The following is a 57,153-nucleotide window of genomic DNA, read 5'->3' as shown; positions in this document are numbered from 1 at the left end:
GGCCGGCCCGCTGGCCGAGCTGGCGGCGATCGGCGCCGAACTCGAGCGCTTCGAGGTGTTCCAGCGCCCGCTGCAGGTCGAGATCCCCTACCACAGCCGGGCCATGGAGGCGATCCGCGCGCCGCTGCTGGCGGCCCTGGCCCACCTGCGGCCGCAGCCGCCGCGCCTGCCCTGGTACTCGACGGTGCACGGCGCGCTGCAGCAGCAGCCCTGCGACGCCGCCTACTGGTGGAGCAACGTGCGCCAGCCGGTGCGCTTCCAGGCCGCCGTCGAGAGCGCGCTGGCCGACGGCCACCGCGGCTTCCTCGAGCTCGGCCCGCACCCGGTGCTGCTGACCTCGCTGCGCGAGCTGCTGCTGCGCCGCGACGACTGCTGGGCGGCGGCCACGCTGCAGCGCCAGCAGGGCGAGGCCGAGCGCATGCTGGCCGCCGCCGCCGCGCTGCACGTGCGCGGCTACGCGCTGGACTGGGCGGCGCTGGCGCCGCCCGGCGCGCCGGCCAAGCTGCCGGCCTACCCCTGGCAGCGCAAGGCTTACTGGAAGGAGAGCCGCCGCTCGCGCGAGGACAAGCGCGGCCGGCCGGGCGCCAGCTGGCTGTGGCAACGCCTGGCGACGCCGCTGCCGGCCTGGCAGGTCGAGCTCAACACCAATTTCTTCCCCTGGCTGCGCCAGCACAGCGTGGCCGGCCGCATGGTGCTGCCGGGCGCCGCCTACGTGGCGGCGGCGCTGGCGCTGCAACGCGAGGTCTACGGCGAGGCCGGCTGCGCCATCGAGGCGCTGGCCTTGCGCGCCATGCTGGTGATCGAGCCGGGCCGGCCGCGCAGCCTAGTCTCGGCGCTCGACGGCGAGGGCGGCTTCCGCATCTACAGCCACGCCGGCGAGGACGACGACGGCGCCTGGAGCCTGCACGCCGAGGGCCGCTTCCGGCCGGGCGCGGCGGCGCCGGCGCAACGGGTCGAGCTCGACGCGCTGCGCCGCCGCTGCCCGCGCCAGCTCGCCGTGGCCGACTACTACCAGGGCCTGGCCGCGCTGGGCCTGGAGTACGGGCCGGCGTTCCGCCGCATCACCGCGCTGCAGGTCGGCGCCGGCGAGGTGCTGCTCGAGCTGGACGGCGACGCCGCCGGCGACGCCGCCGACCCGCTGCCGCCGCCCCTGCTCGACGCCCTGTTCCAGGGCCTGTTCGCCGCCTTGGCCCTGGACAGCGGCCGGCCGGCGGCGATGGTGCCGGTGGCCATCGCCAGCCTGCGCCTGCAGGCGCCGCTGCCGGCGCGCCTGCTGGCCCACCTGGTGCTGCGCCGCCACGACGCCGAGCAGGCCGAGGCCGACCTGTTCCTGCTCGACCCGCAGGGCGGCGTGCTGGCCAGCGTCAGCGGCGCGCGCTGCCGCGCGCTGGCCCGGCCGCGCCAGCAACCGCGGCCGGAATGGCTGCACCAGCTGGCCTGGCGCGCCAGCGCCGGCACGGCGCCGCTGGCGCCGGCGCCGGGGCCGGCCTGGCTGCTGCTGGGCGGCGCCGCGCCGGCCGAGGCGCTGGCCGAGCGCCTGCGCCGACGCGGCCAGGCGCACCTGCGCCTGGCGCTGCCGCCGGCCGGCGCCGAGGCCGACCTGGCGCCGCTGCGCCAGCAGCTGCGCCAAGCCTGCCAGGGGCTGGCCCGCATGGCGCCGCTGGGCGGCGCGCGCCTGCTGGTGTTCCTCGACGAGGCGGCCGATCCGGCCGACAGCTACGCCACGGCGCTGCGCCACAGCCTGCTGCTGCTGGCGCTGGCCCAGGCGCTGGCGCTGGAGCTGGCCGACGGCGCCGCGCCGCCGGTGCTGTGTCTGCTCACCCGCATGGGCCAGACCGTGGCCGGCGCCGCCTGCGCCAATCCGGGCGGCGCCGCCGCCTGGGGCCTGCTGCGCGTGCTGGCCGGCGAGATGCCCGCCGTGGTCTGCCGCGCGGTCGACCTGGGCGGCGACCAACCCGCCGTCGAGGCCGCCTACCTGGAGCAGCTGTTCGCCGGCGACGGCGGCGGCGACGAGCTGGCGCTGCGCGACGGCCGGGGCTACCAGCTGGCCCTGCTCAACGGCGCCGCCGCGCCGGCCGCCGCGCCGCCGCTGCGCGAGTTCCCGCGCCACGCCGCGCTGCGCCTGGACGGCGCCAGCGCCGGCGGCGAGCAGGCGTACTGGCGCGAGGTGGCCGAACCGCTGGCCGGCGCCGGCCAAGTGCTGGTGCAGGTCGACTCCTGGCTGCTGGCGCCGGGCCCGGCGGCGGCCGACGGCGCCGTCGGCGGCGTCGAATGGCGCGGCCGCAGCGGCCCGCCGGGCGCCGAACGGCAGGTCTGGGGCCTGAGCCCGGCGGCCGGCGCGCTGGCCGTGGCCACCCGCCTGGCGCTCGCCGCCGACGCGGTGTGGCCGCTGCCGCCGGGCGCCTTCCCCGGCGCCGCGCTGCCGCTGCTGCAGGCCTGGCACGGCCTGGCCGTGCTGGGCCGGCTGCAAGCCGGCGACAGCGTGCTGCTGCACGACGCCGGCGGCGCCAACGCCGCGCCGTGGGCCGCAGTGGCGCGCCGGCTCGGCGCCAGGCTGCTGCTCGGCCTGCCCGCCGGCGCGGCGGCCGCCGGCGCGGCGGCCGACGAGCGGCTCGACGAGCGGCTCGACATCTCGCGCGCCGACTACGCCGAACAACTGCGCCGGCGCTGCCCCGCCGGCCCCGACCTGGTGCTGCTGCTGGGCGACGCCGCGCCGCCACCGGCCGCCGCGCTGGCCGCCGGCTGCCGCCTGCTGCCGCTCGACACGGCGCTGCCGGCCACGCTGGCCGGCGCCCTGCTGGCGGCCGGGGTGCAGCTGCTGCCCTGGCGGCCCGCCGCCGCGCCCGGCGCCGAGGCGCGCGCCTGGCTGGAACGGCAACTGGCCGACGGCTGGCGCGCCGAGCCGGCGCCGCCCGCCGCCGCCGACAACGCCGACATCAACGACGGCGACGCCCCGGCGGCGCACGGCGCCGCGCTGGCCGCCGCGCTGGCGCTGGCGCGCGGCGGCGCCACCAGCCGCCTCGACCTGGCGGCCACGCCGTCGATCCGCGCCCTGCCGGCCGAGCGCAGCTACTACGGCCTGCGCCGCCATGGCAGCTACCTGATCACCGGCGGCGCCTCCGGCTTCGGCCTGGCGCTGGCCGAATGGCTGGCCGGCCAGGGCGTCGCCCACCTGGTGCTGGCGAGCCGGCGCGGCCGCGTCGAGGCGGCCGACCAGGCCCGCCTCGAGCGCCTGCGCGGCGCCTGCCGCGTAAGCCTGGCCGCCGTCGACGTCACCGCGCCGGACGCCGTCGCCCGGCTGGTGGCGGACCTGGAGCGCGACGGGCCGCCGCTGCGCGGCGTGTTCCACTGCGCCATGGTGCTGGCCGACGGCTGGCTGACCGACCTCGACGCGGCGGCCGTGCGGCGCGTGCTGCAGCCCAAGGTGCAGGGCGCGCTGCACCTGCACCAGGCCACGCTTGCGATGGAGCTCGACTGTTTCGTGCTGTTCTCCTCGGTCTCGGCGCTGGTCGGCAACCCCGGCCAGGCGGCCTACGCCGCCGCCAACGCCTGCCTCGACGCCGTCGCCCACTGGCGCCACGGCCTCGGCCTGCCCGCCCTCAGCGTCAACTGGGGGGTGATCGGCGACGTCGGCGTGGCCGCGCGCGACGCCGCCCTGCTCGAGCAGCTGCGCCTGTCGGGCATGGCCGGCCTGGACTCGGCCGACGCGCTGGCCGCGCTGGGCGCGCTGCTGCTCGACGGCAGCACCCAGGCCGGCGTGTTCGACATGGACTGGGCGCGCTGGCGCCGCGCCGCGCCGTCCTGGCCGGCGCGCCTGCACGGGCTGGCGCCGGCCGAACTGGCCGACGGCGGGCCGCGCCAGCGCCTGCAGCTGGCCCTGGCCGGCCTGGCGCCGGAAGCGCAGTGCGCGCTGCTCGGCGCGCAGCTGCGGCGCCAGTTGGCGCGCATCCTCGGCCAGCAGGAGGAGCAGCTGTCGCTGCACCAGCAGATCGGCCGCCTCGGCCTGGACTCGCTGTCGACGCTGGAATGGGTCTTGCTGGTCAACCAGGAATGGGGCCTGAACGTCTCGGCGGTCGAGCTGCTCAACGCCGCCAGCCTGGCCGCGCTGGCGGCCAGCCTGCTGCCGCGGGTGGCGCCGTGAGCGCGGCGGTGCTGGTGCTGTCGGCCGGCCAGCTGCGCGCCGGCGGCGCCGCGCTGGCGGCGATGACCTTCCCGCACTACCGCCCGCTGCTGGCCGACGCCGACGCGGCCGACCTGCTGGCGCTGGCGGTGCTGCACGACGGCCTGCCCTGCGCCCTGCTGCTGGCGCGGCGCGGCGAGGCTTCGCTGCTGTCGCTGTTCGTCGCCGCCGGCCAGCGCCGCCAGGGACTTGCGCGGCGCCTGCTGGCGGCGCTCGAACAGCAACTGGTGCGCGGCGGCGGCCAGGCCGTCGCCACGGCGTGGATGGACAACATGCCGGCCGCCGCCGCCTTCGCCGCCCTGCTGCGCGACGCCGCCTGGGCCGAACCGCAACCGCGCATGGTGCTCTACCGCGCCGACCTGGCGCGGCTGGCGCGGGCCGACTGGCTGCTCGGCCTGGCCGAGCCGCCGGCCGGCCACGCCATCGTGCCCTGGTCCGGGCTCGACGCCGGCCAGCTGGCCACGCTGCGCCAGGCGGTGCGCTTCGAGGCCTGGGTGCCGCCCGACCTGGTGCCGTTCGACTTCGCCGGCGCCGGCCTGGACGGCGCCGCCGCCGAACCCCGGCTGGCCCTGGCCTACACCGTCTGGGGCGAGGTGGTCGGCTGGAACCTGGCCCACCGGCTCGACGCCGACACCGTGCGCGCCAGCTGCACCTTCGTGCGGCCCGAGCTCCAGCAGCAGTTGCTGATGCTGTCGCTGTGGCGCGCCGCCTTCGGCGCCGCCGCCGCCGCCGGCTACCGCACGGTGTCCTGGGCGGTGGCGCGGCAGCGCCCGGCCATGCTGGCGTTCAACGACAGGTTCATGGCGCCCTACCTGGCACAGCGCAGCGAAAGCTGGGCCTGTGGCAAGCGGCTGGCCCCACCCGACCAAGGAATTTGATGCAACTCGACCATCCCACGCTGCGCGGCAGCACGATCCGCCTGGAACCGCTGGCGCAGCACCACGCCGCCGACCTGGCGCTGGCCTGCGCCGACTCGGCCGACGGCAGCCGCAGCATCTGGCGCTACCTGCTCGACGCCCGCATCTACCGCGCCAGCGGCATGGACGGCCTGGTGCGCAGCCTGCTCGAGCGGCGCGGCGCCGGCAGCGACCTGCCGTTCGCCATCGTCGAACTGGACTCCGGCCGCGCCGTCGGCACCACCCGCTTCATGGAGATCGAACTCGACAACCGGGTGGTCGAGATCGGCACCTGGATCGGCCTGGCCCACCAGGGCGGCGGCATCAACCTGGAGAGCAAGTATCTGATGCTTCAGCACGCCTTCGAGCGGCTCGGCGTGGCCCGCGTGCAGTTCAAGATCGACCACCGCAACCTCGCCTCCATCGCCGCCGTCGAGCGCCTGCACGCGCAGCGCGAGGGGGTTCTGCGCAACCACATCGTGCTGGCCGACGGCACGGCCCGCTCGTCGGTCTACTACAGCATGCTCGACAGCGAGTGGCCGGCGCTCGAGATTCATCTGCGCACGCTGCTGGCGCGCGGCCGGCGCGCCGCCGGGGCCGCCGCCGGGGCGCCCTGCGAACATGGCTGAGGCCGCATCCGCGCCGGCCACGCTGCGCCGCCGCCTGCTGGCGCTGGCCGCCGGCCTGGCCCTGTTCAGCGTCGGCATGAGCGTGCTGCTGGTCGCGTTCAAGCTGGACAACACCCTGCGCGAGCTGCGCCACGGCCGCTTCAGCCTGGTCGCGGGCGACGTCGCCCGCGTCGTCGAACACAGCCTCTCGCTCGGCATGGACCTGGCCGACCTGGGCGCGCTCGACGCCCTGCTGCAACGGCGCGGCCGCGCCGACGGCGCGATCCTGTCGATCGACGTCGCCGACGCCGCCGGGCGCGTGCTCTACAGCAGCGCCGCCGAGCGCCGGGCGCGGGCCATGCCGGCCGCCTGGCGCGCGGCGCTGCGGCGGCCGCCAAGCGGCGCCGGAACGGCGGCCGCCGCGGCCGGCTGGCGCTGGCGCGGCGACGACGACGACGAAGCGGTCGCCGGCGCGTTCGTCGACAACAGTTTCGCCGTGCCGCAGGGCTACGTGGCGGTGCGCTACGTCAGCGGCCGGGAAGGCCAGGCGCGGCGCCACTTGGCGGTGGCGCTGTGGCCGGCCGCGCTGGCCGTGCTCGGCGCCGCCGCCGCCGCGCTGTGCCTGCTCGCCACCTGGCTGGCGCGGCGCTTCGAACGCGAGCTGGCGCGCGCCGTCGCCGGCGTCGACGGCAAGCTGCCCGCCGCCGCCGGCGGCGACGGCTGGGCCGCCCTGGTCGGCCCGGCGCTGCGCCAGCTCGACGGCGCCGAGGCCGCGCTGGCCGCCTGGCGCGCCGGCGCGCCAACGGCGCCGCCGGCCGGCGCGCCGGCACCGATGTACGACGACGCCGAGGCGCTGCCCGGGCGCCGCCTAGGCCGGCTGGGCATGGCCGCCATGCTGCTCATCGCCGCCGCCGCGATGGCGGCGCTGTGCGGCTACGCGCTGCTGCGGGCCGAAGGCGCGCTGCTCGACGAGGCGGCGGGCAAGGCCGAAGCGGTCGCCCTGTCGCTGGCCGGCACCTTCGAACGCGCCGCACTGCTCGGCATTCCGCTCGAACGGATCACCGGCGTGGCCGCCGCGCTCGACGAGGTGCGCGCCCGCAACGGCGAACTGGCCGGCCTCGCCGTGCTGGCCGGCGGCGCCACGCTGTACCGCAGCGGCGACGCCGGCGCGGCGCGGCCGGAGCTGTCGCGCACCGTGCCGCTGGCCAGCGCCGGCGGCGGCGCCGACGCCCGCTTGCAGGTGGCGCTCGACCCCGGCGTCGTCGAGCAGCTGTTCGCCGAACTGGCCCTCGACTTCGCGGTGATCCTGCTGGTGGCGCTGTTCCTGATGCTGGAACTGGCCGACGCGCTGACCGGCGCCCTGCTGCTCAGGCCGCTGCGCACCCTGTGCCGCGACGCCCGCGCGCTCGGCGCCGGCCGCCTGGGTGTCGCCGTCGCCGCCGACCACCCCGGCGCCATGGGCGCGTTGGCGCTGGCGCTGCAGCGGCGCCAGGCGCGCGTGCTGGCCGACTACCGCGCCTGCCGGCGCCGCCTGGCCGACCAGCTGGCGGCCCGCCACGGCGCCGACGCCGACGCGCCGGCGCGCGCCGCCCTCGCCGCGCTGCGCCGGCTGCGCGACCGCTACGGCCTGGTCCACGGCGCGCCGCGCGCCTTGCCGCCCGAGCGCGCCGGCGCGCTCGGCAGCATGCGCGCGCCCTTCTTCCTGCTGCTGCTGGCCGAGGACCTGTCGCGCGGCTTCCTACCCATCTACGCCGGACAAATGGCCACCGGCGCGCTGGCCATCCCGCCCGGCGCGGTGGTCGGCCTGCCGATCTTCCTGTTCATGTTCATCGTCGCGGTGTCGCAGCCGGGCCTGGGCGCCTGGAGCGAGCGGCGCGGCCGCCGTGCCGCCTTCCTGCTCGCCGCCGCGCTCGCCGTGGCCGCCCACCTGCTCTCGGCCCAGGCCGCCAGCCTGGCCGGCCTGCTGGCCTGGCGCGCCGCCGCCGGCCTGGCCTGGGCCGGCGCCTTCGTCGCCGCGCAGGGCATGGTGCTGGCCTACACCGACCAGTCCTCGCGCGCCAAGGGCCTGGCCGGCTTCGTCGCCGTGGTGCTGGTGTCGCTGGCCTGCGGACCGGCGCTCGGCGGCCTGCTGGCCGACGCGCTCGGCTACCGCGCCACCTTCCTGCTGGCCGCCCTGCTGGCCGCCGCCGCGCTGCTGCTGGCCTGGCGCACCCTGCCGCGCGCCGCGCCGGCGCCGCCGCCGGGCGCCGCCACGGCGCGCCCGGCCGGCGTCGGCGCGCTGCCGCTGCACCCGCTGCGGAACTGGCGCTTCCTCGGCCTGCTGTTGCTGGCGGCGGTGCCGGCCAAGCTGATCCTGGTGGCGTTCTGCTACTACCTGATGCCGCTGTACCTGGCCGCCGCCGGCTATTCGGCGGCGATGGCGGGACGGGTCATCATGGTCTACTCGGTGGTCATGGTGCTGCTGCTGCCGCTCGGCGCCGACGCCTTCGAGCGGCTGCGGCGGCGCCGCCGCATCACCCCGCACGCCTGGTTCGTCGGCGCCGGCGTGGCCTGCTCCGGCCTGGCCGGCGGTGCCATGCTGCTGCCCAGCGAGATCATGGCCGCCACCGTGCTGGCCGGCGTGCTGGGCGCGGCGCAGGCGCTCAGCATCTCGGCCCAGGCGGCCATGGTGCCGCAGCTGGCCCGCCGCGAGATCGCCCGCCACGGCGAGGCGGTGGTGTACGGCTACTACCGGCTGGTCGAACGCATCGGCAGCGCGCTCGGACCGCTCGTCGCCGGCGCCATGCTGCAACTGCTCGGCTTTCGGCTGTCCTTCCTCGCGCTGGGCGGCGTGGTGTTCGCCTGCGGCCTGCTGTTCGCGCTGCTGTTCGCCCGCCCCAGCCAATTGACTGCGGCGCCGGCGGTGGCGGTGGCGCCGTGAGCGGCGCCACCGCGCGGGCCGCACGGCGCCGCTTCCTGCTCGCCGCCGCGCTGGGCGCGCCGGCCCTGCTCGGCGCCGCCGGCGCGGCGGCGGCGCCGAAACGGCGCATCCACATGGTCACCTGGCGCGGCGCCAGCGAGGTCGAGCGGGGCTTCGTCGACTATTGGAAGCGGCAGCCGGAACAGGTCGAATTCGTCTGGCAGGACGCGGCCCAGAGCCACGCCCGGCTGGCCGCCATCGGTGACGATATCGTGCGCGGCCAGCCCGACCTGGTGTTCAGCTGGGGCACCCCGGCCACGCTGGGCCTGGCCGGACCGGCCGACCGGCCGCACCCGGTGATCGGCCGCCGCATCCCGCTGGTGTTCGCCCCCTCGGCCGACCCGCTGGCCGCCAACATCGTCGCCGCGCTGCGCGGCCACGGCCGCAACATCTCGGGCGTCTGCCACGTCGCGCCGCTGGCCACGCAGATCGAGGTGATGCGCGCCTACCGGGCCATCGGCGGCGTCGGCATCCTGTACAACCGGCTGGAGGCGAACTCGGTGGCGAACCTCGCCGCCTGGCGGCGCGCCGGCAGCCAGGGCGGCTTCAAGGTGCTCGCCAGCAGCTTCCCGCTGGACCGGCGCGGCGCCGCCGCGCCCCTGGCGCCGCAGGAGCTCGGCGCCGTCCTCGACGGCATGCGCGAGGGCGGCGCCAACTGGCTCTACCTGGGACCGGACACGCACCTGTTCACCCAGCTCGACGCCGTCGCCGAGGCGGCGCGGCAGCGCGCGCTGCCCACCTTCGCCGCCGTCGAATCGCTGCTGGGCGGCGGCGCGCCGGTGCTGCTGGGCCTGGTCTCGAAGTTCTACCAGGTCGGCCAGTTCGCCGCCCACAAGGCGCAGCGCATGCTGCGCGGCGAACAGGAGGTGCCGATCGACACGCTGCAACGCTTTTCACTCATTGTCAATCTGGCGGTGGCCGAGGCGATCGACGCCTATCCGCCGATGGGGCTGATCGATTACGCCGAGTTCCGCCGCTGAGCCCTGCCGAGCCGGCCGACGGATCAAGCCGCCGGCGCCGACTCCAGCATCTGCACGAAGGCCAGCGAGGCCTTGCTCTTGTAGCGCGAGCCCGGTGATCGCCGCCGACGGCGAGGACGTCGCCGCCGCCATCGGCTTCACCGCCGTGCTCGGCATGGTGGTCGTGCTGGTCCTGCCCCTGCTGGTGCCGGCGCTGTCGTTCTCGCCAACCCAGTACGGCGTGTTCGCCAGCCCCACCGTGTACGCCGTGCCGCAGGTGCTGGCGGCGACCGGTTCGGTGTCGCTGTTGAGCGTGCACATCGGCACGCTGGTCAAGCTGGTGCGCGTGCTGTTGCCGGGGCCGGTGGTGCTGTTGCTGTCGCTGCTGGCGCTGGCGGCGATCAGCCTGGCGGCGATCCAGCTGCTCGGCATCGCCTGAGTTGGCGCAGACAATGTTAAACTGCGCCCCTTACACCGAATTGATGAAGCCATGACGAACAAAAAACAGCCTCCTGCCAAACGCACAGTCGAGGCCACAGCCCCTGTCGGTCGCCCGGAAAACCCCTTCCTGAGCACCGAGTTCTTCCAGCGCATGCGCGACTACACGGAGCGCGACGCCGCCTTCTCGAAGGAGTTGAAGGCGATCGGCGAGCGCGGCGCGAGCAAACTGAGCGGCGATGCGCGCACCGCGCCCTCGCTGGCCATCCTGCGCGGCGTGGTCAAGAAGGGCCTGACGCTGGAGCAAATGTTCGAGCGCATCGTGCAGGGCGTCGAGTCCGGCCTGTGGGAACCTTGGCTGGCGCCGTACGGCATCGAACTACGCGGCGTCAACTACACCAAGGGCGAGCCGCGCAACGCCCGCCTGGCGCTGGACATGAGCCTGGCCTGCAAGGCCAACTCGCCCTTCGCCAACGCCGGCGTGCCGAACTGGCGCAGCATCGTGGTGGAGGACTGCTTGCAGGTGCAGATCGACAAGCCAACCGAGAAGTCGGGCGCCAAGGTCTACGCCATCTTCACGCTGGACGCCGCCAAGTAAACCGTTTCGACGGCGGATCGCGGCCGTTGCGCCGCGCCGCCCGTCCCATCGCCTCCGCCCCCCGGATCGCGCGAATCAATCGCCCTCGGCATATTCAATTCAATATTAATAGTTACGGCCGGCCGCTTATCGAAAATACAATCGATTTGCTAGCCACCTGCTGTGTCAAGTTATTATTTAAATATCATAACTCGACGTTGGAATCGTCCCACACCCGCCTTGTTCCCGTTCAATTTCTGCAATACTAAAACACCGGTGTCGAATCTCGCCTGCTCACCGGGAATTTCTACTTCAGCATTCTCCAACCATCCGTCTTTACTATTAAAAAGGATGCCGTATGCCTGTCGATAAAGGAACCCAGCCAGCGAATAGTTCTCAGGAAACATATGACGTGATCGTCATCGGCGGTGGCCCGATGGGACTCGCCACCGCCTACTACAACAGCAAACGCGCCGCCAAGACGCTGGTGCTGGAACAATTCACCTACTTCAACCAGCAGGGCAGCTCGGCCGGCATGTCGCGCCAGTTCCGCATCCCCTACCCCGACGAATACATGGTGAAGATGGCCGAGGACGCGCTGCCCTACTGGGCCGAGCTGCAGAGCCACACCGAGGAGCAACTGCTGACCACCGTCGGCACGCTGTGGTTCGGCGATCCGGCGGTGCAATCGACCGAGGGCAATATCGCCGCCGCCGAGTTGGCCATGCAGGCGCTGGACGTGCCCTACACCTCGCTGACGGTGGCGCAAATCGAAGAGCAATACCATTTTAAGGACTTGCCGGAGAACTATCGCGGCCTGTTCCAGGCCGACGGCGCCAGCATCGACCTGCACGCCACCCAGCGCACCTTGTACGACTGCAACCTGGCCAGCCCCCACGTGACGATGCTCGACCAGTCGCCGGTGATCGGCATCGAACAGTCCGATCAACTGTTCATGATCACCACCCCGGGCGGCACCTTTGTCGGCAAGAAGCTGGTGATCGTGCCGGGGCCGTACATCAACGACGTCATCAACCTGCTCAAATTCAGGATCGACGCGACCTACTGGAACATGGCCTCGACCTATTTCAAGAAGAGCGATCCGAGCATTCAGTACCCGACCTGGTTTGTTTTCCAGGAACCGGCCGGCGACAGCGGCAACCAGTTCTACGGCTTTCCCGAAGTGGACTGGGACCACCCCGGCTACATCCGCGTCGCGCCGGACTTCGTGATGACGCCGCTGGCCGACCCGAACCAGGCCAGCTTCATCCCCAATCCCCAGGAGATCGCCTACACGGTCGAGTGGGTGCAGCAGCACATGAGCGGCCTCGACCCCACGCCACACTACAAGTCGACCTGCCTGGTGGCGCTGAGCAATATCCCGGCCAAGGAAATGTTGATCGATTTCGCACCGATCTATGTGCCGAACCACAAGAGCATCGCGATGTACGCGACCGGCTGGGCGGCCAAGTTCGTCCCCCTGCTGGGCCAAATCCTGTCGGAAATGGCGCTCGACGGCAAAAGCAGCTACGACATCTCCCACTTCCAGACCGGCCACCGTTACTTCAAGGCCATGTAAACCACTTCGAACAACGACAAGGAGACTATGATGGTTGATAAAAATACAGCACTGAACACCGGCATGCAGGACGGCTTGAAGTTGGAGGTGGCCATCGTCGGCGCCGGCATTTCCGGCATCTACTCGGCGTACCGCCTAACCACGGCGGGCGCCAACAGCGGCGCCCAGGTGCAGGTGTTCGACATGAACACGCGCATCGCCGGCCGGCTCGAATCGGTGCGCCTGCCCGGCTTGCCGACGGTGCAGGGCGAACTGGGCGGCATGCGCTACCTGACCTCGCAAAAGATCGTCACCACGCTGATCGAGGAGGTGTTCGCCGATCAAATGGAGGCCGTCGATTTCCCGATGGGCGACCCGGCGACATTGTTCATGTATTTACGCAAGGATCGCTGCAAACAGAACGCCTGGACCGCCGCGCAGGCGAATGGCGATAAACTACTCACCCGCTACTATTTAAATGACGACGACATCGGCTTCAGCGCCGACCAGTTATTCAGCAAGGTGATTTACGATGTGCTGGTCGCCGACCCGTGGTTCATGGAGAATTTCGGCGAGTATGTGCAAAAGATCGACGAATATAACTATTCCGTTCGATTGACTCTGGAACAGTGGGACCAGGTCAAGCCGTATCTGACTTACCAGTTTGAAGGTTCGCCATACGATAAACGCTTGGTCAACGACATCGGCTTTTGGAATTTGCTCAAGGACCAGGTATCGCAGGAAGGCTATACCTTCCTGTCGACCGGCGGCGGCTATTATTCCAACACCATCAACTGGAACGCGGCCGAAGCGTTTCCCTATATGATGGGCGACTTCTCGGCCAGCGCGATCTACAAGACCATCGCCTCCGGTTTCGACAGCACCGTGTATGCGATGGCGAATGAGTACATGGCCTACGAAGGCGCCTGCATCTGGACGGAAAACAAGCTGCTGACCTTCAACAAGGAGCACGCGGAATCGGCCACCCACCGTTACGAGCTGGTGTTCCTCAACCTACGTTCGAACCAGCAATGGAAGGTGTACGCCAACAGCCTGGTGCTGGCAATGCCGAGGCGCTCGCTGGAACTGCTGGACCAAGACAATTTCTTCTTCAACATCAACGAAAACACCACGTTGAACAACAACATCCGCTCGGTCATCATGGAGCCGGCGTACAAGATCCTGATGGGATTCGACACGCCGTGGTGGAACGAACTGGGCATCACGGCCGGCCACTCGATCACCGACCTGCCGATGCGCCAGTGCTACTATTTCGGCACCGGCCAATTCAGCGACCATTCGATGCTGCTCGGCAGCTATGGCGACATGGAAACCGAATCATTCTGGAAGGCGCTGTCCGACGACCCGGTCAAGTTCCGCGTGCGCAAAACGCGGCTGGCCTCGCTGCAGGAAGTCGAGGCCCTCAACGATGTCCAGGCCAGCGACATGATGGTCAAGGAGGTGGTCGACGAGCTGCGCGAACTGCACGGTGTCGGCGTGCCCTTGCCCTATGTCACCTGGTTCAAGGACTGGGGCGACGACCCGTTCGGCGCAGGCTACCACGCCTGGAAGGCCGGCTACAAGGTGCAGAACGTCATGCCCTACATGCGCAAGCCGGACCAGGCCGAGAACATCCACATCTGCGGCGAAGCCTATTCCGACCAACAGGGCTGGGTCGAGGGCGCCTTCTGCGAAGCGGAAAAGATGCTGGAATCCTACTTCGGGCTGACACGGCCTAGCTGGCTGCCGGCCAGCTACTACCTGGGCTGGTAAGTCGGCGGGACTGCGGGCGGGCCGGTGGCAGCCGGTCGCCCGCAGCGTAGAGCGCCAGTTCGACATCGCACAAGCATAGTGGAGGTTTGCCCGCACGAGCATTTCCAGTTGAGGTACGCTGCCAGCATTGCCAACGTGTAGACAATCTGACCAAGTGTTCACGCCCTCCTCGCTCAGATGGTTTCTGCTCAAGCCGCCAGCAAGTGCTTTTCCTCCACGCCCCAAGCGACGTTCACCGGCACATGGTGTATTATTTGTGCATGCTTTTGCGCTCTTTTTCTGGTCATCGCGATGACCGAGCGGGGCCAAAACCCCGCCTGGAAACCGCCATTGCCTTTGCAAATATTCGCGCTTATTCTGGTAATTTCGGCCATAGTACTTGGGTATAACGCACAGTCCGTGCCCGCACAGCCATCTGCGGAGCAACGACTGCCGCGTCTGGAGAAATGAAATGAACCGTAATGACGACAGATCCGTCGACATCGTGGTCGAGCACAGCAGGCAAGCCCGGGTTATTGACAAAAAGGATATTGAAGCGCTGGAGGCAAAACTCAGGGCGGCTCATCCCGTCAGCATCTCAAGCGATGAAGCTCAGCTGCTGCAGTCCATACTGCACGAGTATGCTCAAAGGACGTCGAGCACGCCGTCACCGCAGAAGTTACAACCGAGCCGGCTCACCAATTTTGCTACGGTGGTTACGGCAGGCGTCTCGACCGGCTTGCTCTGCATGCTGCTATTCCCCACTCAGCCAATTGTGCCGATAGTCGTCGCCATCGTCGCGACCATTGCCGCAAAAATCGCGCTGCCGTGGATGAATAGCCTCTGACGGCTACACCGGCTGATACTACATCGCGGCAAACGCCGCCTCGATGTCGGCGATCAGGTCGGCCACATCCTCCAGGCCGACGTTGAAGCGCACCAAGATTCCCTCCTCCCGCCAGCCCTTGCGCATCTGCGCGATGCGGTAGGGCATGACCAGGCTGTTGGCGCCGCCCCAGCTGTAGCCGAGCTTGAACAGCTTCAAGGAATCGACGAAGCGGTCGGTCTGCTCCTCCGTGTAGCGGGCGTCGAACAGCACCGAGAACAGGCCGCCGGCGCCGCTGAAGTCGCGCCGCCAAACGGCGTGGCCGGGACAATCCTCGAAGGCCGGGTGCAGCACCTTGGCGATCTCCGGCCGCGCCTTGAGCCAGGCCGCCAGTTGCCGCGCCGCCTTGTCGTGGGCGTCGAAGCGCAGCTTCATGGTCGGCAGGCTGCGCAGCACCAGGTAGGCGTCGTCGGCGCCGACGCCCATGCCCAGGCGCATGTGCGCCAGGCTCAGCCGTTCATGCAGCGCGCGGTCGCGCGTGATCAGCGCGCCCATCAGCACGTCCGAGCCGCCCGACTGGTACTTGGTCAGCGCCTGCATGATGATGTCCACGCCCAGCTCGAAGCCGCGCAGCGCCAGCCCGGCCGACCAGGTGTTGTCGAGCGCGACGAGGACGCCGCGCGCGTGCGCCGCCGCGCAGATGGCCGGCAAGTCGGGCACCTCCATCGACACCGAGCCGGGCGCCTCGGTCCAGATCAGTTTGGTATTCGGTTGGATCAGCGCGGCGATGCCGGCGCCGACCAGCGGATCGTAGTAGCGCGCGGTGACGCCGAAGTCCTGCGACAACCACTTGCCCAGCTCGCGGTTGGGGTTGTAGACGTTGTCGGGCAGCAGCACGTCGTCGCCCGTCTTGAGCAGCGCGAAGTCGACCATGGCGATGGCGGCCAGGCCGCTGGGCGCCAGCAGGCAGTGCTTGCCGTCCTCGATCTCGGCCAGCCGCGCCTCCAGCGTGAAGGTGGTCGGCGTGCCGTGCAGGCCGTAGGTATAGGCGTTCTTCTCCTTCCAGTCGCCCGAGCGCATGGCCGCGACGTTCTTGAACAGCACCGTGGAGGCGTGGTGGATCGCGCTGGGGAAGGCGGCGAAGCCCTCCGGCGCCTTGTAGTCGGTGTGGATCAGTGCGGTCTGGGCGGATTTTTTGCGAGTCATGGTGTCGGCGGGCGGATATGTGGTTGCGGGGGCTGCGGCAAGAGTCAGCGGCGCCAATCCAGGGTCAGACCCTAGGGTCTGACCCTCGGTCTGACCCTAGGTCTGACCGCGGCTCTTTGCCGCGGGGTTTTGCCGGCGCACTGGCGTCTTGTGTACCAAAAAAAAGGGCGGACCGTCGCCGGTCCGCCCTCATTATATGTCGATCCGCGCGGCGGACCGGCGGCTTACGCCACCTGGGCCCACAGGTCGTGGGCGTCGGCGGCGGTGATGGTGACGTCGACGAACTGGCCGACGCTGAGCTTCTTGCCCGGCATCAGCGAGCCCTTGATGTGCACCACGCCGTCGATTTCCGGCGCGTCGGCGCTGGAGCGGCCGACGGCGCCACGGGTGGTCACCTCGTCGATCAACACGCGCACGGTCTTGCCGACCTTGGCTTGCAGGCGCTGCTTGGAGATCTCCTCCTGCAGCAGCATGACGCGGCCGCGACGCTCTTCACGCAGTTCCTCGGGCACCGGATTGTCCAGCGCGTTGGCGGTGGCGCCCTCGACCGGCGAGTAGGCGAAGCAACCCAGGCGGTCGATCTGCGCCTCCTTGAGGAAGTCCAGCAGGTATTCGAACTCGGCCTCGGTCTCGCCGGGGAAGCCGGCGATGAAGGTCGAGCGGATGGTCAGGTCCGGGTTCATGGCGCGCCAGGCTTGGATGCGGTCGAGGTTCTTCTCGCCGCTGGCCGGACGCTTCATGCGCTTGAGCACCTCGGGGTGGGCGTGCTGCATCGGAATGTCCAGGTAGGGCAGGATGTGGCCGCCGCTCATCATCGGGATCACTTGGTCGACGTGCGGGTATGGATAGACGTAGTGCAGGCGGACCCAGGCGCCGTAGGTCTTGGCCAGCTCGCCCAGCGCTTCGGTCAACTGGGTCATGTGGGTCTTGACCGGGCGGCCGTTCCAGAAGCCGGAGCGGAACTTGACGTCGACGCCGTAGGCCGAGGTGTCCTGCGAGATCACCAGCAGTTCCTTGACGCCGGCCTTGAACAGGTTCTCGGCCTCCATCATCAGCTCGGCGATCGGGCGCGACACCAGGTCGCCGCGCATCGACGGGATGATGCAGAAGCTGCAGCGGTGGTTGCAACCCTCGGAGATCTTCAGGTAGGCGTAGTGCTTCGGCGTCAGCTTGACGCCCTGCGGCGGCAGCAGGTCGAGGAAGGGGGCGTGCGGCTTGGGCAGGTACAGGTGGACCGAGTCCATCACCTCGCCGAGCGCGTGCGGGCCGGTCACGGCCAGCACCTTCGGGTGCACCTTCATGATGATGTCGTCGCCGGCGGCGTCTTTTTTCGCGCCCAGGCAGCCGGTGACGATGACCTTGCCGTTCTCGGCCAGCGCCTCGCCGATGGCGTCGAGCGATTCCTGCACGGCGGCGTCGATGAAGCCGCAGGTGTTGACGATGACCAGGTCGGCGCCGTCGTAGGACTTGGCCGTCTCATAGCCTTCGGCGCGCAGCTGGGTCAGGATTTGTTCGGAGTCGACCAGCGCCTTCGGGCAGCCGAGCGAGACGAAGCCGACTTTCGGCGCGGAACCGGTGAAGGTGGTGCTGCCGGCTGGCGACGGGGCTGGCGCGGCGGCGGGAATGCGGGAGATCTCGGACATAGTGGGTGCGGGGAAAGAAGATTCAGGCGAATCTGCCATTATAGCGCATGGCGCAATGGGGCAGGATTTCCGTGGGGAATTGAGCGCGGGCGGCAACAAGGCCGCCGGCGGCGCCGAAAACACAGCGGCGGCGCGCGGGAACCAGCCCGGGCGCCGCCGCTGCGGTGACGGAAACAGGATCAGGTCTTGTCGGTCGGAACCGGCGGCACGAAGGGGAAGGTGCCGAAGATGTTCTTGCTCTGGCTTTGCATCTGTTCCTGCATCTGCACGAACAGGCTCTTGCTCTGGTCGATGTAGTTGTTCATCATGCCCTGCATCATCGGGCCCTGCACGTTCATGAACTGGGTCCACATTTCCGGGCTGAAGGGCTTGCCTTCGAAGGTGCCGGCCGCGCCGCCGCCGCCGGTGAACTTGCGCTGGATGTCGGTGAAGGCCTGCACGTTCTTCTCCAGGTAGGAGCCCATCATGCCCTGCATGGCGTGGCCGTAGTAGCGGATGATCTGCGCCAGCACGACGCTGGAGAACATCGGCGCGCCGTTGGCCTCCTCCTCCAAGATGATCTGCAACAGGATGCTGCGCGTTAAATCCTCGTTCGACTTGGCGTCGACGACGGTGAACTCTTCGTTGTCGAGCACCAACTGCTTCACGTCCGTCAGCGTGATGTAGGAACTGGTCTGGGTATCGTACAGACGGCGGTTGGGGTATTTCTTAATCAGGCGGTCAGCATTTTTTTTCGCACTACTCATCACAAGTCCACTTATTGCGCCGCAGCGCGTACTCTAACAATTCGAAAAAAAAGCGAACTTCGGTCCGCTTTCCCACAAGCCTACTTCACCTATTATAGAGTGGAAAAAGCAGCATTTGCACATCCACTTATAACTTTTAGGTTTTTATTGCAACGCAACCAAATTTACAACATAACAAGTATGTGACGGCGACGTGACAGACCCTGGACGCAAAAACGGGGCCACAACGTGGCCCCGTGCGGTGTTGCCGCAGTTAATCTGCTCTTACTTTGACGTAACGTCCTGGCGCCGCCTCGATGGTCGGATGGCTGGCGCTGCCCAGACTGCTGCGGGCCTTCACCGACTTGCCGCCGTGCTCGGCGAGGAACTGCGACCACTGCGGCCACCAGCTGCCGGCGTGCTCGGTGGCGCCGGCCATCCAGCTGTCGGCGTCGGGCAGCGCGGCGGCGGCGGCGGCGGCGGCGGCCTTGGCCGCCTTCGACGTTTTACCCTTGGCCGCCGGCTTGGCCGCTGCGGCGGCGTCGTTGGTCCAATAGCTGCGCTTGTTCTTGACCGGCGAATTGATCACCCCGGCGATGTGGCCGGAGGCGCCCAGCACGAAACGGTTCAGCTCCGGCTGGTCCTGGTTGAGGATGGCCAGCGAGCCGTAGGCCGACGGCCACGGCACAATATGGTCCTCGCGCGAACCGTAGACGAAGGTCGGCGTGCGGATCGCGCCCAGGTCGAGCGGCGTGCCGGCCACCGTCAGCTTGCCCGGCACCTTCAGGCTGTTCTCCAGATAGGTGTGGCGCAGATACCAGCAGAACATCGGGCCGGGCAGATTGGTGCTGTCCGAATTCCAGTACAGCAGGTCGAACGGCGGCGGCTCGTTACCCTTCAGGTAGTTCGACTGCACGTAGTTCCACACCAGGTCGTTCGGCCGCAGGCTGGAAAAAGTGCTGGCCAAGTCGCGGCCCGGCATCAGGCCGCCGTCGCGCAAGGTCTTTTCGCGCAACGCCACCTGGGTCTCGTCGACGAAAACGTCGAGCACGCCGGTGTCACTGAAGTCGAGGAAGGTGGTCAGCAAGGTCAGGCTGGAGGCCGGATGCTCGCCGCGCGCGGCCAGCACGGCCAGCGCGGTCGAGATGATGGTGCCGCCGACGCAGAAGCCGAGCATGTTGAGCTGCTCCTGGCCGGAAATCTCCTGCGCCACGCGGATCGCCTGGATGGCGCCCTGCTCCACGTACTGGTCCCAGGTGGTGCCGGCCAGCGACTTGTCCGGATTGCTCCAGGACACCAGGAACACCGTGTTGCCCTGGTCGACGGCGTACTTGACCAGCGAGTTTTCCGGCTGCAAATCCAGGATGTAGAATTTGTTGATGCACGGCGGCACCATCAGCAGCGGCCGCTGGTGCACGTTCGGCGTGCTCGGGCTGTATTGGATCAGCTGGAACAGCGGATGCTCGAACACCACCTGGCCGGGCGTGGTGGCGAGGTTGCGGCCGACCTCGAAGGCGGTCTCGTCGGACAGCGAGATGTGGCCCTTGTTGATGTCGGCCAGCATGTTGGCCAGGCCACGGGTCAGGCTCTCGCCCTTGGTCTCGATGAGCTTTTGCTGGGCTTCCGGATTGGTGGCGAGGAAGTTGGCCGGCGACATGGCGTCGACGATTTGCTGGACGGCAAAGCGGATCTTTTGCTTTTGATGGGGCGTCGACTCGACCGAGTCGGCCATGGCGGTGAGAAACTTGGCGTTGAGCAGGTATGATGCCGCATTGAACGACGACAAGAGGTTGCCCTGCCAGGCGGCCGAGCTGAAACGACGGTCGCCGATGGCCGGCGGTTTGCCGGCCAGGAAATCCTGCCACAGGGTGCCGACATCGGCCATGTAGCGGTTCTTCAGCTCCTCGACGACTTCCGGCTGGATGGCGGCGCCGACGTCTTTCAGGACGGCGGCAACCGGATGGCTGTCGGCCTCCGGCACCATTTTTAACCAGGATTGCCACTGGCTGGGGTCGCTGATCTGCGACATCCATGCGTTGGCAATGACTTGAGGATCTGGCACATTCATGTTTGATTCCCTAAAAATAGTTGTATATCTTTACTTCACCAAGGCTGCTGTATGCTGATTGTCGCTATTGCATGGATCTACGTCGTCGGCTTGATCGCCGTGACGCAAGCCAGCGTTTCCGCTGGGATTTTCACCTTCCTACTGTACTGCGTGCTACCGCTGGGCTTCGGCTACTACGTGGCCGGCAGCCGCAAGCGCAAGGCCAAGCGCGATGCCGCCTGGCAGGCCGCCCACCAGGCCCGACTGGCGGCGCAACAGGCCGCAGCGGCAAGCGCCCCGGCCGCCGCCCCGCCAGAAGACTAAGCGAGACGGCGCACACGTCACTTGATCCAGATCAAACTCGCCTGCCGTCCGGTGACACCGTCGCGCCGATAGGAGTAGAAATTGGCGACGTCGGAGACGGTGCACAGCTCGCCCCCGGCGATGCGCGACACGCCGTCGGCCTCAAGCATACAACGGGCCAGCGCATAAATGTCGGCAAGATATTTTCCGGGGTGGCCGGGCAGCGGCGTGAAGGCCGCCGTCAGGCGCGCCGCGTCGGCCGCGCTGCCCTGCTCCAGGAAGGTTTGTTTGACCTCGGCGCCGACCTCGAAGCGGGCCGGACCGATGGCCGGCCCCAGCCAGGCGAGGATCTCGCCGGCGCCGGCCGCGCGCATGCCGGCCACGGTGCGCGCCAGCACGCCGTTGGCCAGGCCGCGCCAACCGGCGTGCGCCGCCGCCACCACCTTGCCGGCGCGGTCGCAAAACAGCACGGGAAGACAATCGGCCGTCATGATGACGCAGACGCTGCCGGGCGCGTGCGCCAGACTGGCGTCCGCCTCCGGCGCGGCCAGCGCGGGGTCCGTCGGCAGCAAGGCGACCTGCCCTTCCGCCCACGGCGGGGCGAAATTGGCGTGCGCCTCCACCGTGGCGGCGCCCGGCACCGCCGGCGCCGAGGCGAGCAGCGGGTCGGCCTGCGGTACGCCGCCCTCCGCAGCTGCTGCGGCGGCGGCGGCGGCGAAACCGGCATGCGCCGTCACGTCGAACACGGTGGTGCCGTGCACCTGGGTCAGCCAGGCCGGCTCGGCCGGCAAGGCGGCGCGCAGCAAGCCACGGTTGAAGGCGACGCAGCCCGGCTGGTCGCCGACGTGGACGCCCAGGTTGAAGCCGCCGCCGCCAAAGCCGTCGTCGTACGGCGCCACGCTGACACCACCGCGCCGGGTGGTGAACAGCGCGCCCACATTGGCCGGCAACTCCGGCCAATCGGGCGACAACCAGGACGAGGACGAGGACGAGGACGAGGAAGGCGGGGCGGCTGGCACGTTCAACCCCGTCAAACCATCTCCGGCTCTTCGATGCCGGCCTGGGCGATCAGCGCGGCGAAGTCGTCGGCCAGCGGCACCAGCCACTCGCACTGCTCGCCGGTGGCCGGGTGGACCAGGCCGAGGCGGCGCGCCTGCAGCGCCTGGCGCGGGAAGACGTTGGCCAGATGCTGCTTGCCATACATCACGTCGCCGACCAGCGAGAAGCCGATCGACATCATGTGGACGCGGATCTGGTGGGTGCGACCCGTTTCCAGGCGGCACTGGACCAGGCTGACCGGACGACGGTCGAGATCGCCCGAGGCCAGCAACTCGTAGTGGGTGATCGCCGGCTTGGCCGAGAAGTTGGTCGAGACGGCCATCTTGATGCGGTCCTTCGGATGGCGGCCCATCGAGGCGTCGATGGTGCCGCTCTGGCGCGGCGTGCCCCAGACCAGCGCGAAGTACTCGCGCTTGACGGTGCGGGCGGCCAGCTGGCGCACCAGGTCGGTCTGGGCCGGCAGGTTCTTGCCGACCACCATCAGGCCGCTGGTGTCCTTGTCGAGGCGGTGGACAATGCCGGCGCGCGGCACACCGCTCAGCTGCGGGCAGTGGTGCAGCAGGCCGTTGAGCAGCGTGCCGGACCAGTTGCCGGCGCCCGGGTGGACCACCAGGCCGGCCGGCTTGTTGATGACGATCAGGTGTTCGTCCTCGTAGACGATGTTCAATTCCATCGCTTCGGGCTTAAAAGCCTCGTCTTCCGGCGCCGGTTGGGGCAGAATGACGATCTTCTCGTCGCCGTAGACGGTGTCCTTGTTACTGCGGGCAACTTTGCCGTCGACCGTGACGAAGCCGTCGTCGATCCACATTTGCAGGCGGCCACGGGAGAATTGCGGCACCAGCTTGGAAATCACCTTGTCGAGGCGCTGACCACAGGCATCCGGCGTCAGTTCGAGTTCGATAGGCGCCAGGCCGTCGTCGTCGCCATCGGCTAGAATCTCCGCGTCGAACTCGGCGTCGAGTTCATGATCGGAGGAAGAATCAGCCAAATTCGGCTTTGGAGTTAATATCACAGCATTCCCATCGGCTATAATCAGCCTATTGTAAAAACTTGGTTAAAACACCTTCTTGCAAAACAACATGCAAAAAAAATTATCGTTAGTTGCAGCAACCGTCGTCCTGCTTGGTTTGTCAGCTTGCAGCTTATTGCCAGAAAAAGTCGATGAGACTAAAGGCTGGAGCGCTACGAAATTATACTCGGAGGCGACCGATGAATTGGAGGGCGGCCACTACGAACGCGCAATTCAGTTGTTCGAGAAGCTAGAATCGAGCTATCCTTTCGGCACCTACGCCCAGCAGGCGCAGATGGAGATCGCCTACGCCTACTACAAGGCACAGGACCAGGCCCAGGCGCTGGCCGCCGTCGAGCGCTTCATCAAGCTGCACCCGAATCACGCCAACGTGGATTATATGTACTATCTGCGCGGTCTGATCAACTTTAACGACCAGATCGGCTTCCTCAACTTCATCTACGAGCAAGATCCGACCGAACGCGACCCGAAAGCCACGCGCGAGGCCTTCAGCGCCTTCAAACAGCTGGTCGACAAATTCCCGAACAGCAAGTATACCCCGGACTCGATCGATCGCATGAAGTATCTGATCAACGCGATGGCGTCGTACGAGGTGCACGTGGCGCGCTACTACTACCGCCGGGGCGCCTACCTGGCCTCGGTCAACCGCGCGATGGGCGCCGTCAACGACTACCGCGACTCGCCGGCGATCGAGGAAGCGCTGTTCATCATGATCCGTGGCTACGACAAGCTGGGCATGAGCGAGCTGCGCGACGACACGATGCGCGTGTTCAAGCAGAACTATCCGAAGAGCGCCTTCCTCGACGAGGGTGTCAAGGCGGAACGCCACTGGTGGAAGCTGTGGAACTAGGCTTGCTGCCGAGCTGAGCTAAAAACCGGGGCCCGCCCCGGTTTTTTGTTGGCGTGGCGCCGTGCCGGCAGGCCCGCGCGGAGCCCGCCACAGCGCGCATACTGCGACGGAGGCAAGCCACCGGCGCGGCCCCAGGGTCAGACCCTAGGGTCTGACCCTCAAGGTGGCCGGCTGGCCGCTACTCGGCGACGCGGCGGCGGAACATCCAGCTGTTGGCGCTCGACTCGGCCGGCACGTAGGCGTAGCCGTCGACGTCGAAGTCCTTCAGGCGTTGCGGGTCGCGCACATTGTTGACGGCGGCGTAGCGCGCCAGCAGGCCACGGGCCCGCTTGGCGTAGAAGGAAATGATTTTATACTTGCCGCCCTTCCACTCCTGGAACACCGGGGTGATGACGGGCACGGCCAGCTTGGCCGGCCGGACGGACTTGAAGTATTCCTCCGACGCCAGGTTGACCAGCACCTTGGCGCCCTGCGCCTCGGCGTTGCGGTTGAGCGCCTGGGTGATGGTGTCGCCCCAGAAGGAATACAAGTCCTTGCCGCGCGGCGTGTCGAGCCGGGTGCCCATTTCCAGCCGGTGCGGCTGGATCAGGTCGAGCGGACGCAGCATGCCGTACAGCCCGGACAGGATGCGGATGTGCGACTGGGCGTAGTCGAGCTGGCCCGGCGTCAGGCTGCGCGCCGCCAGGCCGGTGTAGACGTCGCCGTTGAAGGCCATGACGGCCTGGCGGCCGTCGGTCTGTTCCGGCGTCCAGGAAGCGTAGCGGGCCACGTTCAGGCTGGCCAGTTTGTCCGACAAGTCCATCAGGCTGGCCACGTCGGCCGGCGAGAAACGGCGCAGGCGCTCGATCAGCTGGGCCGATTGGCCGAGAAAGTCCGGCGTGGTGGCAATGGTCGTGGTGGGGGGCGTCTCCAAATCGAGACTTTTTGCGGGCGAAAGCACAATCAGCATAAGATTCCAAATCAACACATCTACAGAATTGCCGACATGATACCTGTTCCACCGAAACGCATCATCCTAGACACCAATGTTTGCCTCGACCTGTTCGTGTTCCACGATCCGCGCTGGGCCGGCCTGCTGGCCGCCATCGAGTCCGGCGCGGTCGAGGCGATCACCCGCGAGGATTGCCGCGCCGAATACCTGGTGGTGTTGCACTACCAGCATTTGCCGCTCGACGAGGCCAGCCGCCCGCTCGCCGCCGCCCGCTTCGACGCGCTGATCAAGGTGGTGGCGCCGCCGGTGTCGGGCGTGCGCCTGCCGGTCTGCACCGACCGCGACGACCAGAAGTTCCTCGAACTGGCGCGCGACGCCCAAGCCGACGTGCTGATCACCAAGGACAAGGCGCTGCTCAAGCTGGCGCGCCGGCTGGGCAAGGCCGGCATGTTCCGCGTCATCGTGCCGGAGGCGTGGACGCTGGACCAGCCGGCGGCCTGAGGCGGCGCGCCAGCCGAACCCCATCAGCCAAGGGGTCTGACCCCGTACGGGGTCAGACCCCGATCGTGGCGGCTCGGGGTACGGGGTAACCATCTGGGGCTGCGGGTCCAGCACTATCCCAAGGCTGCGGCATTCGGCCGCGGCCGCGCCCGGCGCGCGGCCGATAGAAAGGCGCTCCGGGCAACACCAAACGGGGCCGGCTGCGCTAGAATAAGAGGACCAATCAACTTGCCAGCCGCCATGAATAGTCGTCTTTCCGCCGCGCCCTTCCCCACCCCGCAGCTGCCCAGCCGCCTGCCGGCCGTGGGCACCACCGTGTTCAGCCGCATGTCGCAGCTGGCCGCCGAGTTCGGCGCGGTCAACCTGGGCCAGGGCTTTCCCGACTTCGCCTGCCAGCCGGCGCTGATCGACATGGTCGGCGAGGCCATGCGCGCCGGCTTCAACCAGTATCCGATGATGACCGGCGCGCCGCCGCTGCGCGCCGCCATCGTGCAGAAGATCGCCGCCCTCTACGGCCACGAGTACGACGCCGGCAGCGAGATCACCGTCACCGCCGGCGCCACCGAGGCGCTGACCACGGCCATCCTGTGCTGCGTCCATCCAGGCGACGAGGTGGTCGTCATCGAGCCGGCCTACGACTCCTACCTGCCGGCCATCGCGCTGGCCGGCGGTGTGCCGGTGCTGGTGCAGATGGAACTGGGCGAACGCGGCTACAGCGTGCCGTGGCACAAGGTGGCGGCCGCCGTCGGCGCGCGCACCCGGCTGATCATCATCAACAGCCCGCACAACCCGACCGGCAGCGTGCTGCGCGGCACCGACCTGGCTGCGCTGGCCGACATCGTGCGCGGCAGCGAGGTGCTGATCCTGTCCGACGAGGTGTACGAGCACATGGTCTACGACGGCGCGCGCCACGAGTCGGTGTGCCGCCTGCCGGAACTGGCGGCGCGCAGCTTCGTCGTCTCCAGCTTCGGCAAGACCTACCATGTGACCGGCTGGAAGGTCGGCTACGTGGCGGCGCCGGCCGCGCTCAGCGCCGAGTTCCGCAAGGTACACCAATACAATGTTTTCTCGGTCAACACGCCGATGCAGCACGGCTTCGCCAGCTACATGGCCGACCCGGCGCCGTATTTGGACTTGCCCGCCTTCTACCAGCGCAAGCGCGACCTGTTCCGCGCCGGCCTGCAAGGCAGCCGCTTCGAGCTGCTGCCGGCCGACGGCACCTATTTCCAGTGCGTCCGCTACGCCGCCATCTCCGACCTGCCGGAGGCGCAGTTCGCCGAGTGGCTGACCAGCGAGGTCAAGGTGGCGGCGATCCCGGTGTCGGCCTTCTATCAACAGGGCAAGGAGTCGGGCATCGTGCGCTTCTGCTTTGCCAAACAGGACGAGACACTCGCCTTGGCCTTGCAGCGGCTGGCCGGCGTGTAAGCGACACATACCAGCCCCGCCGGCGACGATCGGCGGGGCATAGCAAGACGGGAACGATCATGGCGCAACGGCGTATCAATTTGAAGGATCTGGTGCTGGGCAAGTCTTCGCGCTGGAAACTGTTCGCGCCGGCCCAGGCCGGCGACGCGGCGGCCGGGGGGGGCGCGGCGACGGCGCCGCCCGTCGGCGCGGCGCTGGAGGCGCCCTTGGCGGCGCCGCAGCCGGCCGAGGCGGAGCCGCCGACCTCGGTGCTGCACCAGCTGAACCTGTCGAACCGGCGCCTTGAGCGGCTGCTGCACGAGCTGCGCAACGAGCACAACGCCGAGGCCGAGCTGCGCGCCATCGCGCGCGAGGTGATCCTGGCGGTCGAGCTCAACCCCGACATCGCGCTGGCCTGCATCTTCCTCAACCAGATCGCCGGCAGCTATGCGGTGCGCCACTGCATCGAGACGGCGGTGGTGGCGGTGGTCATCGCGCGCGCCATGCAGAAGGCGCCGAAGGACACGCTGACCGTGACGGCGGCGGCGCTGACGATGAACGTCGGCATGCTGCGCCACCACGAGAACTTCCAGAACAAGCACACCCCGCTCAACCGCGAGGAGATGGCGATCATCCACCGCCACCCGGAGGACAGCGCCAACCTGCTCAAGTGCGCCGGCGTCGAGGACGAGGAATGGCTCTCCTGCGTGCTGCTGCACCACGAGAACGACGACGGCAGCGGCTATCCGGCCGGCGTCGCCAGTCCGCAGGTGACGCAGAACGCCAAGCTGATCAGTCTGGCCGACCGCTATTGCGCCCAGGTCTCGGCGCGCAACTACCGCCGCTCGGTGCTGCCCGACCAGGCCATGCGCAACCTGCTCGAAGACCATGAGCTGCCGCTCGACCCGGTGCTGGCCGAGCACTTCGCCCACCAGCTGGGCAACTATCCGCCCGGCTGCCTGGTGCGGCTGCAAAACGGCGAGGTCGGCGTGGTCACGCAACGCCTGTCCGACGACGGCCTGCTGGGCGTGCGCTGCCTACGCGGCACGGCCGGCGCGGCGCTGGCCGACGGCCCGCTGCGCAGCACCGGCGACAGCGACTGCTCCATCGCCGAGGTGCTCAGCGAGGACCAGGCCGGCGTGCGTTTCAGCATGAAGCAGATCTGGGGCGCGCAGGCCAGCCTGTAGCCGCCGGCGCCATGCCGCCTCGTTGCCGGCCGGCGCCGAGCCGGCGACGCGGCCGGTGCGCGCTGCAAGCGCTACTATCGAGACAATCGACGCCTCAGCGCGCCAACTGCTCCAGCTTGCGCTCGACGAAGGCTTGCAGCTCCGCCGTCAGGCTGCCCGCCGCCTTGGCGCGGCCGTAGGCCTCGCGCGCCTCGGGCAGGCGCTTGTCGGCCTGCAGGGCGATGCCCAAGCCCATCCACCAGACGGCGTTTTGCGGCGCCAGGCGCAAGGCGGCCTGGTAATGTTCGGCCGCCTCGGCGTTGCGCTGGCCGCGTTGCAGCAGGCCGGCCAGCATGGCGTGGTAGTCGGCGTTGTTGGCGGCGTAAGGCATGGTGCGCAACAGTGTCTCGACGGCGGGACCGCCGCCTTCCACTTGCAGACGGGCCAACAGCATCGCCAACGCCGGCTGGCGCGGGTCGGCCGCCAGCGCGGCGCGCAGTTGCTGCGTCGCCTCGGCCGTGCGGCCGTTTTCCAGCAGCAGGCTGACCAGGGTCTGGCGCGCCGCCTCGTGCTGCGGGTCCAGCTGCAACGCTCGCTCCAAGCCGGCCAGCGCCTCGCTGACGCGGCCTTCCTGCAACCCGCCGAGAGCGCGACGGTAGGCGCTCTCGGCGCGCACCGCCGGGCTCAGCTCGTTTTCCATGCGCTCGACGGCACGCGGCGAGGCAAACAGCTTTTTCTCCGCCCGCGCTGCGCGCTCGGCAACACGGTCGGCGGCCGGCGCCGAACGCGCCACCACAGCCGCGCGGTTCACCGACGAACGCTCTGCCACCGGCGCGGGATTCGGCAATGCCACCTGCCCCGCCGGGGCGGATGAGCCCGCCACGCCGCTGGTTTCGGGGCCGGCCGGCGCGCCCAATGTGGCAGTGGCGGCGCCTGGCATCGCCGCCGGCGCTGCGGCCGGGGCGACGGTTGCCGCCACCGGGGCAGCGCGGGCGCCCGGTGTCACCAGCACAATCGGCGGCGCCACGGCGGCCGGCGGCCGATGCGCCACATAATAGCGCCAACCCAGCCAGCCGCCGGCGGCCAACGCCAGCAGCGCGGCGGCGCCGGCGCCCAGCAGCACGGCGCGCTTGCCGTCGCGCGCCGGCGCCAGCACCGTCTTGATCTCCTGGCGGTCGGCCTGGGCGCCCGGCCCGCCGCGCGCGTCCAGGTCCTGCAGCATTTTATTGATCAAGCTCATTTGCTCAGCGTCCAGGTGAGTCCGCAGGCGGCGGCCAGCAGGGTCAGGCCGGCGCCGGCCAGCCAGGGCCAGCGCCAGCCGGCGCGCTTGCCGCTCTGCGTGTCGCCGGCGGCCAGCTTGACGTGGCGCCGGCTGACCTGCTGGCGGCCCTCGCCGTAGCACAACATCAGCGCCTTGTTGGCGATGATGTTGACCAGGCGCGGAATGCCGCCGCTGGCTGCGTACAGCTTGCCGATAGCGCCCCGGCTGAACAGGCGGGCGCCGCCGTAGCCGGCGACGCGCAGGCGGTGTGCCAAATAGTATTCCATGTCGTCGCGCGTGAGCGGTCCCAGGTGGTAGTGGAAGGTGATGCGTTGCGCCAACTGGCGGATCGAGTCCAGCTCCAGGTGGCGGTTCAGCTCGGGTTGGCCGAACAACACGATCTGCAACAGCTTGCGCTTCTCCGTCTCCAGATTGGTCAACAGGCGCAGCGCCTCCAGGCTTTCCAGCGGAATCGCCTGCGCCTCGTCCAGGCACAGCAGCACCTGCTTGCCCTGCCCGGCCAGCTCCATCAGCCGGTAGGTGATCGACTTGAGCAACTGGTGCTGGTCGACGTCGCGCGCCAGTGTCACTTCCAGCTCGTCGGCCAGGGCCAGCATCAAGGTGCGCGGCTCCAGGTACGGGTTGGGGATGTAGGCGGTGACGAAGTTCTCGCCCAGGGTGGCGATGAACTTGCGGCACAGCAGCGTCTTGCCGGTGCCGACCTCGCCGGTGATCTTGATGAAGCCCTCGCCGTTGCGCGCCGCCACCAGCAAGGTGTTGAGCGCCTCCTGCGAGCGCGCGTTGCTGAAGAAAAAGCTGGTGTCGGGCGTCAGGCTGAACGGCACCTCGCGCAGGCCGAAATGTTGCTGGTACATGGTTAGCGGCGCTCCATCGGACGGCGCGGATCGAGTTCCTTGACGCGGCGGCCGGCCTCGAGCAGGTCCTCGTTCCAGCTAGCGCCGCTCTCGACGATGGTCGGCTTGATCAACACCACCAGCTCGCGCTTCTGCATCACGTCCTTGGTGTTGCGGAACAGCGCGCCGAGCAGCGGCACGTCGCCGGCGCCGGGCACCTGCGAGCGGTCGGTGGTGGTGGCCTGGCGCATCAGGCCGCCGATGGCGACCACCTGGCCGTCCTGGCCGCGCACCATGCTGTCCATTTCCGAGGTCGACGAGGCCGCCAGCGGCAGCGTCAGGCTGCCGGCCACGCCCAGATTGACGCCCTTGCTGACGGTCGACACCTGGCTCACCGAGGGGTGCACGTGCAGCGTGATGTTGCCGCGCGCGTCGATCTGCGGCGTCACGTCGAGCACCACGCCGGAGAAGAACGGTTGCAAGGTCACGCTGGGCGAGGTGACCGGGGCGCTGCCGGCGCTGGTGGTGGTGGTGGTGCTGACGCCGGTGACGTAGAACTCGTCTGTGCCGATCTTCAACACGGCCTTCTGGTTGTTCAAGGTGGCGATGCGCGGGCTCGACAGCACGTGCACCGTGCCCTGCGATTCGAGGAAGGAGATCAGCGCGGCGAAATTGCTGGTCTGGAAGGCCAGGCCGAACAGCGAGCCGACGGCGTCGCCGGCCGCGCCCAGCGAATAGCCGCTGCTGGCGGTAATGCCGACGCCGCCGGCGCTGGCGATGACGCTCGGCGCGGTGGCGCCGCCGCCACCCTGGGGCAGCGGGTTCAGCGCGGTGCCGGGCGCCAGGAAGCCGGTGGAGAACTTGTTGTTGCCGTGGCCGTCGCGGAAGCGGCCGAAGGCGGACCAGTTGATGCCGCTCTGGAAGCCGCTGTTGAGCTCGACCTCGAGGATCTTCGCCTCCAGGATCACCTGGCGCTCGACCGACAGCTGGGTGGCGCGCAGGTACTGCTCGACGTTGCGCAGCTCCTCGGGCATGGCGCGGATCAGCACCACGCCGGACTGCGGGCTGATGACCACGCTGCGGCCGTCCTTGCCGGTTTCGATGATGGCCTCCAGCGCCATCTTCAGTTCGGCCCAGAAGTCGCTATTGGTCTGGGTCGAGACGTTGCTGCTGTCGCGTTGCGAGTTGCGGCTGTTGGCGTCGGTCGGGTTGTTGCCGGAATTGTCGTTGTTGTTGTTCGGCGTGCTGTTGTTGCCGCCGCTGTTGCTGGTGTTGCTGTTGCTGCTGGTGCCGGCGCTGGCCACCGAGGTCGAGTTGACGCGCAGGCTGGAGCTGCCGCGCCGCACCGAGGTCAGGTAGTTGACCTGAAACATGCGCGTCTGCATGGTCAACGGGCGGATGTAGATGCGGCTGCCCTCGACCTTGTAGTCGTAGCCGTACAGCTCGCGCACGGCGTCGAGCGCCTCGAACAGGGTGACGTCCTTCAGGTTGGCGCTGATGCTGCCGACCACCTCTGGATGGATCAGCATGTTGTAGCGCGTGCCGGCGACGATGGAGTGGTAGAACTGCTGCGCCGCCACGTTGTTGAAGTTGACGTTGAAGCGCTCCTCCAGCACGGCGCGCGCCTTGGGCAGTTGCTCGGCCAGCTTGGCCACCGGCGGCAGCAGCGCGCTGGCCACGGCCTCGCTCTGCGTGGTCGCGGCCGGCTTGGCGGCCGCCGCCGCCAGCTCCTCGTTGATCTTGTCGTAGGTGTCGCGCCGATGCGGCGCCTGGCAGGCGCTCAGGCCCAACAGTACCGCCACGACCAGGAGTAGTTTTTGCATAGTGCGTCTCTTCATCAATACCAACATCAACGGGCCGTCGCCGGCCGCGTGTCCGCCTGTTCGGCGGGCAATAGGGTGAGTACCTCGACCTTGGCGCCGCGCCGCAGCACGACGCTGTTCTTGCCGACCTTGCTCAACACGGCGCCGTGGAACTTGTCGCCACGGCGCAGGGTCTGGCCGTCGATCACGGCGACCTCGCGGCCACGGCTGCCGGTCAGCACCGATTGTAGCTGCGGCCGGCCGCCGTTGGCCGGCGGCGCGGGGACGGCGGCGGCGGCGCCGACGCCCAGTGCGCGCACCGCCTCGGGTGGCGGCCGGGTCGGGTCGGCCAGGCCCTGCGCGGCGGCCGGCACGCATGCCGCCGCCAAGGCCAAGGCCGTGGCCAAGGCCGTGGCCAAGGCCGTGGTCAAGGCCAAGGCCGTGGCCTTGGCCAAACCCAGCGCCAGCGCCAGCCGGGGCGCCGGGCCCAGTGCCGGCACGGGCGGCCGGCGGCGTGGGGAGGCGTGGCGGGCGGCGGTCATATCGCGATCCATTTCTTGTCCAGGCTGAGCGTGTACAGCGTGAGGGTCAGGCGGGCGTTCGGGTAGTCGCCGGCGTCCAGCTTGGCCTTGCCCCAGAACAGCTGGCTCGGCAAGGCTTCCAGCGCGGCCATGTAGTTGACCATGTCGACGTAGCCGCCCTGCAGCACCACCTCGACGCCGTGGCGGTACAACAACTCCGGCGGTTTGGTCGGCGCGGCAGGCTTGGCAACGGTGCCGGCCACGGTGGCAGCCACAGCGGCCGGCTGGGCGGCGGCGGGCGCGGGCGGCGCCGCCGGCGTGATGGCGTCGAAGCCGGCGCTGACTTCGCTGATACCGCTGACCGGCAGCGTGCTCAGCGACAGCAACTGCAACTTTCCGTTGCCGCGCAGCAGATGTTCAAGCAGCGGCGCGATCCGCTCCGGCGCGACCAAGCCCTTTTGCAGCGCGCGCAAGGCGGCGCTGGCCTTGTCGCTCTCCTGGCCGGCTTGTTTCAGCTGGGCGCGCAGGGCCTCGTCGGGGTCGACGCCGAAGGCCGTCACCTTGCCGGTGATTTCCATATCGATGCCGGCGACCTGGTTTTGCTGCTGCTTGATCTGCGCCAGCAGCGCATTCTGCCGCGCCAACAAGGGATCGAGCAGCATCATGTAGACCAGGAAGACGATGGCAGCGGCGCTGCCGGCGAACACCATGGCGCGTTCGCGCAGGCTCATCGCGTCGAGCCGGGTGGTGAGTTTGAGCCATTGCTGTTTCATTTGGCGGCCTCCGGCATGCTCGATTGCAGACTGAACTCGACGAAGGGCGCCAGCTTGGCCGTGGCGGCCGGCGGCGCCGGCGCGGCGTCAGCCGGGGCCGGGGCGGCAACGCCGGCCAGCTTGGCCAGCGGCGCCGATATCGGCATCGCTGCCGGCGCCGCTACCGGTGCCGGCGCGGCCGGCTCGAGCATGGCGCGTTCGATGCGCAGGCTGGCGAAGGTCTTGCCGCGCATGATTTTTTCAGCGTTCAGGCGGGCGATGTAGTTGGGGATCAAGGTCGGCTGCATCGCCCTGCCCTGCACGCCGATGTCGTGGCCGGCGCCGACGATGGACACGCCGGTCAGCCACAGCCCGCCGACGTTCTGCCGCGCCAGGGCGCGGAAATACTCGGCGTAGCCGTCGGTGTTGCCGAGCCGGCCGTTGTGCAGCACGGCTTCGGCGTCGCGCAGCGACTTGAGCAGCAGCTCGGCGTTGGCCAGCTGTCCGGCCAGCGCCGGGTTGGCCAGGCGCGGTTGGAACTGCGCCGTCACCTTGGCCAGGCGCGCCTCGCGCTGTTCCAGCAACAGCTTGCCGGCGGCGGCGCGCTGCTCCAGCTCGCCGACGCGGGCGCGCGCGTAGCCGCCCAGCGCCAGCGCGCCGAGCAGGATCACCAGCAGCGCCTGCAACATCGGCACTGCGCCGAAGACCCGCTTCTTCTTCAGGAAAATCGGATTGAACAGGTTGATCTGCTGGCTCACAGGCTGCTCTCCTCGTAGCGCAGGGCGGCGCCCAGCGTGAGGAAGTAGCGGCGCTGCTGCTCCACCTCGGCCAGCTCGGGCGTGTTGGCCAGGTCGAAGACGTCGCTCAGCTCCATCGCCTCGACCGGCAGGTACAGATTGCTGGCCAGGTATTCGTGCAGGCCGGGCGCGCCGCTCGGCGCCAGCAGCAGCTTGGAGACGCTGATGAAATGGAACTGCCGGTCGAAGTGGTCCATCGAGCGCTGCAGCTCCAGCGCGATCTTCTCAAAACAGACCTGCTGCTTGTCGGAGTCCGGTTCGAGCAGCTGGGCCAGCGTGACGTCGATGTGGCGCGCCAGGTAGAGCTCGGCGTTGTAGGTGACGGTGAGCAGGCCGCCGTCGGCGCCGAAGGACAGCATGGCCAGGCCGCGCCCCTGCGGTTCGAGCAGGGCCGAGATGTTGCGCTGGGCCAGCTCGGGGATGTCGATCACGCGCAGGCGGAACTTGGCCGCGCCGAACAGCTCCTGGCGCGCCTTGACCACGCTGTTGCGCGCGGCGACGACGAACATGGTGTTGGCGCGCTGCACCGCGCTCTTGTCGACCGGGATCTCCAGCACGTCGATGGCGGCGTCGTCGACATGGAAATCGAGCATGTCCTTGAGGCGCCAGCGCACCGCCGTCTTGAGCTCCTCGCGCGGCACGTTGGGCGCCTCGACCGCCAGCAGCTGGTATTCGCCGCCGTTCAGCAGCGTGCCGCAGCGGAAGCTGCCGGCGCGCAGTTCGCGCGCCAGCTTGTCGAGCGCCTCGGGCGAGTCGCTGGGCTGGAGCGGATAGAACTGCGCCAGCTCGACCACCGGCTTGGCCTCGCTGACCCGGCGCACAGCGCCGACGCAAATGCCGTCGGCGAGCAGATTGATCGTCAGCCAGCCTTCTTTTTTCTTAGATTTTGAGAAGAAACCCATGCCTGCAATCTATGTGGTCAACACGACGTGGGGAAAACACGCTAGTTGTTTGATTATATTCAAGATGCCTACGCCTTTTGCTGCAATATTGCATTTCGCGTGCAAAAACGCACAGTTTCCCGATGTCAAAGCTCAGCCTCCAGCCGGCGCTGCACATAGTCGGCGCCCGGCGCCGGATTCGGGCACACGCTGCCGGCCGCCGCCGGCGCGCAGGCGGTCGACTGGATCTGCAAGCGCTGGCCGACGCCCGTCGGCGCGGTGCAGCTTACTGTGACGCTGAAGGCCGACAAGGTGTTCAACCTCGGCATATCAAAACTGTAGATTCCCGGGCAGGCCAGCGCGATGGGTGGCGTGGCGCTGGCGCCCTGCAGACGGACCCACAAAGCCCACTCGAGGCCGGCGCGCGCCGCCTGGTAGGCGCGCGCGCCCTGCTCGTCGAGCGCGGCGCTGCTCTGCTGCGTGGTGGTCAGCGACACCATGGCCACGGCCAAGCCGGCCAGCGCCACCAGCAGGAATATCGCCGTCACCATGCCAACGCCGGCGGCGCGGCGCAGCGCGCGTACACGCATGAAAGCTGGCAAACTCGTAGGGGATCTCGTCGGCCGGTTCATGGTGTGTTATCGACGTGAATTTGATGGGCCAGCGTGATCGCCTCATCGCTGTTGGGGCGGCCCAGCACGATGGTCAGGCCGATCAGGGCAGTGTGCACGTTCGGCTGCACGCGATACTCGAAGGTGCAGCCGAGCACATTCCTGGCCAGCACGGCCGACTGGCCGGCGCCGGCCACCGGAATCACCGCTTGGAAACCGTAGTTCCAGTAGCGCGTCAGCGTTCTGGCCACGGGATCGCAGACGAACATGACTGGCGGCCGCACCACTTGGAAACGCTGGCTCGGCGATTGGTTGGCCAACGTGAGATTGTTTTGCACTAGTGTGAGCGTGTTGCCTGCCACGCTCTCGACGCGGACGCGGTTGCCACCGACGTAGGCGTCGGCGCCGGCGAAGTCGGTGCCGAAATTCGACACCACGATGTCGTCGTTTGGCGCGATGGCGGTAACGCCAACGGGCATGCTGCCGTCCACGGTGAAGTCGACTGCGCCACCCACGAAGTCGAGCACCGGCCCGCCGGCGCCGTCCTCGGCGGACAGGTAGCGCCCGCCGATCTTGGTGGGGATGAATTCGATCATGCTGACGCCGCCCGGCAGCCCCGTGCGCACGCTGTTGGGCAAGGCGCCGCGCAGCTCGCGCGCCATGCGGCGCAAGGCCAGGTCGGCCTGGTCGCCCAGCTCGGCGCGGCCGGATGCGTCCAGATAATTCTGCACCGGCTGGCGGATGAACAGCACCAGGATGCCGGCCAGCACGCCGGTGATGACCATGACCATGATCGCCTCCACCAGCGTGAAGCCGCGCTGGTGCCCAGTCGGCGCGTACGAGTACGTTTGCGCGGGCGGCTTCATGGATAGGAGGTCGGCGCGTAACGGGTGCGGTAGCCGTCCAGCCGCACATTGTCGTTGGCGCCACCGTAGTTGACGTTGACGGTGATGCGAACCACGTTCAGTCCGGCCGCCGGAGCGGTTGACCTGACCGGCAGGGCCGCCGGCCCCAGCGCCTGCTCGGTCCCCGCGCCAATCACATTCATCGTCACGCTAGCGGTAAAGCCGGCGACGTTGCCCTGGAACTGAGTGCCGCCGGCATCGACCAGCATGCCGCCGACGGTGAACGGGGTCGCCGCGACGCCTGCGGCGGCCACATAGTCGCTGACGTTGTCGAAGGGGCGGCCAACGTTGTTAACTTCGATGTCGAAGCCCTCGGGCGACGTGGCGCATCCAGCCGTGCTGGTCGCCGTCGCCGCGTTGGCGTCGGTCGGATCGCAATAGGTGAAACGGGCCAACTCGATTTCCTCCAACAAGGCTTCCGCCAGCAGCAGCGCTTGTTTGCGCCGCACCGGGTCGGCGCTGGCCTTGGTCGATAGATTGAACACCTGCATGATGCCGGCGGCGGCGATGCCCATGACCACGATGAATATGATCAGCTCGATGATGCTGAGCCCCCGTTGCCTGCCTGGCGACCTAAAAGACATTGCCGGTTTCCGGTTGCACGACGATGACAACATTACTGGCGGCGCTGGTGATGGTGATGTTCAAGGGCTGCAAGGCGGCCTGCCCCGCCGCCACGCCGAAGGTCGACGGCGCGCCGGCCGGATTGTTGGCGGCGATTTTGGCGGCGTCAGCCCTGGCGTAGGGCCGGCCCAACGCGTCGAAATAGAAATAGCCGTTCGTCCCCACCTCGTTGGCGCTGTTGCCGGCGATCAGGGTGCCGGCCGGCGGCGCCTCGCACATCCAGGTGGCGACATAATCACCGTTGATCCGGCACTGCGCGCGGCTGCTGGTGCTGCCGCTGTTGCTGCCGGCCGGCGTGGCTACCGCGTTGGCCAACGTGCACACCGGCGCCGAGCACAGCGCGAAGCGGTTGCCGTCGGCGATCACATAGATCGGCCGGTTTTGCGCCACCGCCACTTTCTGGCCGTAGCGGATGATGGCGCGGACCTGGTCGGCATACTCCCTGGCCTCGAAGACGCTATTGTCAAAATAGCGCCCCACGGCAGCGGCACCGAGGATGCCGGTGATCACCAGAACCACCACCAACTCGATCATCGTGAAACCGCCACCTCGCCCGGGCCGTCGGCGGGAAACAGGCAGCCGGCAGGCCGAGGGAACGGATCGGATCGACATGGTGGCCAAGCAGCTCGGCGCCGGACTGGCCTGCTGCGGCCAGGCTAGTTGCTTACTGACAGCCGGCCGCAGTCCCGGTCACCACAACGGTGGGCGGGGTATTGGCGGCTGCGGTCTGGGTGTAGATCAAGTTGCATGTCAGACCGCGAGGGCTGCCAGCAACGCCGGTGGGAATGACCAGCACGCCGTTGACTGGAATCTCCGGTGTATTCGCGGTTGCCGGAACCGCAGCGGCACCGCCGACGGTGATCGTGTAGTCGTTGTTGGTGGCACCGTTGTTGCCGATACCTGCGCCCGCGAGGAAACCGACCGTTGCGGTCGGATAACCCAGGGCAACGGGAATAATCGCGCCCTCATTGGTGAAGCTAGGGGCGGCAGGATCGGCCAAGCTCTGGCCATGAACCATCGCGATGGTCGACTGCATAGCCCCGCGCGCCGCGTTCAAGGCGGCCAAGCGGGCGTCGCCCGACAGGCCGGCGAACCGTGGCAGTGCCGTGGCCGCCAAAATGCCCAGAATCACGATCACGACAATCAATTCGATCAAGGTAAAACCCGCTTGGGCGGAACTGCGAATTGCGGTAAATGCTGGCTTTTTCATCAAATTCTCCAAATCGTCGCGAGGACTGAGGCGTATGAGCCGACGATAACATGCGGTGAAATGCGACCTCAACCGTTCAATTGTTCCAGAGTCGCACCGGGTATTTCCGGGGCACTCGACGGCTTGGCGGGGGATGTGGGCAAGCGCGATAATTTTACCTTGAACTGCAACAGTTTCAGTGAAGAATCTCCGAAAATCCCCTTCTCATTTAACAAATAAACCAAAATTTTCTTGTCCCTATCAAAATACCAGTTACCCGGCGCCAATTCCCGCACATCGGGCGAATAAAATTCGCCCAGGTAGTTCTTCGGTTTGCGCTCCAGCAGTTCCAGCGGGTTTTGCTCGGCCAATTGCGCCAGGTTCAGCGCGTGCCCTGGCAAGCGCGCCTGCGCCAGCCTGGCCTGTAGGGCACTGCGCATGCCGGACACGGTGTATTGCAGGGCCACGCGCTCGGCCTCGCCCTGGTAGCCGGACAGCCGGCTCAGCAGCATGCCGATCAGGATCGCGGCCACCGTTGCCGCGACGGCGAACTCCATCAGGCTGGCGCCGCCCTGCCGTCGCTGTTGTCGTAGAGCGACATTAGTTGCATTAAATGTAAAGTTGCTCATTTGGGGTGAAGAGCCGCCTTGCCCAGGTCCCAGATCGGCAAAAAGATGCCCAGCGCCAGCACCAGCACCATGGCGCCGAGGAAGACGATCAAAATCGGCTCGATCTGCGCCGACAGCGTCTTGAGCTCGTAGTCGACCTCGCGTTCGTACATCTGGGCGATCTCGTCCATCAGTTCGTCGAGCGAGCCGCTCTCCTCGCCGACGGCGATCATCTGCAACACCACCGGGGTGAACACGCCGGCCGCCGCCGCCGTGCGCAAGATGCTCTCGCCGCGCTCGACGCCGTCGCGCATCTGCTCGACGCGCGCCGTCAAATAGGCGTTGTCGACCGTCTGCGACACCACCGTCAGCGCCTGCACGATGGGCACGCCGCTGCGGCTGGACAAGGCGAAGCTGCGGGCGAAGCGCGCCATTGTGCCCTTCAGGATGATCTTGCCGGCCACCGGGACGTGCAGCTTCCACTTGTCCCAGCGGTAGCGGCCGGCGGTGGTGGCCAGCCAGGCGCGCGTGCCGAACACGCCGGCCAGCAGCGCCACCAACAAAGCCGGCCAGTAGCGCACGGTGAAGGCCGAGGTGCCGATCAGGATGCGCGTCATCAGCGGCAGCTCGGCGTGGAAGCCTTCGAACACCTTGACGAAGGACGGGATGACGAACATGTTGACGACCACCATCGCCGCCACCATGGCGAAGATGACGAAGCTGGGGTAACGGGTCGCCGTCTTGACGCGCTCGCGCATGTCGCGGTCGAACTCGAGGTGGTCGAACAGGCGCAGGAAGACCTCCTCGAGCCGGCCGGTCATCTCGCCGACCCGCACCATCGACAGGTAGAACTGGCTGAACACCTCGGGATGGCGGCGCATCGCCGCCGACAACTCGCGGCCCGAGTCGAGCGACTCGCGCAGGTCCTTGATGACGCGGCCGAAGGCCTTGCTGACGGCCGACTCCTGCAGCCCGGCCAGGCCGCGCATGATCGGCACGCCGGACTTGAGCAGGGTGTAGAGCTGGCGGCTGAACAGTTGCACGTCCATCGAGCTGACCTTCTTCTCGCCCAGCCGGCGCCACCAGGGGTCGTCGCCGCTGGCGCTGACCACCTTGCTGGTGACGCTGATGTCGATCGGCGTCACGCCGGTGTTGAACAGCTGCTCGGCGACGGCGCCGCTGTCGGCACCCTCCAGCACGCCCTGCATCAGCTCGCCGCGCGCGTTGCGGCCCTTGTAGGCGAAAAATGGCACGTCAATCCTCGAACTGGTTGCTGATGCGCATGGCCTCGGCCACCGTGGTGCGGCCCTCGACCACCAGCTGGACGGCGTGGCGGCGCAGCGTGTTGCCGGCCATCTGGGCCGCCGCCTTGAGGAAGTGCGCCGGGTCGGGGTGGTTGGCGGCGTCGACCACGGCGCTGCTCATCTCCAGCAGCTCGTAGACGCCGGTGCGGCCGCGGTAGCCCATGCCGTTGCAGTGCGAGCAACCCTTGCCGTGGAAGTAGTGGCCGGCCTCGGCCTTGTCGGCCAGCTCGGCGCGCAGCCACTCGACCTCGGTCGGCGTCGGCTGGTAGGGCATCGAGCAACTCTCGCAGATCACCCGCACCAGGCGCTGCGCCAGCACCGCCTGCAGCGAACTGCCCACCATGTAGCGCGGCACGCCCATGTCCATCAGCCGCAGCGGCGTGCTCTGGGCGTCGTTGGTGTGCAGCGTCGACAGCACCAAGTGGCCGGTCATGGCGGCGCGCAGGCCGATCTGGGCGGTCTCCTGGTCGCGCATCTCGCCGACCAGCACGATGTCCGGGTCCTGCCGCAGGGCCGAGCGCAGCACGCGGGCGAAGCTCAGCTCGATCTTGTCGTTGACCTGCACCTGGTTGATGCCGGCCAGGCGGTACTCGACCGGGTCCTCCACCGTGATCAGTTTCTTCTCCACCGAGTTCAGCTCGGCCAGCGCGCAGTACAGCGTGGTGGTCTTGCCGCTGCCGGTCGGCCCGGTGACCAGCACCAGGCCGTTGGGGCGCTGCACGATGGCGCGGAAGCGCTCGACCATGGCGCGCGGCATGCCGATGGCGTCGAGGCGCAGCGCGGTGCCGCCCTGGTTGAGCAGACGCATCACCACCGACTCGCCATACTGGGTCGGCATGGTCGAGATGCGCACGTCGATGCGCTGGTTCTTCACCCGCACGGCAAAGCGGCCGTCCTGCGGCAGGCGCTTCTCCGAGATGTCGAGGTCGGACATCAACTTGAGGCGCAGCGCCAGCGCCGGCGCGATCTTGATGTCGGTCTCGGTCTGTAGGTGCAGCACGCCGTCGATGCGGAAGCGGATCTGCAGGCGGCCCTCCTGCGGCTCGATGTGGATGTCCGAGGCGCGCACCTGGGTGGCGTCGTCGAACACCGACTGCAGCAGCTTGACGATGGGGGCCTCCTCCAACCCCGGGTTGACGGCCAGCGCGCCGAAGTCGACCGAGACGTCGCCGATGTCCTGCTCGAGCTCGCGCGCCAGGTCGGTGATGTCCTCGGTGCGCCGGTAGATGCGGTCGATGGCGGCCAGCACCTCGGTCTCGTTGACCACCGCCAGCTCGATGGCCTGCTTGAGGATGCGGGCGATCTCGTCGTAGGCGAACAGGTCGGTCGGGTCGGACATGCCGACCAGCAGGCGGCCGTGGCGGTCCTCCAGCACCAGCGCGCGGAAGCGCCGCGCCTGCGTCTCGGGCAGCAGGCGGACGATCTCGGCGTTGATGTTGTAGAACTTCAGGTTCAGGTAGGGGATGTCGAGCTGGCGCGCCAGGGCGCCGGAGATCTGGTCCTCGCTGACGTAGCCGTTCTCGATGAAGACGCGGCCCAGCTTGCGCCCGCTGCGCTTCTGCTCGGCCAGCGCCAGCCCCAATTGCTCCTCCGACAGCAGCTTCTGCTGCACCAGGATCTCCCCCAGTCGGACTTTTTCCGGCCTTGCCATACCCGCTCCGTTCGCATTGAATAGCCGTCCGCGCGCCGCGCCGCCTGTCTGCGGCCCGGCCCGCTGGCTCGAATGCGGCCATGCTAAGCCAGAACAGCGTGCTTGTCGACAAGCGGCGGCCGGTATTTCGCATTCCGCGCGCGATTGCGTCGCGTGCCCTCTTTTCACTCTGGAATTTGATCTGTTTCCCTAGGCAAACGCCCCGATATTGCGCTACAGTATGGGTCGCCCTCCACTTGACCGCTCCATGACCGTTCCCGCCTTGCGCTTCCAGCACATAGTCAAACGTTATGCCGATCACGGCGTGCTCGACGGTGTCGACCTGGAGGTCATGCCGGGCGAGTTCTTCGGCCTGGTCGGCGTCAACGGCGCCGGCAAGACCAGCCTGCTCAAATGCCTGTTCGACTTTTGCCCGCTCGACGGCGGCGACATCGCCATCTTCGGCCAGCCGCACCGGCTGGCGGCGGCCCGCGCGCCGCTGAGCTTTTTGCCGGAGCGCTTCACACCGCCCTACTACCTGAGCGGCGCCGACTTCCTGCGCTACGTGCTGACCCTGCAACAGATAGACTACGACGCCGAGGCGGTGGTGCGCGTGCTGCGCGCGCTCGACCTGGCGCCGGCCGCCCTGACGCGCACCGTGCGCGGCTACTCGAAGGGCATGACGCAAAAGCTCGGCCTGGCCGCCTGCCTGCTGGCGCGCAAGCCGATGCTGGTGCTCGACGAGCCGATGAGCGGGCTCGACCCGAAGGCCCGCGCCCTGCTCAAGGAGGAACTGGCGCGCTGGCGCGCCGCAGGCCACGGCCTGTTCTTCACCTCGCACGCGCTGGCCGACGTCGACGAGATCTGCGACCGCATGGCCATCCTGCACGACGGCCGCATCGCCTTCGCCGGCACGCCGGCGCAGTGCCGCGAGCAGTACGGCGCGGCCAGCCTGGAGCAGGCCTTCATGCGCTGCATCGCCTAGGCCCGGCCGCCATGTACCAAGCCCACTTCGGCCTGACGCAGTCGCCGTTCGGCATCACGCCGAACCCCAGCTTCTTCTATTCCGGCAACACGCGCGGCGAGATCCTGCAGGCCCTGCTGTACGTGGTCGGCCACGGCGAGGGCATCACCAAGGTCACCGGCGAGGTCGGCAGCGGCAAGACCATGCTGTGCCGCATGCTCGAAAGCCAGTTGCCGCCGCACATAGAGGTGATCTACCTGGTCAACCCCAGCCTGTCGCCGCTGGAGGCGCTGTTCGCCATCGCCAGCGAGCTCGGCCTCAAGCCGGACGGCAAGCGCGGCGACGAGGTGCTGCGCGAGCTGCACGCCGACCTGATCGCCAAGCACGGCGCCGGCCGCCAGGTGGTGCTGCTGGTCGAGGAGGCGCAGGCCATGCCGCTAGCCACGCTCGAAGAGATCCGCCTGCTGACCAACCTGGAGACGGCCCACCACAAGCTGCTGCAGATCGTGCTGTTCGGCCAGCCCGAGCTCGACGCCAGCCTGAACCTGCCGCACATGCGCCAGTTGAAGGAGCGCATCACCCACAGCTTCGAGGTGCCGGCCATGGCACCCGAGCTGGTGGCCGACTTCCTCGACTTCCGCCTGCGCGCCGCCGGCTACCAGGGCGGGCCGGCGTTCAGCCCGGCGGCGGCGCGGCTGATCGCGCGCGCCTCGCAGGGCATCGTGCGGCGCATCAACATCCTGGCCGACAAGGCGCTGCTGGCCGCCTTCGCCGACGACAGCGCCACCGTCGAGGCGGCGCACGCCAAGAAAGCGATACAGGAAAGCAGGTTCGTCGTTAAAAACAGTATCGCGTCGCCGCTGACCTTGGCCCTGTCGCTGACCATCGTGCTGCTGTTGTGCGCCATCGCCTGGCTGGCGCTGCGTCCGCCCGCGCCGCCGCAGCGGTGGACGGGCACCCCGTCCACCTCCCCCGCCGGCGCTGCGCCCGGCGCCCCGGAGCATGCCCCGGCCGCCGTGCCGGCGGCGCCGGCCGAGCTGCTGCGGCAAACGCTGCGCGACAGCCAAACCTGGCTACGCGGCGAGCCGGCCGAACGACTCAGCCTGCAGATCGACAGCATCCCGCTGAGCGAGCGCGCCCATCTGGAGCGCTTCCTGCTGCAAATGCGCGAAGCCATCGGCCTGACCCAGATCCACGCCTATCCGCGCCGCGTCGACGGCGTGTTGCACATCGCCATGGCCTACGGCAGCTATCCAAGCCGGACCCAGGCCGAGGCGGTGCAAACGCTGCTGGCCGAGCGCTGGGCCTACCGGCCGCACATCCTGGCCATCGGCGCCATCCGCGCCGACGTGGCGGCGGTGTGTGGCGCAGCGGGCGAGAAAGGACCGTCGAGGACGCTTATTTGCCCATTTGAAACCCAAACAATTGCTGTAGCATCCAAATTGTAAGATCATGACGCTAGCGATTCCAGTAACACAACACCTTGCACACCCCCGGGGGCGGAAACACCAATGAACAAACTCGCGACTCCCTGGCTCCCCGTGGCCTGCTGCGCGCTGCTGACGGCCTGTGCCGCACCGCCGATGGCCAGCTCGCCCGCCCATATCAACGAGGCGCCGCGCCCGGCCGGCTCGATCCCCGACACGGTGCAGCGCAGCAGCGCCCTGCCGGCGCCCAAGGCGGCGGCCAAGGTGGAGACCTACAGCGTCACCGTGCACAAGGTGCCGGTGCAGTCGCTGCTGTTCGCGCTGGCGCGCGACGCCGGCCTGAACGTCGACATCCACCCCGGCATCGAGGGCAGTGTGACCCTCAACGCGCTCGACCAGACCATGCCCCAGCTGCTCAAACGCATCGCGCAGCAGGTCGACATGCGCTACGAGATCGACGGCAACAACCTGCTGGTGCTGCCCGACGCCCCCGTCTGGCGCAACTACAAGGTCGACTACGTCAACATCGCGCGCAGCACCAGCAGCAGCGTCAACATCGCCACGCAGATCTCGACCACCGGCGGCGGCTCAAACAACAGCTCGACCGGCAGCAGCAACAGCCCCAGCGGCGGCAACAGCGGCAACACCGGCTCGGGCAACAACAACTCGACGACCTCGGTCAACAACCGCTCGGACAACAATTTCTGGTACACGCTGGAGAAGAACATCCGCGACATGCTGCGCCCGACCAACCTGAACGACAACCAAGTCGATCCGCTGGCGCAGTTCCGCGAGCAGCCGGCCACGCCGGCGCAGCCGGGCCAAGCACCGGGCCAGCAGCCGGGCCAGCAACAGTCGCAGGGACAGCAGCCGGGCCAGCAGCAGTTCCCGGGCCAGCAGCCGGGCGGCTACAACCAGTACCCGCAGCCGCAGGCGCAGGGCCAGTACGAGCCGAACCAGCAGAACCAGGCCTACCCGCAGAACCTGCAAGGCCAGCTGGGCCAGCAGGGCAAACAGGCAGTCAAGCCGGCCAACTCGGTGGTGGTCAACATCGAGGGCGGCCTGATCGCCGTGCGCGCCACCGGCCGCCAGCACGAGAAGATCCAGGAGTTCCTCGACATCGTGCTGGGCGCCGCCAAGCGCCAGGTGCTGATCGAGGCGACCATCATCGAGGTGCGCCTGGGCGACCAATACCAGCAGGGCATCAACTGGCAACGCTTGGGCAACGGCGGCCTGGGCAACGGCGGCCTGACGATGACCCAGCGCCAGGTCGGCAGCAACGCCCTGCCGTCCGGCGTGCAGCCCGATACCTCGCCCGGCCTGTTCGTGCTCAACTACGCCAACCCGACCTCGCGCCTGGGCAACATCGCCGCGACCATCCAGCTGCTCGAATCGTTCGGCAAGGTGAAAGTGCTGTCGAGCCCGAAGATCAGCGTGCTGAACAACCAGACCGCGCTGCTCAAGGTGGTCGACAACAACATCTTCTTCACCATCAAGGTGACGCCGGCGGTGCGTTCGAGCGACGGCAACACCATCACCACGCCGGCCACCTACGAGTCGCGGCTGGAGACGGTGCCGGTCGGCTTCGTCATGAGCGTGACGCCGCAGATCGCCGAGAACGACGAGGTGACCCTCAACGTGCGCCCCACCATCACCCGCATCGTCGGCTATGTGCAGGACCCCAACCCGGCGCTGGCCGACGCCAAGGTGGTCAGCAAGGTGCCGGTGATCCAGGCGCGCGAACTCGAATCGATCATGAAGGTGGCCAGCGGCCAGGTGGCGGTGATGGGCGGCCTGATGCAGGACTCGCTCGACAACAGCAAGGACGGCGTGCCCGGCCTGAGCGGGCTGCCGGTGGTCGGCAACCTGTTCGCCTACCGCAACGAGAACAACACCAAGACCGAGCTGGTGATCTTCATGCGCCCGGTGGTGGTCAAGGACGCCAGCCTGAACGGCGACTACAAGGACTTCCGCTACCTGCTGCCGGACCAGAAGCCGCTCAACAGCCAGCCCTACGGCGAGGCCCAGCCGGCCGCCGCCCCGGCCCCGGCACCACTACCGCCGGCCGGAGGGGACGGACAATGAGCCTATTGATGCAGGCGCTCAAAAAGGCCGAGCGCGCCAAACAGAACAGCATCCAGGAAAGCGAACTGGACAAGCCATCCGAGGCCTTCGACGAGGTGCTCTCGCTGGAACCGCTGGCCGCCGCGCCGGCACGCCCGCCGGCGCCGAGCGCCGCCCCGGCGGCGGACCCGACGGCCGGCCTGAGCCTGGCGCCGCTGGCCGAGGCCGGCCCCGCCGCCGCGCCGGCGGCGGCCCGCGCCGAGGCCGGCACGCCGGCCAGCGCGCTGGCGTTCGCCACCGACGGCCTGCCGCCGATTCCCGTGCTCAACGTCGCCGCCGAGGCGATCCACAACCCGGTGCCGCCCCAGGCCAGGCACCAGGGCGGCGCCGACGCCGCCCGCGAAGCGGCCGCGCCGTCCCCGACGGGCGCGGCCGCCGCCGCCACGGCCGGCGAAGCGCCGCGCCAAGGCGGCGCCAAGCCGCCGCCGCGCGGCGCGGCGCGCGCCCGGGCCGCCGCCACAGTGGCGGCGGCGGCGCCGATCGGCATCGACCCGGCGCGGCTGCGCGTGATGGTGCTCGGCGCCATCGCCGTGCTGATCGCGCTGGTGTTCGCCTATATGTACTGGCAGGCGGTGTACGCGCCCGGCGCCGGCAGCAAGCTGCCGATGGTGCCGATGCCGCCGTTCAACGCCACCGGCGCCACCGGCGGCACCATCGTGGTGGCGCAGCCGGGCGGTTTGGCCGAGGCGCAGGTCTTGGCCGACAGCGCGCCCGCCGAGCCGGCGCCGGCGGCGGCCGAGGCGCAGCGGCGCGAGGAGCAGATGGCCCAGCAGCTGGCCGAGCTGCAGGCGCGCATGCAACAGATGGCGCAGAGCCAGGCGCAGCAGCCCGGCCCGGAAACGCTGGCGCCGCTGGCGGCGGCCGACAGCGGCGAGATCCGCGTGGTGCGCAACAACGTCGCGCCGCAGCTCAATCCGGCCCTGCAGGGCGGCTACCAGGCCTACAACGGCGGCGACCTGCGCGGCGCCCGCGCCCAGTACGAGCAGGTGCTGCAGCAGGACCCGAACAACCGCGACGCCCTGCTCGGCCTGGCCGCGCTGGCGCTGCGCCAGCAGCAGGACCCGCAGGCCGCCGCCGGCTACGCCCGCCTGCTCGAGCTCGACCCCAACGACGCCGACGCCATGGCCGGCCTGATCGGCATGAGCCAGGGCGATCCGGCGCAAAGCGAGCTGCGCCTGAAAAAGCTGCTGCAGGGCGCGCCCGAGTCCGGCCCGGCGCTGTTCGCGCTGGGCAACCTGTACGCCCGCCAGGGCCGCTGGCCGGAGGCGCAGCCGCTGTTCTTCCGCGCCCACGGCGCCGTGCCGGCCAACGCCGACTACGCCTTCAACCTGGCCGTCGCGCTGGACCGGCTGAACCAGCCCAAGCTGGCGCTGAGCCACTACCAGAGGGCGCTGGCGCTGGCGCAGAACCACCCGGGCAGCTTCGACCCGGCCGCCGTCCACCTGCGCCTGCGCGAGCTGGCCGCCGCACCGGGCCAGGCGGCCAACCCGGCCACGGGCGGCGGCGCGGCGCGCTGAGCGCCGCCCCCCCCCCATCGGCATAGGACAGAACACCATTTCATGGCAGAACAAGCAAAACTTCCGCTCGGCAAACTGCTGATCCAGAAAGGCGTGATCAGCGAGGACCAGCTGCGCATCGCCCTGATCGAGCAAAAGCGCAGCAACGAGCCGCTCGGCAAGCTGCTCATCACGCTCGGCTTCGTCACCGAGGCGACGGTGCGCGAGGCGCTGTCGGAGAACCTCAAGCAGCAGACCGCCGACCTGGGCAACCTGGTGGTCGACGCCATCGCCCTCAAGCTGATCCCCAAGGAGGTGGCCAAGCGCTACCGCGTCTTCCCCATCGTCTACGAGCGCCACAGCGACAACCTGATCCTGGCCATGGCCGACACCAGCAACATCGTCGCGCTCGACCAGATCAGCGCCATGCTGGTCAAGGGCATCAGCGTCACCCCGCTGCTGGCGGCCGAGTCCGACATCGGCCGCGCCATCGACCAGTACTACGGCTTCGAGCTGTCGATCGACGGCATCCTGCACGAGATCGAGACGGGCGAGGTCAACTACCAGAGCCTGGGCAGCGTGTCCGACGAGTACAGCCAGCCGATGGTGCGCCTGATCGACGCCCTGCTGGCCGACGCCGTGCAGAACGGCGCCTCCGACATCCACTTCGAGCCCGAGCAGAGCTTCCTGCGCATCCGCTACCGCATCGACGGCATCCTGCGGCAGATCCGCAGCCTGCACAAGTCCTACTGGCCGGCCATGGCCGTGCGCCTGAAGGTCATCAGCAACATGAACATCGCCGAGACCCGCGCGCCGCAGGACGGCCGCATCTCGATCAAGTTCTCCGGCCGGCAGATCGACTTCCGCGCCTCGGCCCAGCCGACCACCCACGGCGAGAACTTCGTGCTGCGCGTGCTCGACCGGCAAAAGGGCATCGTCCCGCTCGACGGCCTGGGCCTGGGCGAGAAGGAGCTCGACCTGCTCAAGCTGATGATCGCCCGCCCCGACGGCGTGATCCTGGTGACCGGCCCGACCGGCAGCGGCAAGACCACCACGCTGTACTCGATCCTCAACCACATCAACACCGAGAGCGTCAACATCATGACCTTGGAGGACCCGGTCGAGTACCCGATGAACATGATCCGGCAAACCTCGGTCAACGAGTCGGCCAAGATGGGCTTCGCCGAGGGCATCCGCTCGATGATGCGGCAGGACCCGGACATCATCCTGGTCGGCGAGATCCGCGACAAGGAGACCGCCGAGATGGCCTTCGCCGCCGCCATGACCGGCCACCAGGTGTATTCGACCTTGCACACCAACTCGGCGATCGGCTCGGTGTCGCGCCTGCTCGACATCGGCATCGTGCCCGACGTCATGGCCGGCAACATCATCGGCATCGTCGCCCAGCGCCTGGTGCGCAAGCTGTGTCCGCACTGCCGCGCCCCGGCCGAGGCCGACGCGCTCGAGCGCCGCCTGCTCGGCCTGCCCGCCGAGCAGGCCGGCGGCGCGGGCGACGCGGCGGCGCGCACCATCTACCGCGCCGTCGGCTGCGAGCGCTGCGCCCACCAGGGCTACAAGGGGCGCATCGCCATCATCGAGCTGCTCAAGATGACGGCCGAGCTCGACGAGATGGTGGCGCGGCGCGCCTCCTCGCGCGAGCTGAAGAACGCCGCCGCCGCCGCCGGCTTCCACGCGCTGGTCGACGACGGCGTGCGCCGCGTGCTCGAGGGCGTCACCACGCTCGACGAGGTGGCCCGCGTGGTCGACCTGACGGAGCGGCTCGGCTGATGCCGCAATACATCTACCGCGCCATGGACGGCGCCGGCCAAATGCAGCCGGGCAGCATGGACGCCGCCAACGAGCCCGACCTGGAGCTGCGCCTGCACCGCATGGGCCTCGACCTGATCGACTGCCGCGCCACCCGCCAGGGCGTGGTGCTGCTGGGCCGCCGCGCCATCGAGCGGCGCGACCTGATCAACTTCTGCTTCCACATGGAGCAGATGAGCGGCGCCGGCGTGCCCCTCCTCGAGGGCCTGGGCGACCTGCGCGACAGCCTCGACCACCCGCGCTTCCGCGAGATCATCACCGACCTGATCGAGAACATCGAGGGCGGCCTGCAGCTGTCGGCCGCGCTGGCCGCCTACCCCGAGGTGTTCGACCTGACCTTCACCAGCCTGATCACCGCCGGCGAGCACAGCGGCAAGCTGGCCGAGGTCTTCAAGAACCTGTCGGAGAGCCTGAAGTGGCAGGACGAGCTGGCCGCGCAGACCAAGAAGATCGTCATGTACCCGGCCGTCGTCGCCGTGGTGGTGCTCGGCGTGACCTTCTTCCTGATGATCTACCTGGTGCCGCAGCTGACCGCCTTCATCAAGAACATGGGCAACGAGCTGCCGCTGCACACCAAGGTCTTGATCGCCGTCTCCAACGTCTTCATCGCCTACTGGTACGCGCTGCTGGCGCTGCCCTTCGCCGCCTGGTTCGGCCTGCGCGCCTGGCTGGCCCGCAGCGAACGGGCGCGCTACGCCTTCGACGCCTTCAAGCTGCGCGCCTGGCTGGTCGGCCCGGTGCTGCACAAGATCATCCTGGCCCGCTTCGCCACCTTCTTCGCCCTGATGTACGCCTCCGGCATCACCATTTTGGAGTGCATCCGCCTGTCCGAGGGCATCGTCGGCAACCGCGTGGTGGCCGCCGGCCTGCGCCGCGCCGCCCAGCTGATCGCCGAGGGCCAGGGCGTGACGGCGGCCTTCCAGCACACCGGCATCTTCCCGCCGCTGGTGATCCGCATGCTCAAGGTGGGCGAGGCCACCGGCTCGCTCGACGGCGCGCTGCGCAACGTCAGCTACTTCTACAACCGCGAGGTCAAGGAGATGATCGAGCGGGTGCAGGCGATGATCGAGCCGGCCATGACGGTGATCCTCGGCCTGCTGCTGGGCTGGATCATGTTGTCGGTGCTGGGGCCGATCTACGACACCATCAGCAAGATCAAGACCTGAGGCCGCCGTGTTCCGCAAACAACTATACTATCTGAGCAGCGAACAGCTGTGCGCCTACCAGTGGCGCGCCGGGCGCCTGTCGGCGCCGGCCTGCTTCACACCCGACCCGGCCGGCATCGACGCGTTCATGGACTACGTCGAGGCGCAGGGCGACGCCCCCATCCACCTGCTGGCCGACCTGATCGAGGAGGACTTCCAGCGCCAGTTGCTGCCGCACGTGCGCGGCGGCGCCGGCCGCCGGCTGCGCGCCCGCCGCCTGCTGCAGCAATACCGCGACACGCCCTACCGCCACCTCGGCGTGCAGGGCCGCGACGCGGCCGGCCGGCGCGACGACATCGTGCTGCTGTGCGCGCTGACCAACCCGGCCGTGGTGCAGCCGTGGATCGCCGCGCTGGAACAACTCAAGGCGCCGCTGGCCGGGCTGTATTCGGCCACCCTGCTGAGCGCCGCCCTGCTGCCCAAGCTGGCCCTGGACGAGGCGCACCTGCTGCTGGTGAGCCAGCAGTCGGCCGGCCTGCGGCAGAGCTATTTCCAGCGCGGCCAGCTGAAGTTCTCGCGCCTGACCCCGGCGCTGGACCGCGACGGCGCGCCCGTCAACCTGGCCGCCGAGACCGGCAAGACCCAGCAGTTCCTCACCAGCGTGCGCCTGCTCGGGCGCGGCGAGATGCTGCACACCGTGGTGCTGGCGCCGGCGCCGCAGATCGCCGCGCTCGAGGCGCTGTGCCGCGACGGCGCCGAGACCAGCTACCGCTTCGTCGCCCTGGCCGAGGCGGCTGCCCGGCTCGGCCTGGCCGAGGCGCCGGCGCTGGCCGAGCCGCTGCTGCTGCACCTGCTGGCCGCCGCGCGGCCGGCCGGCCACTACGCGCTGGGCGAGGCGCGCCGCTACTTCCTGCTGCGCCGCGCCCGCCTGGCGCTGTCCGGCGCCGCCGCCGCCGTCTGCGCCGGCGCGCTGCTGTGGTCGGGCGCCAACCTGTGGAACTATGTCGGCGACAGCGGCGCCGGCGAACGGCTGGCGCGCGAGGCCGAGCAGTTCGACCGGCGCTATCAGGGCGTCATGGCGGACCTGCCGCCGAGCGTCGCCAAGACCGCCAACATGAAGGCCGCCGTCACCGTCGAACGGATGGTGGCCGAACAGGCGCCGCAACCGCAGGCGATGATGGCCATGCTCAGCGCCGCGCTGGACAAGGTGCCGCAGGTCAGCCTGCTGCAGCTCGACTGGGCCGTCAAGCCGGCCGGCGCCGCCAGCCAGTCGGCGCCGGCCGGGACGGCGGCGCAGCCGGCGGCGCTGGCGGCGCTGGCCGGCGGCGCGGCCGACGGCGGCCAGGCGGCGCCGCTGTCGTCGGCGCTGATCGGCATCCCGGGGCGGCCGCCGCAGACGCTGCGCGTCGAAGCCGAGATCGCCGTCAGCCAGGACAACTACCGCAGCGTGCTCGAGGCGATGAACCGCTTCACCCAGGAGCTGGCGCGCCAGCCGCGCCTGCTCGTCCAGATCGAGCAGCCGCCGCTCGACACCCGCCCCAACGTCAAGCTGAGCGGCAAGGCCGGCACTGCGGCGGCCGACGGCAAGGCCAAATTCATCCTCAACCTGGTGCTCACGCCATGAACGCGCAATCCGTCCCCGGCAAGAAGAAGGCGGCCGCCGCCGTCATCGCGCTGCCCTACTGGCTGCGCGAGTTCGGCCAGCTCCGCCTGGCCGCGCTGGGCCTGGCCGCCGCCGCCGGCCTCGGCGCGGCCCTGGTGCTGACCACGCTGTGGTACCGCCACGACGCCGCCGACGCCCTGGCCCAGGCGCAGCAAACGCGCGACGCCGCCTACGCCCGCTTCGCCCACGTCGAGAACGAGAAGCAGGAGATCCGCGCCTACCAGCCGCGCTTCATCGCGCTGCGCGCGCGCGGCATGATCGGCGAGGAGAACCGGCTCGACTGGGTCGAGGCGGTGCGCCAGGTGCAGGAGCGGCGCCGCCTGCCGCCGCTCAGCTACGAGATCGATCCGCAGCAGCCGGTGCGGCTGGAGGCCGCCGTCGGCCTGGGCGAGTACCGCCTGCACGCCAGCCGCATGCGCCTGCACATGGACCTGCTGCACGAGATGGACCTGTTCAACTTCCTCGCCGACCTGCGCGCGCGCAGTTTCTACGCGGCGCAGGACTGCAGCCTGAAACGCCTGCCGCTGGCGCAGAACGTCGCCAACGCGCCGACCCTGGCGGCCGACTGCACCCTCAACTGGTTGACGCTGACGCCGGCCGCGCCGGCGCCCGTGGCGGCCGCCAAGAAAGGCACCCGATGAGCCCGTCCCGATTCTTGTCGCGCCCGGCCGTGCCGGCCACGGCGTCGCCACGGCCGGGCGCGGCGCGGCTGCTGGCCGTGCTGGCGGCCTCGGCCGCGCTGCTGGCCGGCGCGCCGGCGGCGGCCCAGCGCCCGGCGCTGGGCCGGCTGTTCTCCTCGCCAGACGAGCGCGCCGCCCTCGACGCCAAGCGCGACGGCGCCGCCCCGGCCGGCCAGCCGGCCGAGCCGGCCGCGCCCGGCGGCGCGCCGGGCATGCCAGGCATGCCGGCCGAGCCGGCGCCGGCCCAGGCGGCGCCGGCCGCGCCCGCGCCGGTGCAGTTGAACGGCGTGCTGCGCGGCAGCAGCGGGCGCGCCACCGTCTGGCTCGACCAGCAGCCGCAGGCCGGCGCCGGCGGGCCGGCCCAGCCGGGCCAGGCGCAGACGCTGCAGTTGTCGTCGGGCCGCCGGGTCGTCCTCAAGCCGGGCCAGAGCTACAATGCCGCCAATGGCAGCGTCGTCGAAGCGGCCGGCCGCTAGGCGCCAGCGCGGCGCCGCGCTGCTGATATTGGTCGCCCTGGTCGGGCTGGGCGCCGCCGCGCTGTTGATCAGCGCCCTCGGCCACAGCACGCTGGAGGCGCGCCGCGTCCAGCGCACCGTGGCCAAGCTGGCCGAGGCCAACGAGGCCCTGCTCGGCTTCGCCGTGCGCCACGGCCGCCTGCCCCGGCCGGCCGTCTCGGCGCTCGACGGCGGCGAGAACCCGCTGCCCTGCGACAGCGAGCAAAGCTGCACCGGCCTGCTGCCCTGGGTCGCGCTCGGCATCGACGGCGTCGACGCCTGGGGCAAGCGCTTGCGCTACAGCGTCACGCCGGTGTTCACCAACAGCCCGCTGCTGCGCATCTCGGCGGTCGCCACCAAGACGGTGCAAAACCGCGACGCCGGCGGCGCCCTCGGCTACCTGGTCGGCCAGTCGACCTGCGACCTGGGCGCCCAGTGCGCGCCGCTGGTGCTGCTGTCGCACGGCCGCGAGAACTTCGGCAGCAGCGTGCTCGGCATCGCGCTGCCCAACGTCGCCGTGGGCAACGTCGACGAGCAGCTCAACGCCGCCTCGGCGCGCCACTTCGTCGACCGCGTCGCCAGCGCCGAGCCGGCCGCGCCGGGCGGCCCCTTCGACGACATCGTCGGCACGCTGCCGCTGTCCACCCTGTACCAGCAAATGGGAGCGGCCCACGTGCTGCCTTAAATCATGAGAACACGTCCTGCCACGCGCCGCCAGTCCGGCTTCACCCTGATCGAGATCGCCATCGTGCTGGTCATCGTCGGCCTGATGATAGGCGGCCTGATCATGCCGCTGTCGGTCCAGCTCGAGCAGCGCAAGGTGGCCGACACGCAGAAGGCGCTCGACGAGGCCAAGGAGGCGCTGGCCGGCTTCGCCCTGCGCCACGGCTACCTGCCCTGCCCGGCCGTGTCGGCCGGCAACGGCCTGGAGGACCGCGCCGACACCCAGTGCCGCGGCGGCAAGCGCCAGGGCTACCTGCCGTGGGCGACGCTGGGCCTGGCCAAGCTCGACAGCTGGAACCACCTGTACCGCTACAGCGTCACGCCCGAGTTCAGCGACAGCGGCGCGCGCTTCAACCTGTCGACCCCGGGCGACATCACCATCGCCAGCCGCGACGGCGCCGGCAAGGTGGTGGCCGCCAGCGCGGCCAACGACGTGCCGGCGCTGGTCATGTCGCACGGCAGGAACGGCTACGGCGCCAGCGGCGACCTGGGCCAACTGGTGGCCGACGTCTCGCCGTCCAACCCGGACGAGCGGGTCAACCAGAGCAACCCGCGCATCTTCTTCAACCGTGGCGCCAGCGACAACGGCGCCGCCCCCGGCGGCGAGTTCGACGACATCGTCGGCTGGGTCTCGGCCAACATCCTGGCCAACCGCATGGTCGCGGCGCGCAGGCTGCCATGACGGCGGCGCCGCCCGCCGCGCCGCTGCTGCGCCCGGCCCTGACCATCGCCCGCTACACCCTGCTCGAGGCGCTGCGCAACCGCCTGCTGTGGCTGCTGCTGCTGGCCGCCGCCGGCGCCGTCGGCCTGGGCGCGCTGCTGCACGCCGTCGCGCTGACCGAGGGCGGCCAGCTGCAGGCGGCCGTGCTGGCCGCGCTGCTGCGCCTGGCGGCGGTGTTCCTGCTGGCCGCCTTCGTCGTCACCAGCATCGCCCGCGAGGCGCAGGACAAGGGCCTCGAGCTGCTGCTGGCGCTGCCGTTGCCGCGCGCCGCCTACCTGCTCGGCAAGCTGGCCGGCTTCGCCGCCGCCGCCGCGCTGCCGGCGCTGCTGTTCGGCGCGCTGGCGCTGGGCCTGGCGCCGCCCGGCCAGGCGGCGCTGTGGGCCGCCTCGCTGCTGTGCGAGTTGTGGATCGTCGCCGCCTTCAGCCTGCTGTGCGCGCTCGGCCTCGGCCAGACGCTGCCGGCGCTGGCCGCCGTCGCCGCCTTCTACCTGCTGGCGCGCCTGATCGGCACGCTGCAACTGCTCGGCCACGCCGCCGACGCCGGCCACGGCGCGGCGGGCCGCCTGCTGGCCGGCGGCGTCGACCTGCTGGCCCTGCTGCTGCCCCACCTGGACGGCTTCACCCGCAGCGACTGGCTGGTCTACCACGGCGGCAGCGGCGCCGACCTGCTGGCCGTGCTGGCGCAGAGCGCGCTGTACGTCGCCCTGCTGGCCAGCGCCGCCTTGTTCGACCTGTACCGCAAGAACGTCTGATGGCCGCGATCCCGCCCGGCGCCACGCCGCCACCGGCAGCCGCAGCGGCGCGCCCGGCGGCGGCACCACCGCCAACGCCGCCAGCGCCGCCAGCGCCGCCACCGTCCGCGCCGTCGGGACGCTCGGCGCCGCCGTCGCGCGTGCCGCCGGCGGTGCGCTGGCTGCTGGCGCTGACGCTGGGCGGCCAGCTGCTGTGGCAGGCCGGCCGGCCGGCGCCGGCGCCCAGCCAGCAGGCGCTGCCGCCGGCGCCCCCGTTGGCGCTGCTGCGCCTGGCCAGCCTGGGCGAGACGGCCGCCCTGTCGCGCCTGCTGACCCTGTACGTGCAGGGCTTCGACCAGCAGGCCGGGATGGACATCGCCTGGCGCCATTTGGACTACGCCGGCGTCGCCGCCTGGCTCGGCCGCGCCCTCGACCTCGACCCGCGCAGCCAGTACCCGCTGCTGGCCGCCAGCGCGGTGTACGGCGCCGTCAACGACGCGCCGCGCCAGCGCCTGATGCTGGCCTTCGTCTACCAGCGCTTCGCCGAGGACCCCAACCGGCGCTGGCCGTGGCTGGCCCACGCCGCGCTGGTGGCCAAGCACCGCCTGCACGACCTGCCGCTGGCGCGCGAGTACGCCCGCGCCATCCGGCTGCACGCCAACGGCCCCGGCGTGCCGGCCTGGGCGCGCGAGCTGGAGCTCTTCGTGCTGGAGGACATGAACGAGCTCGACGCCGCGCGCGCGCTGATCGGCGGCCTGCTGCAGGACGGCAGCATCGACGAACCCAACGAGCTGCGCTTCCTGGCCGCCCGCCTCGACGCGCTAGCGGCGCGCCAAGCCGACGCGACGCCGACGCCGACGCCGCCGACACCGCCGTGAGCGGCCGTGGGTGACCGCCGTGCGCGGCGGCGGCGCCCTGCCGCCAGGCATTGTTTATGATGCGCAATCGGCGCAGGAATTGTAATATAGCGGTATGAACCAAAAGGACAAACCCATGCAAGGCCCCATCCCGCGACTGCCGGCCCAACGCGGCTTCACCCTGGTCGAGATCGCCATCGTGCTGGTCATCATCGGCCTGCTGCTGGGCGGCGTGCTGAAGGGCCAGGGCCTGATCGACAGCGCCAAGGTGAAGAACATCATCCAGCAGTCGAACTCGCTGTCGGCCGCCGTCAACGCCTACCAGGACAAGTTCCGCGCCCTGCCCGGCGACGACGTCCAGGCCACCCTGCACGCCCCCGGCGCCAGCGGCAACGGCAACGGCGACGGCCAGATCGCCGAGTACCAACTGGCGCCGCAACACCTGGCGCTGGCCGGCTTCATCACCGGCTCCTACAACGGCAGCACCGACTTCATGACCAGTGCCCAGGGCGGCGCCGTCTACATCTACAACGACATCGTCGCCGGCCGTGGCGGCAACGGCATCCGACTCGACAATCTGCCCGACTCCTTCGCCGAGCAGATCGACAGCAAGCTCGACGACGGCAAGTTCAACACCGGCTCGGTGCGCGCCACCGGCAACTACACCAACAACGGCAGCATCGTCAGCCGCACCGCTCTGTTCTTCTAAGTCCCCAGCCACCGCCGCGCCGGCCGATGCGGAAAAATGTTACCTTGTCTTTCGACCGAAGCGCGGCAAGCCGGCCCCGCCCGGAAAGCGAAGGAGGCAGACGGCGGGCCTGCACACAGGCGCATAGGCGGGGTCAGTGCCGACATTCGGACACAGGCTCAGCATTAAAGAGCCTCGGTGGCATGAGCAATGGTTGAGGTCGTGTCCGAATGTCGGCACTGACCCCGCAGTGAGC

The 57,153-nt window shown here is 69.3% G+C and carries 51 protein-coding genes (1 of these 51 cut by a window edge); 29 read left to right on the top strand and 22 right to left on the bottom strand.

Annotated features, from left to right (window positions below):
- The 10 genes from BM252_RS16555 to BM252_RS16510 form a co-directional block, all read left to right on the top strand.
- Window positions 1–4,141: the 3' portion of a type I polyketide synthase gene (locus BM252_RS16555; protein WP_093388773.1), read on the top strand. 2,138 nt of this gene lie to the left of the window's left edge; 4,141 of the gene's 6,279 nt are visible here — the last part of the coding sequence; the start codon falls outside the window, past its left edge; the stop codon is at window positions 4,139–4,141.
- On the top strand, window positions 4,138–5,058 hold the full coding sequence (locus BM252_RS16550) for a GNAT family N-acetyltransferase (protein ID WP_093388772.1): 921 nt from the start codon (window positions 4,138–4,140) through the stop codon (window positions 5,056–5,058). The genes BM252_RS16555 and BM252_RS16550 overlap by 4 nt, the downstream gene beginning before the upstream one ends.
- Complete coding sequence (locus BM252_RS16545) at window positions 5,058–5,705, top strand: GNAT family N-acetyltransferase (protein ID WP_093388771.1); 648 nt, start codon at window positions 5,058–5,060, stop codon at window positions 5,703–5,705. Before BM252_RS16550 ends, BM252_RS16545 begins: the two co-directional genes overlap by 1 nt.
- Window positions 5,698–8,604 (top strand): MFS transporter, encoded by a 2,907-nt coding sequence (locus tag BM252_RS16540; protein WP_093388770.1) that lies wholly within the window; start codon window positions 5,698–5,700, stop codon window positions 8,602–8,604. Before BM252_RS16545 ends, BM252_RS16540 begins: the two co-directional genes overlap by 8 nt.
- Entirely contained in the window at window positions 8,601–9,623 is a 1,023-nt protein-coding gene (locus BM252_RS16535; protein ID WP_093388769.1) for an ABC transporter substrate-binding protein, read from the top strand. Before BM252_RS16540 ends, BM252_RS16535 begins: the two co-directional genes overlap by 4 nt.
- 94 nt (window positions 9,624–9,717) lie before the next feature.
- Window positions 9,718–10,041, top strand: a complete 324-nt coding sequence (locus BM252_RS16530) for a putative sulfate exporter family transporter (RefSeq protein ID WP_245774298.1) — start codon at window positions 9,718–9,720, stop codon at window positions 10,039–10,041.
- Between the two features lie 51 nt (window positions 10,042–10,092).
- The gene (locus tag BM252_RS16525; protein WP_093388767.1) at window positions 10,093–10,638 is read left to right on the top strand and encodes a hypothetical protein; all 546 of its coding nucleotides are present in this window, start codon (window positions 10,093–10,095) and stop codon (window positions 10,636–10,638) included.
- Between the two features lie 391 nt (window positions 10,639–11,029).
- Window positions 11,030–12,196 (top strand): FAD-dependent oxidoreductase, encoded by a 1,167-nt coding sequence (locus BM252_RS16520; protein WP_245774297.1) that lies wholly within the window; start codon window positions 11,030–11,032, stop codon window positions 12,194–12,196.
- 27 nt (window positions 12,197–12,223) lie between these two features.
- On the top strand, window positions 12,224–13,948 hold the full coding sequence (locus BM252_RS16515; protein ID WP_217429920.1) for a flavin monoamine oxidase family protein: 1,725 nt from the start codon (window positions 12,224–12,226) through the stop codon (window positions 13,946–13,948).
- 451 nt (window positions 13,949–14,399) lie between these two features.
- Complete coding sequence (locus BM252_RS16510; protein ID WP_093388765.1) at window positions 14,400–14,774, top strand: hypothetical protein; 375 nt, start codon at window positions 14,400–14,402, stop codon at window positions 14,772–14,774.
- Window positions 14,775–14,792: 18 nt separating this feature from the next.
- Here BM252_RS16510 and BM252_RS16505 read toward each other — a convergent pair whose 3' ends face one another.
- The 4 genes from BM252_RS16505 to phaC form a co-directional block, all read right to left on the bottom strand.
- Window positions 14,793–15,959, bottom strand: a complete 1,167-nt coding sequence (locus BM252_RS16505) for a cystathionine beta-lyase (RefSeq protein WP_093388764.1) — start codon at window positions 15,957–15,959, stop codon at window positions 14,793–14,795.
- A gap of 224 nt (window positions 15,960–16,183) precedes the next feature.
- Window positions 16,184–17,602, bottom strand: a complete 1,419-nt coding sequence (rimO, locus tag BM252_RS16500; RefSeq protein ID WP_245774296.1) for a 30S ribosomal protein S12 methylthiotransferase RimO — start codon at window positions 17,600–17,602, stop codon at window positions 16,184–16,186.
- A 179-nt stretch (window positions 17,603–17,781) separates the two neighbouring features.
- Window positions 17,782–18,348: a polyhydroxyalkanoate synthesis repressor PhaR gene (phaR, locus tag BM252_RS16495; protein ID WP_093388763.1), complete on the bottom strand. Its 567-nt coding sequence runs from the start codon at window positions 18,346–18,348 to the stop codon at window positions 17,782–17,784.
- Window positions 18,349–18,601: 253 nt separating this feature from the next.
- Window positions 18,602–20,395, bottom strand: coding sequence for a class I poly(R)-hydroxyalkanoic acid synthase (gene phaC, locus BM252_RS16490; RefSeq protein WP_093388762.1), 1,794 nt, complete (start codon window positions 20,393–20,395; stop codon window positions 18,602–18,604).
- A gap of 51 nt (window positions 20,396–20,446) precedes the next feature.
- Between phaC and BM252_RS16485 the strand changes: the two genes are divergently transcribed.
- Complete coding sequence (locus BM252_RS16485) at window positions 20,447–20,698, top strand: hypothetical protein (RefSeq protein WP_093388761.1); 252 nt, start codon at window positions 20,447–20,449, stop codon at window positions 20,696–20,698.
- 17 nt (window positions 20,699–20,715) lie between these two features.
- Here the strand turns inward: BM252_RS16485 and pgeF are convergent, their stop codons facing one another.
- Together pgeF and BM252_RS16475 are read right to left on the bottom strand one after the other, a co-directional pair.
- Window positions 20,716–21,696: a peptidoglycan editing factor PgeF gene (pgeF, locus tag BM252_RS16480; protein WP_245774295.1), complete on the bottom strand. Its 981-nt coding sequence runs from the start codon at window positions 21,694–21,696 to the stop codon at window positions 20,716–20,718.
- 11 nt (window positions 21,697–21,707) lie between these two features.
- On the bottom strand, window positions 21,708–22,724 hold the full coding sequence (locus BM252_RS16475; RefSeq protein ID WP_227458409.1) for an RluA family pseudouridine synthase: 1,017 nt from the start codon (window positions 22,722–22,724) through the stop codon (window positions 21,708–21,710).
- A 91-nt stretch (window positions 22,725–22,815) separates the two neighbouring features.
- Here BM252_RS16475 and BM252_RS16470 point away from each other — a divergent pair, with 91 nt between their 5' ends.
- A complete protein-coding gene (locus BM252_RS16470) occupies window positions 22,816–23,616 on the top strand; it encodes an outer membrane protein assembly factor BamD (protein ID WP_093388759.1) in 801 nt (266 codons plus the stop codon).
- Window positions 23,617–23,794: 178 nt separating this feature from the next.
- On the opposite strand, the gene yaaA is transcribed toward BM252_RS16470, so the two are convergent.
- On the bottom strand, window positions 23,795–24,565 hold the full coding sequence (yaaA, locus tag BM252_RS16465; protein WP_093388758.1) for a peroxide stress protein YaaA: 771 nt from the start codon (window positions 24,563–24,565) through the stop codon (window positions 23,795–23,797).
- Window positions 24,566–24,601: 36 nt separating this feature from the next.
- On the opposite strand from yaaA, the gene BM252_RS16460 reads away from it, so the two are divergent.
- From BM252_RS16460 to BM252_RS16450, 3 genes are all read left to right on the top strand, one after another.
- The gene (locus BM252_RS16460) at window positions 24,602–25,048 is read left to right on the top strand and encodes a putative toxin-antitoxin system toxin component, PIN family (RefSeq protein ID WP_093388757.1); all 447 of its coding nucleotides are present in this window, start codon (window positions 24,602–24,604) and stop codon (window positions 25,046–25,048) included.
- A 240-nt stretch (window positions 25,049–25,288) separates the two neighbouring features.
- Window positions 25,289–26,473, top strand: a complete 1,185-nt coding sequence (locus tag BM252_RS16455) for a pyridoxal phosphate-dependent aminotransferase (protein WP_093388756.1) — start codon at window positions 25,289–25,291, stop codon at window positions 26,471–26,473.
- 59 nt (window positions 26,474–26,532) lie between these two features.
- Window positions 26,533–27,639, top strand: a complete 1,107-nt coding sequence (locus BM252_RS16450) for an HD-GYP domain-containing protein (RefSeq protein ID WP_093388755.1) — start codon at window positions 26,533–26,535, stop codon at window positions 27,637–27,639.
- Between the two features lie 94 nt (window positions 27,640–27,733).
- Here BM252_RS16450 and BM252_RS16445 read toward each other — a convergent pair whose 3' ends face one another.
- From BM252_RS16445 to BM252_RS16370, 15 genes are all read right to left on the bottom strand, one after another.
- The gene (locus tag BM252_RS16445; protein WP_093388754.1) at window positions 27,734–28,858 is read right to left on the bottom strand and encodes a tetratricopeptide repeat protein; all 1,125 of its coding nucleotides are present in this window, start codon (window positions 28,856–28,858) and stop codon (window positions 27,734–27,736) included.
- A complete protein-coding gene (locus BM252_RS16440; RefSeq protein WP_093388753.1) occupies window positions 28,855–29,754 on the bottom strand; it encodes an ExeA family protein in 900 nt (299 codons plus the stop codon). The genes BM252_RS16445 and BM252_RS16440 overlap by 4 nt, the downstream gene beginning before the upstream one ends.
- A gap of 2 nt (window positions 29,755–29,756) precedes the next feature.
- Window positions 29,757–31,556 (bottom strand): pilus (MSHA type) biogenesis protein MshL, encoded by a 1,800-nt coding sequence (gene mshL, locus BM252_RS16435; protein WP_093388752.1) that lies wholly within the window; start codon window positions 31,554–31,556, stop codon window positions 29,757–29,759.
- A 26-nt stretch (window positions 31,557–31,582) separates the two neighbouring features.
- Window positions 31,583–32,077 carry a hypothetical protein gene (locus tag BM252_RS16430; RefSeq protein ID WP_245774294.1) on the bottom strand — a complete coding sequence of 165 codons (495 nt, stop codon included), beginning with the start codon at window positions 32,075–32,077 and terminating at the stop codon, window positions 31,583–31,585.
- Window positions 32,074–32,829, bottom strand: coding sequence for a type II secretion system protein GspM (gspM, locus tag BM252_RS16420; RefSeq protein WP_093388751.1), 756 nt, complete (start codon window positions 32,827–32,829; stop codon window positions 32,074–32,076). The genes BM252_RS16430 and gspM overlap by 4 nt, the downstream gene beginning before the upstream one ends.
- Entirely contained in the window at window positions 32,826–33,566 is a 741-nt protein-coding gene (locus BM252_RS16415) for a hypothetical protein (protein ID WP_093388750.1), read from the bottom strand. The genes gspM and BM252_RS16415 overlap by 4 nt, the downstream gene beginning before the upstream one ends.
- Complete coding sequence (gene pilM / locus BM252_RS16410) at window positions 33,563–34,507, bottom strand: type IV pilus biogenesis protein PilM (protein WP_093388749.1); 945 nt, start codon at window positions 34,505–34,507, stop codon at window positions 33,563–33,565. The genes BM252_RS16415 and pilM overlap by 4 nt, the downstream gene beginning before the upstream one ends.
- 125 nt (window positions 34,508–34,632) lie before the next feature.
- Window positions 34,633–35,076 (bottom strand): pilus assembly PilX family protein, encoded by a 444-nt coding sequence (locus BM252_RS16405; protein WP_093388748.1) that lies wholly within the window; start codon window positions 35,074–35,076, stop codon window positions 34,633–34,635.
- A 38-nt stretch (window positions 35,077–35,114) separates the two neighbouring features.
- Window positions 35,115–35,963 carry a type II secretion system protein gene (locus BM252_RS16400; RefSeq protein ID WP_093388747.1) on the bottom strand — a complete coding sequence of 283 codons (849 nt, stop codon included), beginning with the start codon at window positions 35,961–35,963 and terminating at the stop codon, window positions 35,115–35,117.
- Complete coding sequence (locus tag BM252_RS16395; protein WP_093388746.1) at window positions 35,960–36,586, bottom strand: type IV pilus modification PilV family protein; 627 nt, start codon at window positions 36,584–36,586, stop codon at window positions 35,960–35,962. Before BM252_RS16395 ends, BM252_RS16400 begins: the two co-directional genes overlap by 4 nt.
- Window positions 36,576–37,238, bottom strand: a complete 663-nt coding sequence (locus tag BM252_RS16390; protein WP_139236555.1) for a pilus assembly FimT family protein — start codon at window positions 37,236–37,238, stop codon at window positions 36,576–36,578. Before BM252_RS16390 ends, BM252_RS16395 begins: the two co-directional genes overlap by 11 nt.
- Window positions 37,239–37,290: 52 nt before the next feature.
- Window positions 37,291–37,836: a type II secretion system protein gene (locus BM252_RS32000; protein ID WP_281249357.1), complete on the bottom strand. Its 546-nt coding sequence runs from the start codon at window positions 37,834–37,836 to the stop codon at window positions 37,291–37,293.
- Between the two features lie 68 nt (window positions 37,837–37,904).
- The gene (locus BM252_RS16380) at window positions 37,905–38,444 is read right to left on the bottom strand and encodes a type II secretion system protein (protein ID WP_139236539.1); all 540 of its coding nucleotides are present in this window, start codon (window positions 38,442–38,444) and stop codon (window positions 37,905–37,907) included.
- Window positions 38,441–39,676 carry a type II secretion system F family protein gene (locus tag BM252_RS16375; protein WP_093388743.1) on the bottom strand — a complete coding sequence of 412 codons (1,236 nt, stop codon included), beginning with the start codon at window positions 39,674–39,676 and terminating at the stop codon, window positions 38,441–38,443. Before BM252_RS16375 ends, BM252_RS16380 begins: the two co-directional genes overlap by 4 nt.
- Window position 39,677: 1 nt before the next feature.
- Window positions 39,678–41,378, bottom strand: a complete 1,701-nt coding sequence (locus BM252_RS16370) for a GspE/PulE family protein (RefSeq protein ID WP_093388742.1) — start codon at window positions 41,376–41,378, stop codon at window positions 39,678–39,680.
- Between the two features lie 247 nt (window positions 41,379–41,625).
- Between BM252_RS16370 and BM252_RS16365 the strand changes: the two genes are divergently transcribed.
- The 14 genes from BM252_RS16365 to BM252_RS16300 all read left to right on the top strand — a co-directional run bounded on the left by BM252_RS16365 (window position 41,626) and on the right by BM252_RS16300 (window position 56,918).
- Window positions 41,626–42,342: an ABC transporter ATP-binding protein gene (locus BM252_RS16365; protein ID WP_093388741.1), complete on the top strand. Its 717-nt coding sequence runs from the start codon at window positions 41,626–41,628 to the stop codon at window positions 42,340–42,342.
- 11 nt (window positions 42,343–42,353) lie between these two features.
- A complete protein-coding gene (locus BM252_RS16360) occupies window positions 42,354–43,769 on the top strand; it encodes an ExeA family protein (RefSeq protein ID WP_093388740.1) in 1,416 nt (471 codons plus the stop codon).
- Between the two features lie 63 nt (window positions 43,770–43,832).
- Entirely contained in the window at window positions 43,833–45,833 is a 2,001-nt protein-coding gene (locus BM252_RS16355; protein ID WP_093388739.1) for a type II secretion system protein GspD, read from the top strand.
- On the top strand, window positions 45,830–47,389 hold the full coding sequence (locus BM252_RS16350; protein WP_245774293.1) for a tetratricopeptide repeat protein: 1,560 nt from the start codon (window positions 45,830–45,832) through the stop codon (window positions 47,387–47,389). The genes BM252_RS16355 and BM252_RS16350 overlap by 4 nt, the downstream gene beginning before the upstream one ends.
- A gap of 42 nt (window positions 47,390–47,431) precedes the next feature.
- Complete coding sequence (locus BM252_RS16345; RefSeq protein WP_093388737.1) at window positions 47,432–49,156, top strand: GspE/PulE family protein; 1,725 nt, start codon at window positions 47,432–47,434, stop codon at window positions 49,154–49,156.
- Window positions 49,156–50,361: a type II secretion system F family protein gene (locus BM252_RS16340; protein WP_093388736.1), complete on the top strand. Its 1,206-nt coding sequence runs from the start codon at window positions 49,156–49,158 to the stop codon at window positions 50,359–50,361. Before BM252_RS16345 ends, BM252_RS16340 begins: the two co-directional genes overlap by 1 nt.
- 7 nt (window positions 50,362–50,368) lie before the next feature.
- Entirely contained in the window at window positions 50,369–51,964 is a 1,596-nt protein-coding gene (locus BM252_RS16335) for a hypothetical protein (protein WP_093388735.1), read from the top strand.
- Window positions 51,961–52,644 (top strand): hypothetical protein, encoded by a 684-nt coding sequence (locus BM252_RS16330; RefSeq protein ID WP_093388734.1) that lies wholly within the window; start codon window positions 51,961–51,963, stop codon window positions 52,642–52,644. The genes BM252_RS16335 and BM252_RS16330 overlap by 4 nt, the downstream gene beginning before the upstream one ends.
- Window positions 52,641–53,159 (top strand): hypothetical protein, encoded by a 519-nt coding sequence (locus BM252_RS16325; RefSeq protein ID WP_139236537.1) that lies wholly within the window; start codon window positions 52,641–52,643, stop codon window positions 53,157–53,159. Before BM252_RS16330 ends, BM252_RS16325 begins: the two co-directional genes overlap by 4 nt.
- Complete coding sequence (locus tag BM252_RS16320) at window positions 53,128–53,862, top strand: hypothetical protein (RefSeq protein WP_093388732.1); 735 nt, start codon at window positions 53,128–53,130, stop codon at window positions 53,860–53,862. The genes BM252_RS16325 and BM252_RS16320 overlap by 32 nt, the downstream gene beginning before the upstream one ends.
- Window positions 53,863–53,865: 3 nt before the next feature.
- Entirely contained in the window at window positions 53,866–54,582 is a 717-nt protein-coding gene (locus BM252_RS16315) for a type II secretion system protein (RefSeq protein ID WP_093388731.1), read from the top strand.
- A complete protein-coding gene (locus BM252_RS16310) occupies window positions 54,579–55,373 on the top strand; it encodes an ABC transporter permease (RefSeq protein WP_093388730.1) in 795 nt (264 codons plus the stop codon). Before BM252_RS16315 ends, BM252_RS16310 begins: the two co-directional genes overlap by 4 nt.
- A complete protein-coding gene (locus BM252_RS16305; protein ID WP_245774292.1) occupies window positions 55,373–56,230 on the top strand; it encodes a hypothetical protein in 858 nt (285 codons plus the stop codon). Before BM252_RS16310 ends, BM252_RS16305 begins: the two co-directional genes overlap by 1 nt.
- A gap of 115 nt (window positions 56,231–56,345) precedes the next feature.
- Window positions 56,346–56,918 carry a prepilin-type N-terminal cleavage/methylation domain-containing protein gene (locus BM252_RS16300; RefSeq protein ID WP_093388834.1) on the top strand — a complete coding sequence of 191 codons (573 nt, stop codon included), beginning with the start codon at window positions 56,346–56,348 and terminating at the stop codon, window positions 56,916–56,918.
- The last annotated feature ends 235 nt before the right edge of the window (window positions 56,919–57,153 follow it).

This window comes from Rugamonas rubra, from assembly GCF_900114705.1.
Lineage (GTDB): Bacteria > Pseudomonadota > Gammaproteobacteria > Burkholderiales > Burkholderiaceae_D > Rugamonas > Rugamonas rubra.
This window is presented reverse-complemented; position numbering and strand designations above follow the sequence as displayed.

Bases quoted from the DNA above. Each gene is read 5' to 3' on its own strand.
- BM252_RS16380 (WP_139236539.1), bottom strand. From the start codon at position 38,444: ATGAGCAACTTTACATTTAATGCAACTAATGTCGCTCTACGACAACAG.
- BM252_RS16445 (WP_093388754.1), bottom strand. From the start codon at position 28,858: ATGAGCTTGATCAATAAAATGCTGCAGGACCTGGACGCGCGCGGCGGG.
- BM252_RS16440 (WP_093388753.1), bottom strand. From the start codon at position 29,754: ATGTACCAGCAACATTTCGGCCTGCGCGAGGTGCCGTTCAGCCTGACG.
- BM252_RS16355 (WP_093388739.1), top strand. From the start codon at position 43,833: ATGAACAAACTCGCGACTCCCTGGCTCCCCGTGGCCTGCTGCGCGCTG.
- BM252_RS16450 (WP_093388755.1), top strand. From the start codon at position 26,533: ATGGCGCAACGGCGTATCAATTTGAAGGATCTGGTGCTGGGCAAGTCT.
- BM252_RS16320 (WP_093388732.1), top strand. From the start codon at position 53,128: ATGGCAGCGTCGTCGAAGCGGCCGGCCGCTAGGCGCCAGCGCGGCGCC.
- rimO (WP_245774296.1), bottom strand. From the start codon at position 17,602: ATGTCCGAGATCTCCCGCATTCCCGCCGCCGCGCCAGCCCCGTCGCCA.
- gspM (WP_093388751.1), bottom strand. From the start codon at position 32,829: ATGAAACAGCAATGGCTCAAACTCACCACCCGGCTCGACGCGATGAGC.
- phaC (WP_093388762.1), bottom strand. From the start codon at position 20,395: ATGAATGTGCCAGATCCTCAAGTCATTGCCAACGCATGGATGTCGCAG.
- BM252_RS16455 (WP_093388756.1), top strand. From the start codon at position 25,289: ATGAATAGTCGTCTTTCCGCCGCGCCCTTCCCCACCCCGCAGCTGCCC.
- BM252_RS16305 (WP_245774292.1), top strand. From the start codon at position 55,373: ATGGCCGCGATCCCGCCCGGCGCCACGCCGCCACCGGCAGCCGCAGCG.
- BM252_RS16340 (WP_093388736.1), top strand. From the start codon at position 49,156: ATGCCGCAATACATCTACCGCGCCATGGACGGCGCCGGCCAAATGCAG.
- BM252_RS16330 (WP_093388734.1), top strand. From the start codon at position 51,961: ATGAACGCGCAATCCGTCCCCGGCAAGAAGAAGGCGGCCGCCGCCGTC.
- pilM (WP_093388749.1), bottom strand. From the start codon at position 34,507: ATGGGTTTCTTCTCAAAATCTAAGAAAAAAGAAGGCTGGCTGACGATC.
- BM252_RS16510 (WP_093388765.1), top strand. From the start codon at position 14,400: ATGAACCGTAATGACGACAGATCCGTCGACATCGTGGTCGAGCACAGC.
- BM252_RS16460 (WP_093388757.1), top strand. From the start codon at position 24,602: ATGATACCTGTTCCACCGAAACGCATCATCCTAGACACCAATGTTTGC.
- mshL (WP_093388752.1), bottom strand. From the start codon at position 31,556: ATGCAAAAACTACTCCTGGTCGTGGCGGTACTGTTGGGCCTGAGCGCC.
- BM252_RS16485 (WP_093388761.1), top strand. From the start codon at position 20,447: ATGCTGATTGTCGCTATTGCATGGATCTACGTCGTCGGCTTGATCGCC.
- BM252_RS16395 (WP_093388746.1), bottom strand. From the start codon at position 36,586: ATGTCTTTTAGGTCGCCAGGCAGGCAACGGGGGCTCAGCATCATCGAG.
- BM252_RS16540 (WP_093388770.1), top strand. From the start codon at position 5,698: ATGGCTGAGGCCGCATCCGCGCCGGCCACGCTGCGCCGCCGCCTGCTG.
- BM252_RS16430 (WP_245774294.1), bottom strand. From the start codon at position 32,077: ATGACCGCCGCCCGCCACGCCTCCCCACGCCGCCGGCCGCCCGTGCCG.
- BM252_RS16390 (WP_139236555.1), bottom strand. From the start codon at position 37,238: ATGTCGATCCGATCCGTTCCCTCGGCCTGCCGGCTGCCTGTTTCCCGC.
- BM252_RS16300 (WP_093388834.1), top strand. From the start codon at position 56,346: ATGCAAGGCCCCATCCCGCGACTGCCGGCCCAACGCGGCTTCACCCTG.
- BM252_RS16545 (WP_093388771.1), top strand. From the start codon at position 5,058: ATGCAACTCGACCATCCCACGCTGCGCGGCAGCACGATCCGCCTGGAA.
- BM252_RS16365 (WP_093388741.1), top strand. From the start codon at position 41,626: ATGACCGTTCCCGCCTTGCGCTTCCAGCACATAGTCAAACGTTATGCC.
- BM252_RS16325 (WP_139236537.1), top strand. From the start codon at position 52,641: ATGAGCCCGTCCCGATTCTTGTCGCGCCCGGCCGTGCCGGCCACGGCG.
- phaR (WP_093388763.1), bottom strand. From the start codon at position 18,348: ATGAGTAGTGCGAAAAAAAATGCTGACCGCCTGATTAAGAAATACCCC.
- BM252_RS16360 (WP_093388740.1), top strand. From the start codon at position 42,354: ATGTACCAAGCCCACTTCGGCCTGACGCAGTCGCCGTTCGGCATCACG.
- yaaA (WP_093388758.1), bottom strand. From the start codon at position 24,565: ATGCTGATTGTGCTTTCGCCCGCAAAAAGTCTCGATTTGGAGACGCCC.
- BM252_RS16370 (WP_093388742.1), bottom strand. From the start codon at position 41,378: ATGGCAAGGCCGGAAAAAGTCCGACTGGGGGAGATCCTGGTGCAGCAG.
- BM252_RS16515 (WP_217429920.1), top strand. From the start codon at position 12,224: ATGATGGTTGATAAAAATACAGCACTGAACACCGGCATGCAGGACGGC.
- BM252_RS16405 (WP_093388748.1), bottom strand. From the start codon at position 35,076: ATGCGTGTACGCGCGCTGCGCCGCGCCGCCGGCGTTGGCATGGTGACG.
- BM252_RS16505 (WP_093388764.1), bottom strand. From the start codon at position 15,959: ATGACTCGCAAAAAATCCGCCCAGACCGCACTGATCCACACCGACTAC.
- BM252_RS16525 (WP_093388767.1), top strand. From the start codon at position 10,093: ATGACGAACAAAAAACAGCCTCCTGCCAAACGCACAGTCGAGGCCACA.
- BM252_RS16400 (WP_093388747.1), bottom strand. From the start codon at position 35,963: ATGAAGCCGCCCGCGCAAACGTACTCGTACGCGCCGACTGGGCACCAG.
- BM252_RS16350 (WP_245774293.1), top strand. From the start codon at position 45,830: ATGAGCCTATTGATGCAGGCGCTCAAAAAGGCCGAGCGCGCCAAACAG.
- BM252_RS16315 (WP_093388731.1), top strand. From the start codon at position 53,866: ATGAGAACACGTCCTGCCACGCGCCGCCAGTCCGGCTTCACCCTGATC.
- BM252_RS16345 (WP_093388737.1), top strand. From the start codon at position 47,432: ATGGCAGAACAAGCAAAACTTCCGCTCGGCAAACTGCTGATCCAGAAA.
- BM252_RS16310 (WP_093388730.1), top strand. From the start codon at position 54,579: ATGACGGCGGCGCCGCCCGCCGCGCCGCTGCTGCGCCCGGCCCTGACC.
- BM252_RS32000 (WP_281249357.1), bottom strand. From the start codon at position 37,836: ATGAAAAAGCCAGCATTTACCGCAATTCGCAGTTCCGCCCAAGCGGGT.
- BM252_RS16470 (WP_093388759.1), top strand. From the start codon at position 22,816: ATGCAAAAAAAATTATCGTTAGTTGCAGCAACCGTCGTCCTGCTTGGT.